General features: G+C 72.1%; 45 protein-coding genes and 1 pseudogene (1 of these 46 running past the window's edge). 23 read left to right on the top strand and 23 right to left on the bottom strand.

Annotated features, from left to right (window positions below):
- Positions 1-191 precede the first annotated feature (191 nt).
- The 3 genes from ADK65_RS39610 to ADK65_RS18940 all read left to right on the top strand — a co-directional run bounded on the left by ADK65_RS39610 (position 192) and on the right by ADK65_RS18940 (position 1,865).
- On the top strand, positions 192-323 hold the full coding sequence (locus ADK65_RS39610; protein WP_033308025.1) for a hypothetical protein: 132 nt from the start codon (positions 192-194) through the stop codon (positions 321-323).
- Between the two features lie 24 nt (positions 324-347).
- Complete coding sequence (locus ADK65_RS18935) at positions 348-1,112, top strand: DUF4239 domain-containing protein (protein WP_107092328.1); 765 nt, start codon at positions 348-350, stop codon at positions 1,110-1,112.
- A 225-nt stretch (positions 1,113-1,337) separates the two neighbouring features.
- Complete coding sequence (locus ADK65_RS18940) at positions 1,338-1,865, top strand: hypothetical protein (protein ID WP_053671486.1); 528 nt, start codon at positions 1,338-1,340, stop codon at positions 1,863-1,865.
- 76 nt (positions 1,866-1,941) lie between these two features.
- On the opposite strand, the gene ADK65_RS18945 is transcribed toward ADK65_RS18940, so the two are convergent.
- A complete protein-coding gene (locus tag ADK65_RS18945; protein WP_053671487.1) occupies positions 1,942-2,460 on the bottom strand; it encodes a hypothetical protein in 519 nt (172 codons plus the stop codon).
- Between the two features lie 351 nt (positions 2,461-2,811).
- Between ADK65_RS18945 and ADK65_RS18950 the strand changes: the two genes are divergently transcribed.
- Entirely contained in the window at positions 2,812-3,480 is a 669-nt protein-coding gene (locus ADK65_RS18950) for a class F sortase (protein WP_053671488.1), read from the top strand.
- A 39-nt stretch (positions 3,481-3,519) separates the two neighbouring features.
- Here the strand turns inward: ADK65_RS18950 and ADK65_RS18955 are convergent, their stop codons facing one another.
- On the bottom strand, positions 3,520-4,365 hold the full coding sequence (locus ADK65_RS18955; protein WP_053671489.1) for a polysaccharide deacetylase family protein: 846 nt from the start codon (positions 4,363-4,365) through the stop codon (positions 3,520-3,522).
- An 88-nt stretch (positions 4,366-4,453) separates the two neighbouring features.
- Positions 4,454-4,882: a hypothetical protein gene (locus tag ADK65_RS18960; RefSeq protein WP_053671490.1), complete on the bottom strand. Its 429-nt coding sequence runs from the start codon at positions 4,880-4,882 to the stop codon at positions 4,454-4,456.
- 111 nt (positions 4,883-4,993) lie between these two features.
- Between ADK65_RS18960 and ADK65_RS18965 the strand changes: the two genes are divergently transcribed.
- Entirely contained in the window at positions 4,994-5,455 is a 462-nt protein-coding gene (locus tag ADK65_RS18965) for a universal stress protein (RefSeq protein ID WP_053671491.1), read from the top strand.
- A gap of 118 nt (positions 5,456-5,573) precedes the next feature.
- Here the strand turns inward: ADK65_RS18965 and ADK65_RS18970 are convergent, their stop codons facing one another.
- Entirely contained in the window at positions 5,574-6,722 is a 1,149-nt protein-coding gene (locus ADK65_RS18970) for a CapA family protein (protein WP_053671492.1), read from the bottom strand.
- A gap of 221 nt (positions 6,723-6,943) precedes the next feature.
- Here ADK65_RS18970 and ADK65_RS18975 point away from each other — a divergent pair, with 221 nt between their 5' ends.
- The 4 genes from ADK65_RS18975 to ADK65_RS18990 all read left to right on the top strand — a co-directional run bounded on the left by ADK65_RS18975 (position 6,944) and on the right by ADK65_RS18990 (position 10,242).
- Positions 6,944-7,489 (top strand): sigma-70 family RNA polymerase sigma factor, encoded by a 546-nt coding sequence (locus ADK65_RS18975; RefSeq protein ID WP_053671493.1) that lies wholly within the window; start codon positions 6,944-6,946, stop codon positions 7,487-7,489.
- A 152-nt stretch (positions 7,490-7,641) separates the two neighbouring features.
- Positions 7,642-8,148 carry a hypothetical protein gene (locus tag ADK65_RS18980; protein WP_053671494.1) on the top strand — a complete coding sequence of 169 codons (507 nt, stop codon included), beginning with the start codon at positions 7,642-7,644 and terminating at the stop codon, positions 8,146-8,148.
- A gap of 151 nt (positions 8,149-8,299) precedes the next feature.
- Positions 8,300-8,953: a zf-HC2 domain-containing protein gene (locus ADK65_RS18985; RefSeq protein ID WP_053671495.1), complete on the top strand. Its 654-nt coding sequence runs from the start codon at positions 8,300-8,302 to the stop codon at positions 8,951-8,953.
- A gap of 110 nt (positions 8,954-9,063) precedes the next feature.
- Positions 9,064-10,242: a PP2C family protein-serine/threonine phosphatase gene (locus ADK65_RS18990; RefSeq protein ID WP_420709050.1), complete on the top strand. Its 1,179-nt coding sequence runs from the start codon at positions 9,064-9,066 to the stop codon at positions 10,240-10,242.
- Between the two features lie 19 nt (positions 10,243-10,261).
- Here the strand turns inward: ADK65_RS18990 and ADK65_RS18995 are convergent, their stop codons facing one another.
- The gene (locus ADK65_RS18995; protein WP_053671496.1) at positions 10,262-11,125 is read right to left on the bottom strand and encodes an Fpg/Nei family DNA glycosylase; all 864 of its coding nucleotides are present in this window, start codon (positions 11,123-11,125) and stop codon (positions 10,262-10,264) included.
- A 22-nt stretch (positions 11,126-11,147) separates the two neighbouring features.
- Positions 11,148-13,235: a SpoIIE family protein phosphatase gene (locus ADK65_RS19000; protein WP_053671497.1), complete on the bottom strand. Its 2,088-nt coding sequence runs from the start codon at positions 13,233-13,235 to the stop codon at positions 11,148-11,150.
- Positions 13,236-13,532: 297 nt separating this feature from the next.
- Here ADK65_RS19000 and ADK65_RS19005 point away from each other — a divergent pair, with 297 nt between their 5' ends.
- Positions 13,533-14,954 carry a lipase maturation factor family protein gene (locus ADK65_RS19005; protein WP_053671498.1) on the top strand — a complete coding sequence of 474 codons (1,422 nt, stop codon included), beginning with the start codon at positions 13,533-13,535 and terminating at the stop codon, positions 14,952-14,954.
- 21 nt (positions 14,955-14,975) lie between these two features.
- Here the strand turns inward: ADK65_RS19005 and ADK65_RS19010 are convergent, their stop codons facing one another.
- Positions 14,976-15,449 carry a carboxymuconolactone decarboxylase family protein gene (locus tag ADK65_RS19010; RefSeq protein WP_053671499.1) on the bottom strand — a complete coding sequence of 158 codons (474 nt, stop codon included), beginning with the start codon at positions 15,447-15,449 and terminating at the stop codon, positions 14,976-14,978.
- 160 nt (positions 15,450-15,609) lie between these two features.
- Between ADK65_RS19010 and ADK65_RS19015 the strand changes: the two genes are divergently transcribed.
- From ADK65_RS19015 to ADK65_RS19025, 3 genes are all read left to right on the top strand, one after another.
- The gene (locus tag ADK65_RS19015) at positions 15,610-16,635 is read left to right on the top strand and encodes an alpha/beta hydrolase family protein (RefSeq protein ID WP_063788034.1); all 1,026 of its coding nucleotides are present in this window, start codon (positions 15,610-15,612) and stop codon (positions 16,633-16,635) included.
- A 134-nt stretch (positions 16,636-16,769) separates the two neighbouring features.
- The gene (locus ADK65_RS19020) at positions 16,770-18,125 is read left to right on the top strand and encodes an amidase (RefSeq protein ID WP_053671500.1); all 1,356 of its coding nucleotides are present in this window, start codon (positions 16,770-16,772) and stop codon (positions 18,123-18,125) included.
- A gap of 208 nt (positions 18,126-18,333) precedes the next feature.
- The gene (locus tag ADK65_RS19025; protein ID WP_053671501.1) at positions 18,334-18,753 is read left to right on the top strand and encodes a VOC family protein; all 420 of its coding nucleotides are present in this window, start codon (positions 18,334-18,336) and stop codon (positions 18,751-18,753) included.
- A 21-nt stretch (positions 18,754-18,774) separates the two neighbouring features.
- Here ADK65_RS19025 and ADK65_RS19030 read toward each other — a convergent pair whose 3' ends face one another.
- The 7 genes from ADK65_RS19030 to ADK65_RS19055 form a co-directional block, all read right to left on the bottom strand.
- Positions 18,775-19,257 (bottom strand): GNAT family N-acetyltransferase, encoded by a 483-nt coding sequence (locus tag ADK65_RS19030; RefSeq protein WP_053671502.1) that lies wholly within the window; start codon positions 19,255-19,257, stop codon positions 18,775-18,777.
- 56 nt (positions 19,258-19,313) lie between these two features.
- Entirely contained in the window at positions 19,314-19,487 is a 174-nt protein-coding gene (locus ADK65_RS38880) for a hypothetical protein (protein WP_167526749.1), read from the bottom strand.
- A 565-nt stretch (positions 19,488-20,052) separates the two neighbouring features.
- Positions 20,053-21,555 carry an SDR family NAD(P)-dependent oxidoreductase gene (locus ADK65_RS19035; protein WP_053671503.1) on the bottom strand — a complete coding sequence of 501 codons (1,503 nt, stop codon included), beginning with the start codon at positions 21,553-21,555 and terminating at the stop codon, positions 20,053-20,055.
- Positions 21,556-21,660: 105 nt separating this feature from the next.
- Positions 21,661-23,004, bottom strand: coding sequence for a wax ester/triacylglycerol synthase family O-acyltransferase (locus tag ADK65_RS19040; RefSeq protein WP_053671504.1), 1,344 nt, complete (start codon positions 23,002-23,004; stop codon positions 21,661-21,663).
- Positions 23,005-23,274: 270 nt separating this feature from the next.
- Positions 23,275-24,495, bottom strand: coding sequence for a glucose-1-phosphate adenylyltransferase (gene glgC / locus ADK65_RS19045; RefSeq protein WP_053671505.1), 1,221 nt, complete (start codon positions 24,493-24,495; stop codon positions 23,275-23,277).
- 51 nt (positions 24,496-24,546) lie between these two features.
- Complete coding sequence (gene glgA / locus ADK65_RS19050) at positions 24,547-25,698, bottom strand: glycogen synthase (protein ID WP_053671506.1); 1,152 nt, start codon at positions 25,696-25,698, stop codon at positions 24,547-24,549.
- 39 nt (positions 25,699-25,737) lie between these two features.
- Complete coding sequence (locus ADK65_RS19055; protein ID WP_053671507.1) at positions 25,738-26,475, bottom strand: (2Fe-2S)-binding protein; 738 nt, start codon at positions 26,473-26,475, stop codon at positions 25,738-25,740.
- Positions 26,476-26,702: 227 nt separating this feature from the next.
- On the opposite strand from ADK65_RS19055, the gene ADK65_RS19060 reads away from it, so the two are divergent.
- On the top strand, positions 26,703-28,073 hold the full coding sequence (locus ADK65_RS19060; protein ID WP_053671508.1) for a DMT family transporter: 1,371 nt from the start codon (positions 26,703-26,705) through the stop codon (positions 28,071-28,073).
- Here ADK65_RS19060 and ADK65_RS19065 read toward each other — a convergent pair.
- Positions 28,063-29,274: a transglycosylase family protein gene (locus tag ADK65_RS19065; protein ID WP_053671509.1), complete on the bottom strand. Its 1,212-nt coding sequence runs from the start codon at positions 29,272-29,274 to the stop codon at positions 28,063-28,065. The two genes, ADK65_RS19060 and ADK65_RS19065, sit on opposite strands and share 11 nt — an antisense overlap.
- Positions 29,275-29,623: 349 nt before the next feature.
- On the opposite strand from ADK65_RS19065, the gene gndA reads away from it, so the two are divergent.
- Entirely contained in the window at positions 29,624-31,063 is a 1,440-nt protein-coding gene (gndA, locus tag ADK65_RS19070; protein ID WP_053671510.1) for an NADP-dependent phosphogluconate dehydrogenase, read from the top strand.
- A gap of 479 nt (positions 31,064-31,542) precedes the next feature.
- On the opposite strand, the gene ADK65_RS19075 is transcribed toward gndA, so the two are convergent.
- Together ADK65_RS19075 and panD are read right to left on the bottom strand one after the other, a co-directional pair.
- Positions 31,543-31,887, bottom strand: a complete 345-nt coding sequence (locus tag ADK65_RS19075) for a GNAT family N-acetyltransferase (protein WP_053671511.1) — start codon at positions 31,885-31,887, stop codon at positions 31,543-31,545.
- A 33-nt stretch (positions 31,888-31,920) separates the two neighbouring features.
- Positions 31,921-32,340, bottom strand: a complete 420-nt coding sequence (gene panD, locus ADK65_RS19080) for an aspartate 1-decarboxylase (RefSeq protein WP_053671512.1) — start codon at positions 32,338-32,340, stop codon at positions 31,921-31,923.
- Positions 32,341-33,637: 1,297 nt separating this feature from the next.
- Between panD and ADK65_RS19085 the strand changes: the two genes are divergently transcribed.
- Positions 33,638-36,358 carry a SpoIIE family protein phosphatase/ATP-binding protein gene (locus ADK65_RS19085; protein WP_078956047.1) on the top strand — a complete coding sequence of 907 codons (2,721 nt, stop codon included), beginning with the start codon at positions 33,638-33,640 and terminating at the stop codon, positions 36,356-36,358.
- Between the two features lie 238 nt (positions 36,359-36,596).
- On the opposite strand, the pseudogene ADK65_RS37245 reads toward ADK65_RS19085, so the two are convergent.
- Positions 36,597-37,043 (bottom strand): annotated as a pseudogene (locus ADK65_RS37245) (DJ-1/PfpI family protein).
- A 932-nt stretch (positions 37,044-37,975) separates the two neighbouring features.
- On the opposite strand from ADK65_RS37245, the gene ADK65_RS19090 reads away from it, so the two are divergent.
- A complete protein-coding gene (locus tag ADK65_RS19090; RefSeq protein ID WP_053671514.1) occupies positions 37,976-39,400 on the top strand; it encodes an NAD-dependent succinate-semialdehyde dehydrogenase in 1,425 nt (474 codons plus the stop codon).
- A gap of 270 nt (positions 39,401-39,670) precedes the next feature.
- On the opposite strand, the gene ADK65_RS19095 is transcribed toward ADK65_RS19090, so the two are convergent.
- The 4 genes from ADK65_RS19095 to uvrA all read right to left on the bottom strand — a co-directional run bounded on the left by ADK65_RS19095 (position 39,671) and on the right by uvrA (position 43,829).
- Positions 39,671-39,991 carry a DUF2795 domain-containing protein gene (locus ADK65_RS19095; RefSeq protein WP_053671515.1) on the bottom strand — a complete coding sequence of 107 codons (321 nt, stop codon included), beginning with the start codon at positions 39,989-39,991 and terminating at the stop codon, positions 39,671-39,673.
- Positions 39,992-40,211: 220 nt separating this feature from the next.
- On the bottom strand, positions 40,212-40,376 hold the full coding sequence (locus ADK65_RS38885; protein ID WP_199825664.1) for a hypothetical protein: 165 nt from the start codon (positions 40,374-40,376) through the stop codon (positions 40,212-40,214).
- 147 nt (positions 40,377-40,523) lie between these two features.
- Positions 40,524-41,186 (bottom strand): SDR family oxidoreductase, encoded by a 663-nt coding sequence (locus tag ADK65_RS19100; RefSeq protein WP_053671516.1) that lies wholly within the window; start codon positions 41,184-41,186, stop codon positions 40,524-40,526.
- Positions 41,187-41,360: 174 nt separating this feature from the next.
- Complete coding sequence (gene uvrA, locus ADK65_RS19105) at positions 41,361-43,829, bottom strand: excinuclease ABC subunit UvrA (RefSeq protein ID WP_053671517.1); 2,469 nt, start codon at positions 43,827-43,829, stop codon at positions 41,361-41,363.
- Positions 43,830-44,449: 620 nt separating this feature from the next.
- Between uvrA and ADK65_RS19110 the strand changes: the two genes are divergently transcribed.
- On the top strand, positions 44,450-46,525 hold the full coding sequence (locus tag ADK65_RS19110) for a fibronectin type III domain-containing protein (RefSeq protein ID WP_053671518.1): 2,076 nt from the start codon (positions 44,450-44,452) through the stop codon (positions 46,523-46,525).
- A 146-nt stretch (positions 46,526-46,671) separates the two neighbouring features.
- Here ADK65_RS19110 and ADK65_RS19115 read toward each other — a convergent pair whose 3' ends face one another.
- Positions 46,672-47,136, bottom strand: a complete 465-nt coding sequence (locus ADK65_RS19115) for a MarR family winged helix-turn-helix transcriptional regulator (protein WP_053671519.1) — start codon at positions 47,134-47,136, stop codon at positions 46,672-46,674.
- 485 nt (positions 47,137-47,621) lie between these two features.
- On the opposite strand from ADK65_RS19115, the gene ADK65_RS19125 reads away from it, so the two are divergent.
- The 5 genes from ADK65_RS19125 to ADK65_RS19145 all read left to right on the top strand — a co-directional run.
- A complete protein-coding gene (locus ADK65_RS19125) occupies positions 47,622-49,565 on the top strand; it encodes a non-ribosomal peptide synthetase (protein WP_159038801.1) in 1,944 nt (647 codons plus the stop codon).
- A gap of 70 nt (positions 49,566-49,635) precedes the next feature.
- A complete protein-coding gene (locus ADK65_RS19130; RefSeq protein WP_159038802.1) occupies positions 49,636-54,276 on the top strand; it encodes a non-ribosomal peptide synthetase in 4,641 nt (1,546 codons plus the stop codon).
- Positions 54,277-54,360: 84 nt separating this feature from the next.
- A complete protein-coding gene (locus ADK65_RS19135; RefSeq protein ID WP_078956050.1) occupies positions 54,361-55,578 on the top strand; it encodes a 3-deoxy-7-phosphoheptulonate synthase in 1,218 nt (405 codons plus the stop codon).
- Positions 55,575-57,623: a chorismate-binding protein gene (locus tag ADK65_RS19140; protein ID WP_078956051.1), complete on the top strand. Its 2,049-nt coding sequence runs from the start codon at positions 55,575-55,577 to the stop codon at positions 57,621-57,623. The genes ADK65_RS19135 and ADK65_RS19140 overlap by 4 nt, the downstream gene beginning before the upstream one ends.
- A protein-coding gene (locus ADK65_RS19145) for a flavin reductase family protein (protein WP_234352913.1) crosses the window boundary here: on the top strand, positions 57,616-57,671 show its beginning. It continues 574 nt past the right edge of the window; only the first 56 of its 630 coding nucleotides appear in the window; its start codon is at positions 57,616-57,618; its stop codon lies beyond the right edge, outside the window. Before ADK65_RS19140 ends, ADK65_RS19145 begins: the two co-directional genes overlap by 8 nt.

A 57,671-nucleotide genomic window follows, 5' to 3' on the forward strand; every position in this document is an offset into this window, starting at 1 on the left:
GCTGCGGGCCCGGAGCCCGACCCTGGGCCGCTCGGTCCCGGTCTCGCTCTCGGTCATGGGGACCGTCGCCGGACGGCCGGGGACCGGCGGGGGGGTGGCGCCCGGTACCGCCGGCGCCCCCTCCCCCCGCACCGGAGCCCGCTCCCCCGCCGCCGGCGCCGTCGGCCACGCCCGCCCCGTCCGCGAAGCCCGTGCACTATCCGCGCTACCGCGCCGCACCGCCGCGGCCACGGCCGGCGAACGGCACGCTGTCGCCGCTCACCTTCGTCCTGCTCGTCACGGTGCCCGCGGTGGTGGCCGTCGCCGCGCTGCGTGCGCGCTGATCCCTGAAGCCCAGGAGGTACCTCTTGCCGGAATGGCTTGTTCTCACCCTCGCGATGCTGGCCGCCTGTGCCGTGGTGGTCGTCATCACCTTCGTACGCCACCGCGCGGCCCCGGAGGACGAGGACCCCAGTGAGACCCCGGACGTCATCGAGTACATGACGATGTGGATCGGCGTGGTCTACGCCATCGTCCTGGGTCTGGCGATCGCCGGTGTCTGGGAGGGGCGCAGCGCCGCACAGGACCACGTCCAGGCCGAGGCGACCGCGCTGCACGAGATCTCGGAGCGGGTGCGGGTCTATCCCGCCGAGGAACGCGACCGCATCAGGGACGACATCCGGAACTACGTGAGCCATGTCGTGACCACCGAGTGGGACACCATGGCCGACAAGGGCGAGGTCACCGGGCGGGGCACCGAACTCTTCGAGCGGATCCGCGAGGACGTCACCGACTACGAGCCGGCGACGGACTTCGAGGCCCAGGCCTACCAGCCGCTCCTGGACCAGGTGACAGCGGCGAACCAGGCCCGCATCGCCCGGGCCGAGTCGACCGGGGAGACGATGCCGGGCGTGGTGTGGTTCGGGCTGGTCGCCGGCGCCGTGATCACCATCGGGATGATCTTCGCACTGCAGATCCGCAGAACGACACGCGAACTGGTCCTCGCCGGGCTGTTCTCGGCGCTGATCGCCTTCCTGCTGTTCCTGATCTGGGACTTCGACTCGCCCTACAGCAGGGGTGTGACAGCCTCGGCGGATCCGTTCCTGAACCTCTTCCCGGGCGTCGGCGACTGACGGCGCCCCGCAGCACGGGCCCCGGCCGGGGGGCGCGCGACACGCCGTCGCCGTCCCCCGGCCGCCTTTGCTGTGTTCCCCCGGGCGGCGCACACCCGTGACCCGTTCGCGCTACTGCGATCGCGCCGTCGCGCGCGTCTTCCTAGCGTTTCGGGCATCGAGGTGCATGTGTGACGTGAGCGGAACAGGTCCGCGGCTGCTCCTCGGGGACCCGGAGGATTCACCATGCGCGCGATATGCCTCGCCTCGGCCGTACTGCTGGGTGCCGGTGCCCTCACCTCCTGCGTGCCCGCCGCCGACGCGGCGATCCAGACCGACTTCAACTTCAGCGTCCTGCCCTCCACCGTCAGGGCGGGGGGTGAGGTGACCCTGCACGTCACACGCAACCGGGCGTGCCGGGGGGAGGCGGCGGTCGACTCACCGGCCTTCGACCCGGTCACCATCCCGCGGGGCGAGACCTGGACGACGGTGGTCGTCGACCGGGACGCCGAGCCCGGCGCGCTCTACGACGTCGAGTTCGAGTGTGACGGGTCGAGGGGGTTCGCGCGTCTGACGATCGCGCGCGGGCGGCCGGCGCACCACCCCGACCGTCACCCGGCGCACCACCCCCGCAAGGGTGTGCACGCCGGTGAGGGCGGCACCCTCGCCGGCTTCGACCTCAAGGAGATCGGGCTGGGCGCCGCACTGATCGCCGGATCGCTCGGCGTCGCCTACCACTTCGCGCGCCGCCGCACCGACGGCGACGCCGGCTGACACACCCGCGAGCAGGCAAGGCCATCGCCCCGGCTCCCCTGATGGGAGGGAGCCGGGGCGATGCGGGTGGGGTGTGTCAGATGCGCCGCTCGGCCCGGCGGCGCATCCAGAACACACCGCCGCCGACCAGCGCCGCGGCCACGAGACCGCCGCCGATGGCCATGTCGGTCGGGGTCGCACCGGTGGTGCTGCTGCCGCCGATGCCGCCACGGACGCCACCGATGACGGTGAAGGCCTGCGGCTTGGTCATCCGCCTGCCGTTGCAGTCGACCGTGATGTCGTACGAGCCGGGGCGGGCGTTGCTGTTGATGGTGGCGGTGCCGCGCGCGGTCCCGCTTCCGGTGCCGCCCCGGCCGTCCTCGTTGCCCTTGCCGCCGCCGACCGGAGAGAGCCGCGTCGGTGAGAACGCGTTGGACGTCGCCGTACCGCCGCTCCGGCAGCCGTCGACGGTGATGGTCAGCTGACCGCCACGGGCGATCACGCTGGGCAGGGCGGTGATGTTGCTCGGTGTGTCCCACGCGACGGCCGCGGGGGCGGAGAGACCGAGGGCGGCGACCGCTGCGCCGGCGACCGCCAGGGCACGAGTGTTACGCATGTGAACCTCCGCGGAAGACGCCCCGGGACCCGTCCCCGGTCGATCGGCGAGAAAGCGCCTCCCAGAAAGACAGTCAGTTGCCGTGCCGCGAGGCGCATTTCGGGAATGGTCCGTACCGGTGAGAGAAGGCGCTGCGGGACAAGCGTCCGTTCGGATATCGCCGCAGGTCACAGACCGTCAGAAATTTCCTCGCGGCGGCAACTCGGATGGCTCACCTCATAGCACCGCACCACCCCTCACGAACCCGGGCCACCCGTTCGCCGCCGCCCCGTCGCCGGTTTCCCGCACGCCACTTAGCGTGTCGCTATGCGCGATGGACACGGCGACGGCCGGGTCGAGAGGGGAAGGCGAATGTCTGCGTCCGAGCTGGCCCGAGCGGAAGAGGAGGCGCGGCCCACAAAGCGCGCCCCGTGGGGCGTGATAGCGCTGGTCCTGCTGACCGGTCTCGCGCTCATCCGGAACGGTTCGGGAGAGTTCGACGAGGGTCCGCCCCAGCCGGCGAGTGCGGCCGCGGCGGACAGCCGGGTGCCCGGCGGCGCCTTCGCGGGCAGCGTCCGGCCCTTGCCCTACGCCCTCCCCGACCGGGTCAGGATCCCCGCGATCCAGGTCGACGCGCCGATCATCCCCGTGGGCCTGGACGCGGACGGCTGGGTCGGCGCGCCGCCGCCGGAGGACCCCAACCTGGCCGGCTGGTTCACCGGTGCCGTCACTCCCGGCGAGAAGGGCACCGCGGTCGTGGTCGGCCATGTCGACAACCAGCAGGGGCCCGCCGTGTTCTACGGACTCGGGGCCCTGAGGCAGGGACATCGCGTCGAGGTCGCCCGACAGGACGGAAAGACCGCCGAGTTCGAGATCTACGGCGTCGAGGTGTTCGAGAAGGACAACTTCCCCGGCGACCGTGTCTACGCTTCCAAGGGCGCGCCGGAACTGCGGGTCATCACCTGCGGCGGCGGTTTCTCCAAGCAGGAGGGCTACGCGGGCAATGTCGTCGCCTTCGCCCGCCTGGTCGCGGTGCGCTGAGCGCGCCCGGTCCGGCGGGCGAAGGCCCTGGTACGTCCCCTAGGCGTAGTTCCGCCGGGGCACGGTGACGTGGTAGCCGGAGTCCAGCAGTTCGGGCAGATAGCGCCGCAGGGCCCGCACACTCTGCGAGCGGTCGCCGCCGGCGTCGTGCGAGAGCACCACGACGCCGGGTGCGGCGCCGCGTTCGACCCGGTTCGCGATGGCCCGTACGCCGGGGGTGGCCCAGTCGAGGGTGTCGACCGTCCAGCCGAGGGGTTCCATGCCGAGCTCCGCGCCGATCCGGAAGGTGGTGCGGTTCCAGGCGCCGTAGGGCGCGCGGAACCACTCGGGGCGCTCCCCGTAGGCGTCCTCGATGACGTCGCTGGTGCGTTCGATCTCGGAGCGGATCTGCCGTCGGGTGAGGCGGGTGAGCAGGGGGTGGGACCAGGTGTGGTTCCCCACGACATGGCCCTCGTCGGCCATCCTCGCCAGCAGGTTCCTGCCGCCGGCGACCATCTCGCCGCACACGAAGAACATCGCCCGCACGTCGTACTCGGCCAGGGTGTCCAGGATGTGCGGGGTGTAGCGGGGATCGGGGCCGTCGTCGAAGGTGAGCACCATGGTGCGGCCCCGGCCGGACACGCGCAGCGGCGCCTCGCGGTGAACCAGGGTCCGGCGTGGCGCGGCACGGGGCGGGCCGAAGCCGGTCAGGGGCTGCAGCCGGTATGCGGAGGAATTGACGTGGCGGCGGGCCTGGGGGCCCGAGGCGGGGGTCGAGGTGCCGGGCCCGTCCCCGGTGACCGCTGTGACCACTCCGGCCGTCACGGCCGCTCCCACCGCTCCGGCGCCCGCGATCATCGCGTGACGCCTGGTGAACAACCGGGTGGGCAACTGATCCTTCTTCATGACTCATGAGTCGCCCGGCGGAAGGCAGACGCACACGAGCAACACCGGTGCGGCGGCACACATTCACCCGATCGGCCCACACGGTGGGTCACTGGCGGCGCACCGGCGGGAAGGGCAGGGTCTCGCGGAGGGTGAGTCCGGTGAGGGCCGGAGGCCTCGGGTCAGGGCGAGTTGGTGGTGTCCCGCCAGTCGCACAGGACGACGAGGACGATGCCGTCGAAGTCGCGAGGCGCAGCCGGTCCGGCTTGTGGTGCCGGACGCGGACCTCGGGCAGGCCGGAGAGGGCGTCGGCGGGCTCGGTCCCGTCCCCTCCGGCGAGGCCGAGCGCCGCCGACGACGGCTGCCCCGCCGTGGTGGCGGGGGCGCTGCCGCCGTTCGGGTGCCCCGTTCCCTCTCCCCACAACGTGCGCATCGACGGTACGGACGCGAAAGCTTCGGCGTTGCCGGAGGCGGGGCAGTTCAGCGAGACCTTGCGCACGCCCAGCTCCCGTGCGACGGCGCACGGTTCACCGCGCACGGTTCGGCGACCATGAACTCCATGACGCCCTTGAGGGCGGTACGGTCACGGCGCATCAAGTCCCCGTCCCCGCCCTGCAGCCGGACCTGGGCGTTCCGATAGCCTCGCGGCGTGACGGAACAGCACTCCCATCAGTTCGAGCGGGGCACGGACGGGCCGAAGGTGATCGTGGCCGGGGTGGACGGCTCCGACTCCTCCTTGCGGGCCGCGGCCTACGCGGCCGGGCTGGCCCGCCGGCAGCACGCGCTGCTCGCCGTGGTGTACGTGCAGCCCGTGCTGGCGGCGGGGGCGGCGCTGGGCGCGCCGGTGGCCGGGACGACGGACGAGATCGCCGAGGACCTGGTGGCGCAGATCCGGGACGCGGCCGAGCGGCTCAAGGGGATGTTCGAGGTCCGCTGGGAGTTCCACACGTTCCGCGGCGACCCGTACAACGGCCTGGTGACGGCCGCCGACGAACTCAAGGCGGACGCGGTGGTCGTGGGCGCCTCGCAACAGGCGGGCCACCGCATCGTCGGCTCGGTGGCGGTACGCCTGGTGAAGGCGGGCCGGTGGCCGGTGACCGTCGTGCCGTAGCCGGACCCATGTCTCCGGTCGGTGGCACGCGAGCGCCGGGGCACGAGGATCCGCGACGACTCCGCACACCTTGCGCACGGCCTTCGTCACCCCGGGTCGGACCGCGCCCCGGTCGGCGTTACTCCCCCATCATCAGGCCGTCCCCGGCCGCGCCGCGGCTGAGGACGACCTCGCGAATACGGTCGCGGACGGCTCGGAGGTCGGCGCCCTGGGCGAGCGCCCGGTTGAGGTTCACGACCCGGCCCGCGTCGACGTCGAAGAGCTGGGGGACGAACTCCGCCCTGGTCACCTTCCAGCGCTCCCCCGGCCGTGCGGGCGGGGCGAAGGTGAAGCGGCCGAGGGTGGACTGGTTGCCGCGCGGGTCCTTGGCGCCCTGGTGGTTGGTCATCTCGCCGGCGATCTGGTCACCCATGCCGTAGACGACCCAGGTGCCGTTGACCTTCTCGTAGGCCTGCGGGACGTGCGCGTGGGTGCCCAGGATCAGGTCGACGTCGGGGCGTTCCCCGGTGCGCGCGGCGGTGAGGCTCCTGGCCAGGGTCAGCTGCAGGTCGTCGGGGGCGTCCTGCCATTCGGTGCCCCAGTGCAGGGAGACCACGACCACGTCGGCGCCGGCCCGGCGCGCGGCCCGGGCGTCCTCGACGATCCTCGCCTCGTCGATGAGGTCGACGGCCCAGGGCTGTCCCTGCGGGAGCGGGATGCCGTTGGTGTCGTAGGTGTAGGCGAGGTGGGCGACCTCGGCGGGGCCGGCCTCGAGGACCGTCACCGTGCGTGCCTCCTCCTCGGTGCGTGCCGAGCCGGCGTGCCGGACGCCCGCGCGGTCGAGGGCGTCGAGCGTGCGGCGGATGCCGTCGGCACCGTCGTCCAGGGTGTGGTTGGAGGCGGTGGAGCATCCGTCGTAGCCGGTGGCGGCCAGGGCCTCGGCCACCTCGGGCGGGGACTTGAAGGTGGGGTAGCCGGTGTAGACGCCGTTCGCGCCGTAGACGGTCTCCATATGGCACAGGGCGATGTCGGCGCGGGAGACGACGGAGCGGATCCCGGCGAGCATGGGCCGGAAGTCGTAGCCGGTGCCGCCGGCGTCGAAGCGGGCCCGGTCGATGATCGTGCTGTGCGGGAGGACGTCACCGGAGGCGACCAGGGTGAACCCGCGCGACCCGGCGGCCGGCGCCGGGCGTCCGCGGTCGGGCGCGTGGCCGCGGGCCTGGCAAGCGGCGCCCGCGGCGAGGAGGACGGTCAGGGCCAGGGCGATCTGTCGACTGCGTGTGAGCATGCATTCACCCCACTGTGGGCGTTGTGGTCATATTTACGCACCATCAGGAAAGAAGGCTCCTGCGGTCCCACGCGTCTCCGACACGCTCATCAGCCCCTCCGGCACCCACATGGCCGGGGGCCCGACCGTTCGTCGAACCGTTCGTCGACGCGATCGACCGTCCGTCGCACAGCCGGGTACGTGCCCTGTGCCGGGGCCGCGCCCTGCGATGGCATACGGCCATGACGGCCGGATCCACTCTCACGAACGGAACGACCGCCGAGCACGAGCTCGCCGCGCTGCAGCGCGAGCACGGCCGGCCCCTCTTCGCGTTGCTGCTGCGGCTCTGCGACGGCGACCGGCAGCGCGCCGAGGACCTGGTCCAGGAGACGCTGGTGCGTGCCTGGCAGCACCCCGAGGCCCTGCGCGCCGACGACTTCGACTCGGTGCGGCCCTGGCTGATGACCGTCGCGCGGCGGCTCGCGATCGACGCCCGGCGGGCCCGCCAGGCCCGCCCGCCCGAGGTCGGCGACGCCGTGCTGGAGAACGCGCGCGTCATCTCCGACCACGCCGAGCGGGCGGCGGCGATGCTGGACGTCCGCGAGGCTGTGAAGACACTCACTCCGCAGCACCGTGAAGTCCTGGTGCTCGTGTACTTCCAGGGGGCGAGTGTGGCGGAAGCCGCGACGGCCCTCGGGATTCCGCCCGGTACCGTGAAGTCCCGCGCGTACTACGCGCTGCGTGCCCTGCGCAGGGTGCTTCCGGGATACGCCGCCGACCTGCGGTGAAACCAATGGGTGGGTCAAGCCTCCGTAAAGCGCCTTGCCGATGACCCCGGTTGAGTAATCGGCTGTTCCCATCCGTGTTCCGGAGGGGGCCGTCAGCCTCCTCGGGGCCCGGTGTCGGGCGACGCGCACGTACCGGAGGAAGGCAGGAAGGGATGCTGGACGAAGAGCAGGGGAACACGGACGGTGCCGACGGCGAACTGACCGTCCCCATGGCGTGGTTGTACGCCGAGTACATCGCCGACGAGCTGCTGCGGACCGGCGATCTGATGCCGCCGACGTCCTTCGAGTTCCGTGCCGGGCGCGATGCCCTGGCGCTGACCGTCTTCCTGTCCGACACCGACGGGGAGCTGTCGGGCATCCGGGTCATCACGCAGCTGGAGACGTGGCTGTCGCTGACGGCGTACGACCAGCCGTGGCAGGAGTGGGTGCGTGAGCGGCTGGCCGAGCTCGGCGCCGCGTCGTCGGGACGGCCCGCGCCGGACCTGGAGCTCGCCGAGGAGGCCTGGCGCTGGCTGCAGGAGACGGAGCTGCTCGCGCCCGATCTCAACGCGGTCCCGGGCGGCGCTCCGGTGGTCGGCGAGGACGAGGGACCGAAGGTCTGGACACCCGCCTGGCAGCTCGGACTGCCGCTGGGACACCTCGCGATCCATCTTTTTTAGATTTCTGCGGACCCGGACCAATCCGGGAGCCGGAGGGCTCCGAATCCTTTGGTTGCGATTGTGTCACCGGCTTGAGTGATTCGGCTGCCTGGTCCGTACCGGTGGGAGCAAGGAGTAACCCCACCCGCACCCAACGGCACGAGGATTCGGCATGAGGTCCCTGGAGAGGCATCGCGACGTCGCGGCCTACGCGCTCGGCGTGCTGGACGAGGCGGAGGCCTTCCGCTTCGAGGACCACCTCATGGAGTGCCCTCGGTGCGCTGCAGAGGTGACGGAATTCGGCCCGACCACACGGCAGTTGATGCTGTACCGGCGGTCGACGCCACGGTTCGTGCACCCCATGGCGCAGCCCGGGCCGCGCATGCTGGACGGACTGCTGGCCGAGGTGGCGACCCGGCGCCGGACCGGACGCAGACGTCTGCTGTTCGCCCTGGCCGCCTCGGTCGTCTTCGCGGCGTCGGTCCCCGGCATCGCGATGATGGCCGAGGGCAACGCCGAAGAGGCCCGCACCGTCGCGGCGACCGACACGAGGACGGGGGTGTGGGCGCAGGTCACGACAGCGGACGAGGCCTCGGGCAGCCAGGTCGAGCTGCAGGTCAAGGACGGCGCGGGCTCACGCGCCTGCCATCTGGTGATCATCGGCCACAACGGCACCGAGGAGACCGCGACCAGCTGGCACGGGCCCGGCCACGACGACCGCCCCCACACGATGATGGCCAGCTCCTCCCTGCATCCGGAGGACATCGCCCGCTACGAGATCCGCTCGGCGGCCGGCGAGGTCCTGTGGAGGATCCGGCCGAGCTGACCATCCGTCCGCCCCTGCCGCCGGGCGCCGGGCACGCCCCGGTGTGAGACTGCTGGACGACGCACCCGGAGGATCGCCGGGTGCCCGCGGTCCCGGTGAGGGGAGACGAGGTGACGGCAGAGCCCGGGGGCGGCCGGCTGGAGGAGTTCCTCGCCGACCCGGAGAACGCCACCCTGGACCTGCCCACGGCGGCGGCCCGCTGCACCAAGGCCCTCGGGCTCCAGAGCTCCGTGGTCTACCTGTCCGACATCCAGCAGCGCCGCCTCGTACCGCTCACCGACGTCGCCTCCCCGCTGCTCGTCGACGGCTCCCTCGCGGGCTGGACCTACCGCACCCAGTCCCTGCGCGTGGAGGTGTCCGACGCGGGTGGCATGACGGCCTGGATCCCGCTCGTGGACGGTGCCGAACGCCTCGGCGTCATCGCGGTGAACTCCCCCGCCCTGACACCCGACGTGCTGCGCCGCGGCCGCGCCCTGGCCCAGCTGCTCGCCATGATGATCACCTCCGCGCGGGCGTACCAGGACTCCTTCGTACGGCGTCTGCGCACCCGGCCGATGCGCCTGCCCGCCGAGATGCTGCGGGCCTTCCTCCCGCCCCGGACGATCGGCACCTCCCATGTCGTGTCGACGGCCGTGCTGGAGCCGGCCTACGAGCTCGGGGGCGACGGATTCGACCACTCCCTGACGGAGACGACCCTGCACGTCGCGGTCCTCGACTCCATGGGGCACAACCTGGCGTCCGGGCTCACCACGGCGGTGTCGCTGGCCGCGTGCCGCAACGCCCGGCGCACCGGGGCGGACCTGCCCGAACTGGTGGAGAGCGTCGACGACGCGCTGTCGCAGTGGCTTCCCGACCAGTTCTGCACGGGTGTCCTGGCCCAGCTGGACCTGGCCTCGGGGATGCTGCGGTGGGTCAACTGCGGGCACCCCACCCCGCTGCTCATCCGCGACCGGCGGCCGCTGGTCGACGCCATGCGGCGCGAGCCGGACCTGCCGATGGGGATGCCGTCCCTGCTGACCGAGCGGAGGCGGGAGACGCACGAGATCGCGCTGAAGCCCGGCGACCGGGTGCTGATGTACACCGACGGTGTCACGGAGGCCAGGGCCGTCGACGGCGCGGAGTTCGGGCTGGAACAGTTCGCCGACTACATCATCGGGGCGACGGCCGCGGGCGAGCTGCCGTCCGAGACGCTGCGGCGGCTCATCCACTCCATCCTGGACTCGCCGACGAGCCGGCTGCGGGACGACGCGACCATCCTGATGTTCGAGTGGTCGCCGCCGTCCCGGTAGCCGCGAGGCCCGGGCCCGGTCACTTCAGCAGCCGGGACATCCTGCGGTCCGCCAGCGGCTTGCCGCCCGTCTGGCAGGTCGGGCAGTACTGGAGCGAGGAGTCGCTGAAGGACACCTCACGGACGGTGTCGCCGCACACCGGGCAGGGCTCGCCGGTGCGGCCGTGGACGCGCAGCCCGCTCTTCTTCTCCGCCTTGAGCCGCCCGGCCGCCACGCCCCGGGAGCGTTCGACCGCTTCGGTGAGCGTGTCGCGCAGGGCCGCGTAGAGCCGCCCGGTCTCCTCCTCGCTCAGGGAAGCCGCCAGTTTGAAGGGCGACATCTTCGCCACGTGCAGGATCTCGTCGCTGTAGGCGTTGCCCACGCCCGCGATCAGGCTCTGGTCGCGCAACGCGCCCTTGAGCTGCCGTCGTTCGCCTGCCAGGAGTTCCGCGAGGCGCCGCTCGTCGAAGTCGTCGGCGAGCGGGTCCGGGCCGAGCCGGGCGACGCCCGGGACCTGCTGCGGATCGCCCACGACGTACACCGCGAGCCGTTTCTGGGTACCGGCCTCGGTCAGGTCGAACCCGGCGCCGGTCTCCAGGGCCACGCGCAGCGCGAGGGGGCCCTTGCCCGGGCGGGGCAGGCCGTCGGGGAGGCGGTCCTTCCAGTGCAGCCAGCCCGCCCGGGCCAGGTGCGTCACGAGGTGCGGCCCGTCCGCGGTGGCGAGGTCGAGGAACTTGCCGTACCGGCGTACGCCGACCACCTCGTGGCCCTCCAGCGCGGACAGGGGAGGTTCGTACGTCTTCAGGACGCTGATAGCGACGGGCAGCACCCGTACGATCTCGTGGCCGACGAGGTGCTCGGTCAGGAAGTCCTTGAGCGCCTCGACCTCGGGGAGTTCCGGCATAGGTCCAGAGTGCCACGCGGGGTCAGTCCCGGCCGGGCACCACGAACTCGCACCACACGGCCTTGCCGCCGCCCCGGGCCTCCACGCCCCACGCGTCGGTGAGCAGCTCGACCAGGAGCAGGCCCCGCCCGGAGACGCCCGACTCGCCCGCCTCGCGCCGGCGCGGCAGGGCGCTGGAGGAATCCGCGACCTCGACGCGCAGCCGGGGCTCGGAGCCGGTGAAGGCGCGCAGGGTGACGAGCGCCGAGCCCTCGGTGTGCATCAGGGCGTTGGTGATCAGCTCGTCGGCGACCAGTTCGATCTCGTCGACGCGATCGCCCACGCCCCAGGCGGCGACCGCGGTGCGGATCATGTGCCGGGTCTCGGCGAGGGCTCCGGGGTCGCCGGGGGCCACGCGCCGCTGGAGCGGGCGGCCGGACTGCGGGCCCTCGGGTCCGCGCCGGCGCAGCAGGAGCAGGGCCACGTCGTCGTCGCCGCCGCGCTCGTCGGCCACCTCGATGAGGCGCTCTGCGAGGTCCCGTACGTCCTCGGGGCCGGTGGCGACGAGCGCGCTCAGGGTGCGCATGCCGTCGTCGAGATCGGCGCCGGGCTGCTCCACCAGACCGTCGGTGCACAGCAGCAGGGTGTCGCCGGGGTCGAGCTCCATGGTGGTGACGGGGTACTCCAGGCGGCCGAACTCGGCGGACAGGCCGAGCGGCAGCCCGCCGGGCACGGGGACGCGGCGGCAGGAGCCGTCGGGATGGCGCACCAGCGGGTCGATGTGACCGGCCCGGACCATCTGGAGCACGCCGGTGGACAGGTCGGCCTCGGCGTAGAGGCAGGTCGCGGAGCGGTCGGTGTCGAGCTCGTGCAGGAAGACGGAGGCCCGGGCCATCACGGTGGCCGGGGGGTGTCCCTCGGCGGCGTAGGCGCGCAGCACGATGCGCAGCTGGCCCATGACGGCGGCCGCGTGGGTGTCGTGGCCCTGGACGTCGCCGATGACGGCGCCGACCCGGCCGCCGGGCAGCGGGATCAGGTCGTACCAGTCACCGCCGATGTCCCGGCCGGCGGATCCGCCGATGGTGGCGGCGCGGTAGCGCACGGCGACGTCGGCGCCGGGCACGCTCGGGATGGTGCGCGGCAGCATGGCCTGCTGGAGGCCCTGGGCGAGGTCCATCTCCTGTTCGTAGAACATGGCCCGCTGCAGGCTCTGCGCGATGCTGCTGCCGAGGGCGACGAGGATGTTGCGCTCCTCGGACGTGAAGCCGTACCGGTCGCTGTAGAGCAGACCCATGGCGCCGATCGGCCGGGCCTGGACGATGAGCGGCAGATAGGCGGCCGAGGTGATGTCGAGGCCGGTGATGTGCGGCCACAGGATCGGGTAGCGCTCGGCGAACTCCTCCGGCGACTCGATGAAGCAGGGGCCGAGGGTGCGGACGGCCTCGCTCATCGGGTAGGGCTCGTCGATCCGGGTGACGCGCGTGCCGGGGACGAAGCTGCCCACGGGGCCCTCGGCGACCAGACGGATGCGGCCGGCCTCGACCAGGCCCATGACGAGACTGGTGGCGCCCAGGTGGACCAGGCCGTGGGTGTCCTTGAGGACGTCGATGACGTCCTGGACGGTGCGGGCGTGGGCGAGGGCGGCCGTGGTGAGTTCGACGACGCTGGTCTGCTGCCGGCGGGCCTCGTCCCGGGCCGCCTGGTCGCGGCGGGCGTCGATCTCGCCGAGTTCCTGGGTGGCGTCCCGGATGATGCCGATGATGCGGCGGGGCCGCCCGGTGTCGTCGCGCCGGATGTAGCCCTGCGTGTGGGTCCAGCGCAGGCTGCCGTCGCGGCGACGGATGCGGAAATAGGCGCCGTAGTTCTCGCTGCCGTCCTTGAGCGCCTGTGAGACGGCCGTGTCCAGACGGCGGGACTCGTCGGGCGGTACGCGCTGGGCGAGGGTCTCGGGGTGGTCGTCGTACTCGTCGGAGCGCACGTCGAAGACCTCGTGGGCCTGGGCGTCCATCTGCATCAGGCCGGTGTCCAGATCCCAGTCGAAGCTGCCCATCCGGTTGAGCGCGAGGATCGGGTCCGGGTGGGCGGGCCAGTCGTCCGGGAAGGACAGGGCTCTCGCTCCCCGATCAGCCATGGGCCCACCTTGCCAGGGTTCGTCCGATTCTTCGACCGGATGTGCCGAGTGTACGAGCCGCCGCGCCGGACCGGCCCTCGGTTACTGAAGACGCCCGAGGGGCCGCCGGGGATGCGGTCGGCGGCCCGGCCGCCGGAAAATCGTTCCGGCTCCACCGGACGGATCGGGGCAGTCCGGCAGGAGCCGGGCCGGCACTATGGTGGGCTTCGGTCGCCCCGGTCACGCAACCGCAGCGTCGGGACACCGAGCGTGAGGGCCGGGCCTCCGGCGCCGCACGGGAAGGAGGGCCCCACGGCCGTGGAATGGTTCGCCGCATCCGGCTACTGGCTGACCCGGCTGGTCTTCCAGCGGGCGCTGGCGGCCGTGTATCTGGTGGCGTTCCTGACGGCGGCGCTCCAGTTCCGCGCGCTGATCGGCCGGCGCGGCATGCTGCCGGTGCCGCGGTTCGTCGAGCGGGTGCCGTTCACACGGGCGCCGAGCCTGTTCCAGTGGCACTACTCGGACCGTTTCTTCGCGCTCTGCGCATGGACGGGCTGCGCGGTGTCCGCGGCGCTGCTGGCCGGGCTGGACTCGCTGCTGCCGCTGTGGGGCGGCATGCTGCTGTGGCTGGTGCCGTGGGCGCTGTATCTGTCGATCGTCAACGTCGGGCAGACCTGGTACGCGTTCGGCTGGGAGTCGCTGCTGCTGGAGGTCGGGTTCCTCGCGGTGTTCCTCGGCAACGACGAGGTGGCGCCGCCGGTCGTGGTGCTGTTCCTGCTGCGGTGGGTCCTGTTCCGCGTGGAGTTCGGCGCGGGTCTGATCAAGATGCGTGGCGACGCCTGCTGGCGCAAGCTCACCTGCCTGGACCACCATCACGAGACGCAGCCGATGCCGGGCCCGCTGAGCTGGTTCTTCCACCATCTGCCCAGACCCCTGCACCGCGTCGAGGTGGCCGCCAACCACGTCACCCAGCTCGTGGTGCCGTTCCTGCTGTTCACCCCGCAGCCCGTCGCGACGGCCGCCGCGTCGCTGATGATCGTCACCCAGCTGTGGCTGGTGCTGTCGGGCAACTTCTCCTGGCTGAACTGGATCACGATCGTGCTCGCCCTTTCGGCGGTGCGGTTCCCGGCCGATCCGCCCACGGTGCCCGGCGCCCCGCTGTGGTACGTCGTCGTGGTGCTCGCGGTGTCGGCGCTGCTGCTCGGCCTCGGCTACCGGCCGGTGCGCAACATGGTGTCCCGGCGCCAGGTCATGAACCGTTCCTTCGACCCGCTGCATCTGGTCAACACCTACGGCGCGTTCGGCAGTGTGAGCCGGGTGCGGTACGAGGTGGTGGTGGAGGGCACCGCGGACGACGTACCGCACCCGGAATCGGGGTGGCGGGAGTACGAGTTCAAGGGGAAGCCGGGCGGTCCGCGGCGCTGGCCGCGCCAGTTCGCTCCCTACCATCTGCGGCTCGACTGGCTGATGTGGTTCGCGGCCCTCTCCCCCGCCTACGCGGAGTCCTGGTTCGGGACGCTGGTGGAACGGCTGCTGGAGAACGACCGGGACACCCTGAAGCTGCTGCGCCGCTCGCCGTTCCCGCCGGGGGAACCCCCTCGGTACGTGCGCGCCCGCCTGTTCCGCTACCGCTACACGACCTGGCGCGAGCTGCGGGAGACGGGCGCGTGCTGGGAGCGGACGTACGTACGGGAGTACCTGCCGCCGACGCGGCTGGCGGGGCCGGGCCGGCGGGCCTGACCCGGCTCCGGCGCTCCGGGGTTACGCGAACTGGCCGGGCCGGTAGTCGCCCGCCGGCTGCTCGAGCATGACGTTCAGCCGGTTCGCGGTGTTCATGAAGGCGATCAGGGTCACCAGCGCCATGAGCTGTTCCTCGTCGTAGTGCTCGGCGGCTCGCCGCCACACGGCGTCCGGCACGCCGCCGGCTCCGTCCGCGATCCTGGTTCCCTGCTCGGCCAGCTCCAGCGCGGCTCGCTCGGCCTCGGTGAAGACCGTGGCCTCCCGCCACGCCGCGACGAGATGGAGACGGACGGAGCTCTCGCCCGCCGCGGCGGCCTCCTTGGTGTGCATGTCGATGCAGACCGCGCAGCCGTTGATCTGGCTCGTGCGGAGCGAGACCAGTTCCCGGGTGGCGGCGGGCAGCGGCGACTCCACCACCAGCCGCCCCAGGGAGTGGAACTGCTTCACGACCTTGCTCGCGCTCGGAATGGCGAAGACGTCCAGTCGTGCGCTCATGGTGAGCTCCTCTGCCGTTGTCGGTGCGTACACCCCTATGAGGCAGCGGCCGATCTCGATGTGACATGGGCGCATGTGACCTGCGCCATAAGACCCGCTGCGGGGCTTCGCGCGCGGGCGGACCTGTCCCCCGGCGCTCCGCCGCGTCACACTGGGCCGTATGCGGCCTCGGGGCATCGCCTGCGCGGCCGCCGGACTGCTGCTGGCCGTCGCGCTGGGCTGCACCGGCGGCGCGGGGGACGGTGCTTCCATGGCCTCCACGGCACCGGCCCGGGCCGCCCAGGAGACCCCCCGCACCCCCCCCTCCCCCACCCCGGCCGACCCCGTCTCCCTTCGGGCCCTGATCCAGCGCGAGCACACCGGCTCCGGTCTTCGCCTCGGCGCGGTGCTCGACCGCACGTCCGCCTACACCCGCTACGCCGTCACCTACGAGGCCGACGGCCTGACGATCTCAGGGATCATGAACATCCCCGCGGGTGAGGGCCCCTTCCCGGCGCTGGTGCTGGCGCACGGCTACATCGACCCGGACGTGTACGTCAGCGGCCAGGGCATGCCGCGCGAGCAGGACCGCCTGGCCCGCGGCGGCTACGTCGTCCTGCACACCGACTACCGCAATCACGCCGGTTCCGACGAGGACCCGGACAACGACGTGAACCTGCGCCTCGGCTACACCGAGGACGTCATCGGCGCCGCCCTGGCCCTGCGCGACTCCGGGCGCCCGGAGATCGACGGCGACCGCATCGGGCTGTTCGGGCGGTCCATGGGCGGCGGAGTCGTGTACAACACGCTGGTCGTCGCGCCGGGCCTGTTCGACGCGGCGGTGGCTTACGCCCCGGTCAGCGCGCGACCGGAGGAGAACATCGACCACTTCCAGCGGCCCGAGGGCGATCCGGTCGTCGCCGAGATCGAGGAGAAGCACGGCACTCCCGAGGACGACCCGGCGTTCTGGCGGGGTGTCTCCCCGCTCACCCACGCCGACCGCCTCACCGAGCCCCTGCTGATCCAGCACGGCACCGAGGACGACACCTGCCCCCTCGCCTGGTCACGCGAGGCCGCCGCCACGTTCCGGAAGGCGGGCAAGGACGTCGATCTCCGCACCGTCTCCGGCGAGGGGCACACGTTCGGGCCGAAGTGGGCCGCCTCGATGGACGTCACCGAAGCCTTCCTCGCACGCCACCTGCGCTGAGCCGACCGCCCCCCCCACGGCAACGGTTCGGCCCCGGCCCGGTCCGCGACCTCGACGCACGGTCCTCGCCGGGTGCACAGTTCTCCCTACGTACTCGTCAGTAAGTCCGCCCTCTCCCCTTTCGAGGAGCCACTGTGACCACGTGGGCCGGCCGCACCGCCGCCGAGATATCCGCCGCCGTACGCGAGAAGCGGGTCACGCCCCGCGAGGTGGTCGCCGAGCACCTCGCCCGGATCGAGCGGCTCGACGGCCGGGTCGGCGCCTTCCGCGCGGTGCGCGCCGAGGCGGCCCTGGCCGAGGCCGATGAGCTGGCGGCGCGCGGCGATGTCGCCGAACTGCCCCTGGCCGGGGTGCCGGTGGCCGTCAAGGACAACCTCGCCGTGCGCGGTGAGTCCCGGCGGATCGGTTCGGCCGCGACGCCGGACACGCCCGCCGCGCGGGACCATGTGACGGTGGCCCGGCTGCGGGCGGCGGGCGCGGTGGTCGTGGGGGTGACGAACGTCCCCGAGCTGTGCGTCTTCGGGACGACGGACGGCGTGCTGGGCATCGCCCGCAACCCCTGGGACCCCACGCGTTCGGCGGGCGGTTCGTCCGGCGGCAGCGCGGCGGCCGTCTCCGCCGGGATGGTCCCGATCGCGCTCGGCAACGACGGGATGGGCTCCTTGCGCATACCTGCCGCCAACTGCGGCCTCGTGACCATCAAGCCGGGGCATGGGGTGATCCCGGCCGACGAGGGCGACAGCACCTGGTTCGGCATGGCGGAGAACGGGCCGCTCGCCACGACCGTCGAGGACGCCCGCCTGATGTTCTCGGTCCTCGCCGGTGCCGAGCCCGGCACGGAGCCCGGTCACCTGCCGGCGCCCGGCGTCCTCAGGATCGCCGTGTCGCTGCGCAGCCCGCTGGCCGGCGTCACCATCAGCCGTCCGTACGCGGCGGCCGCCCGGGACGCCGCGGCGCTGCTGATGAGAGCGGGCCACCAGGTCCGGCGCGCCGACCCGCCCTACCCGATGTCACTCGCCACGACCTCCCTGGTGCACTGGACGGCGGGCACCGCCGCGGACGCCCGGCCGCTCGACCCCCGGCTGCTGACCCGGCGCACCCGCGTCCACGCCCGGCTCGGCCGTCCCTTCCTGCGCACCGTGAGCTCCGGGGCGAGCCGCGAGCGGCTGCGCCGACGGCTGGAGCCGTTCTTCGCCGAGCACGACGTGCTGCTCACGCCCGCGCTCGCCCGCCGCTCCCCCAAGGCCGGGCCCTGGCACGAGCGGGGCTGGCTGAGCAACGTGCTGGCGAACACGAACTACTCGCCCCTCACGCCCGCGTGGAACCTGACCGGCTGGCCCGCCATGTCCGTCCCCTGCGGCACCCTCCCCTCGGGAGCCCCGTGCGCCGTGCAGCTCGTGGGCCGCCCCGGCACGGAGTCCCGACTCCTCGCTCTGGCCGGGCAGTTGGAGGAACGAAACCCGTGGCAGCGCACGGCGCCGATGGACTAGGGTCGGCCGGGTGACTGCCGGGTCGGCCGTAGGCCATGCACGAGTGAGGCGCCCGGCCTCGGAGTGAGCGCGGCGGGGGTGACCCCGCCCGGGCCCGCCCGAGAGCCGGAGAGGGCACGCGCCCCGCCTCCTGTCTTCGTTGTCCTCGTCCCCGCGCCCCTGGACGGCGCTTCCTCACGGACCTCGAGACTCGGAGAAGAACCCACGCATGTCCCACACCCCGCACGCCACCGCGTTGCCCACCACGGTCGCCCGCCTCGACCACACCGCCGTCTACGCCTCCGACCGCCAACTGTCCGCGGAGTTCCTCGCGGCCGTCCTGGGTCTGGAGGTCGGCGCCCCCTTCGGCCCGTTCCTGCCCGTCGATCTGGGCAACGGCGTGACCCTCGACTACTACGCGAAGACCGACGAGCCGATCCAGTCCCAGCACTACGCGTTCCTCGTGCCCGAGGAACGCTTCGACGGGATGATCGACCGGCTGGAGGCGCTCGGCGTCACCTACTACGCCGACCCGGGCCACACCCGGCCCGGCCGGGTCAACGACCTCTTCGGCGGTCGCGGCGCCTACTTCGACGACCCGGACGGCCACAACATGGAGATCATGACCCGGCCGTACGTCCGGCCCTGACGGTCGCGCACTCCCGGCCGCCTACAACGCCCGGTGCATGATGTGCAGCCCCACCCGGCCGTGCCGGGGGTGGTCGAACGCGTCGGGCACCGTGCCGAGGATCGTGAAGCCGAGGGAGGTCCACAGTGACACGGCCGGGTTGGTCTCGACGACTGCGTTGAACACCATGCCCCGGTAGCCGGCGGCCCGGGCCTCGGCCAGGAGGTGTTCGGCGAGGGCCCGCCCGTAACCCCGGCCGCCCCGGCCGGGGTCGACCATGAAGCCGGCGTTGGCGATACGCGCGGCGGGGCCGCCGTAGTTGGGGGTGAGGTAGGCGGAGGCGACGACAGCACCGCTGTCGTCCTCGACGACGTAGACGCGTTTCGCCGGGTTCATCCACAGGACCCGGGCCTCCTCCTCGGAGGTGCCCGGGTCCCATGCGTAGGTCTCGCCCGCGGCGACGATGCGGTGCCAGAACGGCCAGATGCGAGGCCAGTCGTCAGCCGTTGCTTCCCTGATCAGCATGGGCGCGAGTCTGGCACGGCCATGCGCTCGGAGGTCGCGGAGGGGTGCGCCCGATGTCAGTCGACGCTGGGCAGGATGTGGGGCTCCGCGAGGTCGTCCTCGTAGCCCGCGAGGCGGATCGGGGCCGAACGGGCCCACACGTCGAGGCTGCCGAGCTCGTCGGCCCGTCGGCCGGCGCGCTCGCCGCGTTCCTTGGGGCGCTGATCGCGATTCGTCTTCTCCGGTGTCACCGCGCACTCCTTATGTGTCGGTCACCCTCGGGACGTACGCGCCGGTCCTGCTGCGCCTGACGCCCGCTCGGGCCTCTATGCCAAATGCAGTTCGGACGCGGTGGCGCCGGTCGACTCACGGGAGAGCAGGCCGTGGTGAACCGGCTGGTCCCATGACGGACCGTGGGTGTGGGTAGGACCCCGTGCTGCTGTCCGTCCGCATCAGACTAACCAAATGAGCAGGGCCCCGCTCGATGGGGCTGAAAACAACCGGTAACGATCGCGCGTCATCCCGCGTTCAACTCCGGTTTACCTACCGGTTTGTAACTGAATAGGCGTTTCGTGAATCACTCGAACGGCGTACATCGAGGACGGCGCTTTTCGGACGGTTCCCAGCTCAGGTGCCGTTGGCCGGGTCGGCAGCGTGCCCGGCCCGCAACTCCCGGCTCGCCGTGCTGGACTGACGGGCACCGCAAGAGGGGAAACGCCGTGCTCGTCACCCGGGGCCCCGCATGACCGGCTCAGGGGCGCGGGAGAACTGCACGACCGGCCCCCACGCAGCCCGCTGACGCCCGACCGGACCCGCCTACCACTTACCCGGCGCGTAGTCCTTCAGGAAGACCCCGTACAAGTCCTCTCCCGCCTCGCCCCGCACGATCGGGTCGTAGACCCGGGCCGCACCGTCGACCAGGTCGAGCGGCGCGTGGAACCCGGCCTCGGCGAGCCGCAGTTTGTCGTAGTGCGGCCGCTCGTCCGTGATCCAGCCGGTGTCCACCGAGGTCATCAGGATGCCGTCGGTCTGGAACATCTCCTGGGCGCTGGTCCGCGTCACCATGTTCATCGCGGCCTTCGCGGCGTTGGTGTTCGGGTGCCCGGCTCCCTTGTACCCGCGCCCGAAGACACCCTCCATCGCTGACACGTTCACCACGTACGCGCGCCCGCTCTCCGCCTTCCTGGCGGCCTCGGCCATGGCCGGCCGCAGCGCGCTGATCAGAATGAACGGCGCCGTGTAGTTGCACAGCTGCGTCTCCAGCAGCTCGACGGGCGAGATCTGCTCGATCGTCTGCACCCAGGTGTTGGAGTCGACCACGTCGGGCACGAGACCGCCCGCGTCGATCGCTGTGCCGTCCAGGTGCCGCTCGACGCTGGCGTTGCCCGCGACCAGCGCGAGGTCGGCGACCTTCTGGGCGTCGAGGCCGCTGGTCCCCAGCGGCAGCGCGGCGATGCCGTCGACCGCGCCGGAGTTGAAGGCGCCGATGACGTGGTGGGCGGGCAGCTCACCGGCGGGCAGCGGGGCGCTCTCGCCCTCGACGAGGGCGGCGTAGGCGGAGGGCAGGCGGCGCACGGTCTGCGTCGCGTTGTTGACGAGGATGTCGAGCGGTCCCGCCTCCGCGACCTGTTCGGCGAGGGCCACGGCCTGTGCCGGGTCGCGCAGGTCGATGCCGACGACCTCCAGGCGGTGCATCCAGTCCGCGGAGTCGTCCATGGCCTTGAAGCGGCGGATGGCGTCCTTGGGGAAGCGCGTGGTGATCGTGGTGTGCGCACCGTCGCGCAGCAGCCGGAGCGCGATGTACATGCCGATCTTGGCGCGGCCGCCGGTGAGCAGGGCCCGCTTGCCGGTGAGGTCGGCGCGGACGTCGCGCTTCTCGCGGTTCACGCGGGCGCAGTCCGGACAGAGCTGGTGGTAGAAGTAATCGACTTCCACGTACCGGGTCTTGCAGGTGTAGCAGGAGCGGGGGCGCTGGAGTATGCCCGCGATCCGGCCTTCCTCGGTGGCCGACGACGGCAGCAGCCCCTCTGTCTCGTCGTCGATGCGCTGGGCGGAGCCGGTCGCGGTGGCCTCCGTGACCGCCTTGTCGTGGGCGGTCTTGGCGGCCCGGCGCTCCTGGCGGCGGCGCTGCTTGACCGTGCGGTAGATCCCGGCGGTGGCCCGGCGCACCGCGATGGCGTCCGGGTGGTCGACCTCCAGCTTGTCGAGTTCCTCGAGCACGCTGAGGCAGACGGCCAGGCGCTCGGGGTCGATGCCGGGTCCGTACGAGAGCCCGCCGGCCTCGTCCATGGCCTGCGCGCCGTCCTGTGTCACCGTCATCGCCGCTGTCGTTCCCTGCTCTGCCCTCGCGGCGCGCCGGTCGCGCCCGCTTTCGAAGGGCGGATTTTACTTCAGCGGCGGGTCGCACCGCCAAATCCGCCCCGATCAGGACCGGCAGGCCTTGATCAGCGTCGCCACCTCCTTGGAGACGGCCGCCGCGAACAGATCGACGTCGGGGACCGCCTCGGCGTCGGCGACGAGGCCGTAGTGGACACTCCCCCGGTAGGTGGAGACCGCGACCGCCAGGGAGTGGCCGGGGGCGAGCGGGGCGAAGGGGAAGACGGCGGTGAGGGGGTGGCCGCCGAGCTTCAGGCCCAGGCTGGGCAGGGGCACGCTGGTGACCAGCAGGTCGAACCAGAGCCGGGCCGCCTGGCCGACCAGGGGCCCGCCGAGCCGGTGGGCGAGGGCGGGGACGTGGTCGGCGAGCAGGGCGACGGCGCCCGCGCCCCGGTTGGGGCCGGCGTCCTTGTTGCGATCCATGGCGTCCCGGACCGCTGCCAGACGGGTCAGCGGGTCCGGGTCGTCGACCGGAAGCCGTATCAAGTACCCGGAGAGCCGGTTGCCCTGCGGGTACGCCGTACGGGGGCGGCGCTTGGAGACGGGGATCAGCGCGCGGGGCGCAACGCCCTCGCTGCTGTCGCCGCGCTCGTCGAGCCAGCGGCGCAGGGCACCCGCGACGACGGCGATGAGGACGTCGTTGACGGTGCCGCCGACGGTCTTGCGGATGCGGTGGATGTCATCCAGGTCGAGCACCACTCCGGCGGTACGGCGGGCGCCGCTCGGCTCGCAGGTGAGAGCGGGCGTGGAGCGCACGTCGAGGGAGGATCGGGCGACGGAGGCGCCGATGTCCAGGGCGCGGCTCACGTCGGAGAGGGCGCCGCGCATCATCGCGGGCAGATCGCGCACGTCCGGCACGAGAGCGCGCGGGGTCACGGCGGGGCGGGGCCGGGGCGGAGGCATGTCCATGGGGTCCATGACGCCCGCCGCGAGGGTCAGCGCCCGCAGCCCGTCGGCCAGGGCGTGGTGGAACTTGAACAGCACGGCGAAGCAGACGCCGTCCTCGCCCGGCAGCACATGGGCCTCCCAGGGCGGCCGGTCGCGCTCCAGGGGGCGCCCCATGAGCCGGCCCGCCACCGCGTGGAAATCGGCGGTGGGGGCGTGCAGCCGTACGTGGTTCAGCGGGTCGAAGTCCGGGTCCGCCTCACGGGCCGCGCCGCCGAAGGCCAGCGGCCGGCGCAGGGCCGAGGGCAGCGGCTGCCACACGTCGCGGATGCGCATCCGCAGCCCGGGGACACCGGCGGCCCGGGCCGCGAGCAGGTCCGCCGCGTGGGCGCCCGCGGCGGGCGAGTGGGCCGAGAAGACCCCGAGCGCGCCGAGGTGCATCGGGTGCTCGGCGGACTCCAGGTTCCAGAACGCCAGGTCGAGAGGAGCGAGCAGATCAGCAGTCAAGGGCTTGCCTCGCGTCGACGACGGGTGGGCCAGCAGTCAACCGCCCCCAGCCGATTACGGTCAAGTACGATCAGGCTACGTACAGTTAACAGCAGATTAAGTCCCGCCCCGGCGGAGGGGGCGGGACTTATGGTGCATGTGCCGTCAGTTCAGCACAGGTTGCGTCGCCGGGCACCCCGTGCGAGTCACCCGGGAGGCGTCATGGGTCGATGATCAACGCGGACGCCACGCCACGCGTATGTCAGGACAAGGCGTTCACGCCGTCGGGCGTCAGGTGACCAACTGCCCCTTGCCCAAGGCGATGACTCCGCCCTTGGACACGGTGTACAGCTCCGCGTCCCGCTCGGGGTTGACGCCGATCGTCGCGCCCGGCGGCACCTCGACGTTCTTGTCGAGGACGGCGCCGCGCACCACCGCGCCCCGGCCGATGTGCACGTTGTCGTGCAGCACCGAGCCCTGCACCACGGCCCCCGGGTCGACCACCACGCCCGGCGACAGCACGGACCGCGTGACCTGCCCGCGCACCAGGCAGCCCGCGCTGATGATCGACTCGCTGGCGATGCCCCCGGCGTTGAAGCGGGCCGGCGAGAGCTGGTACGAGTGCGTGTAGATGGGCCAGCTGCGGTTGTACAGATTGAAGGCGGGGCGCTCCGCGATCAGGTCCATGTGGGCCTCGTAGTAGGCGTCCAGCGTGCCGACGTCCCGCCAGTAGCCCTGGTCGCGGGTGGTCTCGCCGGGGACGTGGTTGGCGCTGAAGTCGTACAGCGCGGCCTCGCCCCGGTCGGTGAGCTGGGGCAGGATCGAGCCGCCCATGTCGTGCACGGACGACTCGTCCTCCGCGTCCCGCTTGAGCGCCTCGATGAGGGCCTTGGTGGTGAAGATGTAGTTGCCCATCGACGCGAAGACACAGTTCGGGTCGTCCGAGAGACCCGGCGGGTCGGTCGGCTTCTCCAGGAAGCGCTCCACCGTCTGGCCGTCCGAGCCCGGCGTGATCACCCCGAAGGCCGAGGATTCGGTGCGCGGCACCCGGATACCGGCCACCGTCACCCCCGCGCCGCTCTCGATGTGCTGGGCGAGCATCTGGCGCGGGTCCATGCGGTAGACGTGGTCGGCACCGAAGACGGCGACGTACTCGGGCTGCTCGTCGTAGACGAGGTTCAGCGACTGCAGGATCGCGTCGGCGCTGCCCAGGTACCAGCGCGGGCCGAGGCGCTGCTGGGCGGGCACGGGCGTGACGTAGTTGCCCAGCAGGTTGGACATCCGCCAGGTGGTCGTGATGTGCCGGTCGAGCGAATGCGACTTGTACTGCGTCAGGACGCAGATGCGCAGGATGTCGCCGTTGACGAGGTTGGACAGGACGAAGTCGACCAGGCGGTACGTGCCGCCGAAGGTCACCGCCGGTTTGGCCCGGTCCGCGGTCAGGGGCATCAGCCGCTTGCCCTCGCCGCCCGCCAGCACGATCCCCAGGACCGAAGGACCACCACCACGCATGGCCGCTCCCCTCACGCCGATTTCCCGATGCCTGCCCCTGTGCAGTACCCGCTAAGCCTGTTTGACGATCTCCTCGTAGAGCCGGACCGTGCGGCGGGCCACCGCGTCCCAGCCGAATTCGCCGACCGCGCGCCCCCGCCCGGTCTCGCCCATCCGCCGGGCGGCCGCCGGATCGGCCAGGACGGTGTCCATGGCCCGGGCGAGCCCCGCCTCGAAGTCGTCGCCGGGCTGGACGAGCAGCCCTGTCGTGCCGTCGTCCACGACCTCGGGGATGCCGCCGACCGCCGAGGCCACCACCGGCGTGCCGCAGGCCATCGCCTCCAGGTTCACGATGCCGAGCGGCTCGTACACCGACGGGCAGACGAAGAGGGCGGCGTGGGTGAGGAGCTGGATCACCTCCGGGCGCGGCAGCATCTTCGGGATCCAGAACACCCCGTCACGGACCCCGCTCAGCTCCCCGAACAGCTCGCGGAACTCCTGGTCGATCTCCGGCGTGTCCGGGGCGCCCGCGCACAGCACGACCTGCGCGGCCGGGTCGATGTCGCGCACCGCGCGCAGCAGGTGGGGCACGCCCTTCTGCCGGGTGATACGCCCGACGAACAGCACGTACGGGCGGGAGCGGTCCAGGCCGATCCGGTCCAGGGCGTCCGTGCCGGGGTCGGGCCGGTAGAGCGTGGTGTCGATGCCGTTGTGCACGACGTGGACCCGCTCCGGGTCGAGCGCCGGGTAGCAGCCGAGGATGTCCTCGCGCATGGCGCCGGACACGGCGATCACCGCGTCGGCGGCCTCGATCGCGGTGCGTTCGGCCCAGCTGGACAGTTCGTAGCCGCCACCGAGCTGCTCGGCCTTCCAGGGGCGCAGGGGCTCCAGCGAGTGCGCGGTCATGACGTGCGGGATGCCGTACAGCATCTTCGCGAGGTGGCCGCCGAGGTTGGCGTACCAGGTGTGGGAGTGGACCAGTTCGCGGCCTTCCAGAGCGGCGGCCATGGCGAGGTCGACGGAGAACGTGCGCAGCGCGTCGTTGGCGCCGTCGAGCGCCGACCAGGGCCGGTGCCTGCGCACACCGTCGGCGCGGCCCTCGCCCCAGCAGTGCACGTCCAGGTCGACCAGTGGTCGCAGCTCCCGGGCGAGGAACTCCACATGGACACCTGCACCGCCGTACACGTCCGGCGGGTACTCCCGGGTCAGCAGTCCGACGCGCACCCGCAACTCCCTGCTCTCAGCGGCCGTTCCCTTTCATGGTCACCCAGATGAGGCGCGTGGGGAAGAGCGGGGCGGTCGTGGGAAGCAACAGTCGCCGCAGACGCCCCCTCCGGGGACCCGGTAGTAGAGGCAGCAGCTGCGGCGCCGGAAGGCGCTGCCGGTGAGGGTTCCGGCGCCGGTGAGCCGGGGGTCCGCGAGGAGTTCCGCGGCCAGGGAGCGGGCCCGGGCGGCGATGTCCCCACGGCCGTGCCGCCGGGCCCAGCGGTCCAGTTCCCGGGCGGCCCCGGCCAGCGCGGAGGCGGCGTTGCCCCGCAGCAGGCCGATGGCGAGACCGTGACGGGAGCGCAGGGCCGCCGCCAGGGGAGCGAGGTGGCCGTCCAGGACGAGGTCCGCGACCGTCGGGGCGTCACCGGGCAGGGGCGTGACCTCCGTGAGCCACAGGTCGTCGGGGGCGCTGCCGTCGGCGTCCCAGCGCAGCAGCCGGGCGTCCAGGTCGGGGACGCGGCCGTACAGCGCGGCGCAGCCGAGGGCGACCGACCAGAGCCGGGCCGCGAGACCCTGGTGGGTCACGGACGCGGCGACCCGCGGCTCCGGGACCCGCAGGGCGGTCGCGACCTTCTGCACACGAAAAAACAGGGGATTTCCTGACACTTCCGGTGACGTTGTGGCATACGCCTGTGCGAGAGTGGGAAGGGACCCGGCCGGTGCTCCTCGCGTGCGCAGCACGAAGAAGCCGGCGAGCGGGCGGAGCGCGGCGAGGTCGGGGTCGAGGTCCACGAACAGCAGTAGTACCAAGGCCCTTAGGGGACGCGCCCGGTGACCCCCGACCGGACCCGCCCACCCTGGGGATGACGGTGCTCCCCGCGTACTCCATCGGCAGTAGGACCCAATGAGTGCTCAGGGACGACGACGGGAAGACCTGGACACGGCAGGGTGTTGGTCATGAAAGCCCACCTTTCGCCGCGTCGGGCCGATCGCCCCCGCCTCACGCAGAGGAGCAGCCGATGAGCGCCCTCGCGTTGTCCGTCCTGCTGTCGCTCGTCTCCGCGTTCGCCTACGCGGGCGGGGCGATCGTGCAGGAGCGGGTGGCGGAGTCCTCGCCCGGCGAGCAGTACGCGCCGCTGCGCCGGCCGGGCTGGTGGGCGGCGGTCGGGCTGAACGGTCTCGGTGGACTGCTGCACGTGGTGGCTCTGGCCTACGGCCCGCTGAGCCTCGTGCAGCCGCTCGGCGCACTGACCATCGTGGTGGCGCTGCCCATGGCGGCGCTGTTCGTCGGCCGCAAGGCCGGTGCCACGGCCTGGCGCGGCGCGATCATGGCGACGGTGGGGCTCGCCGGTCTGCTCTCCCTGGTCGCCGCGTCCGACGCGCGGTCGCTGGACACGGCACAGCGGGTGGCCGTCGCCGTCGTCACCGCCGGTGTGGTCGTCTCGCTGATGATCGCGGCCCGGGCTGCGCACCGGCATCCGGCGGTGCGCAGCATGCTGCTGGCGACGGCCTCGGGGATCGCGTTCGGCATGTCCTCGGTGTTCACCAAGACCGTTGCCGTCGACTGGACCGGCGGTGTGTCGGCTGCGGACGTGCCCTCCCTCGCCGTGATCGGCGTCCTCGCCACGGCCGGGATGCTGCTGTCGCAGGCCTCCTACCGGGGCGCCGGCCTCGCCGCCCCGCTGGCCACGCTGACGGTCGTGAACCCGGTGGTGGCGGCCGCGGTGGGCATCACGATGTTCGGCGAAACCTTCCGCTACGGCACCACGGGGACAGCGCTCGCGCTGAGCTGCGGTGTGGTGGCGGCGGGTGGCCTGATCCTGCTGACGACGGAGCGGCTCACACACGGGCAGCCGGCGGATGCGGCACCCGGGCCGGTGGCCGGGGCCGGGCCGATCGAAGCACCTCGGTCCGGCGCCGCCCCCGAGCCCGCGGTGGTGCCGGAGCCGGTCGCGGCATCGCAGCCCGGGGTGGGGCCCCGGTCCGGCGCCGCCCCCGGGCCTGCGGCTGTGGCCGGGCCGGTCGCAGCATCGCAGCCCAGGGTGGCACCCCGGTCCATCGCGGCGTCCGAGCCGGTGGCTGTGCCAGGGCCGGTCACAGCCGTGGCCGAGGCCGCCGGTGGGCGGCCACGCGTGGAGGGCGTGTCCGTCCCCGGGCCCGGACCGCGACCGGCGGCGGCCGTGCTCGTACCCGGGCCGGAGGCGCGGCTCACGGTGCTCGCGACGGGGCCGGGGGCAGTGGCGGCACCCGGTGCGGATGCCGCGCCCGAGAGCGGGGAGCCGTCGCCGGCGGCCGACGACGAACGCCCGCTCTCCTACGTCCCCTTCTACGGCATCCCGTACGTCCCGCTCCCCACGGTCGACCGGCACCGCATGCGCGTCAGATCCTGACGCCGCCGGCCCGCAGGTACGCCACCGGGTCGACGTCCGAGCCGAAACCGGGCCCCGTCCGCACCTCGAAGTGCAGATGCGGGCCCGAGCTGTTGCCGGTGGAACCGGAGCGGCCGATGCGCTGGCCGGCACTCACCGACTGCCCGTCCCGCACGGAGATCGCGGACAGATGGGCGTACTGGCTGTACCGGCCGTCGGCGTGCCGGACCACGACCTGGTAGCCGAACGAGCCGCCCCATCCCGCGCTGACGACGCTGCCCGCACCGACCGACTTGACCGAGGTGCCCGTGGGCACGGGGAAGTCGATGCCGGTGTGGTAGCCCTTCGACCAGGAGGAGCCCGCCTTGCGGTAGGGCGTCCCGAGCGAGGCGCCGACGGGCGCGACGAGGCCCTGCCGGGTGGCCGTGGACCGGCCGGCCCGCTCGTCGGCCTTGTCCTTGGACCGCTCCTTCGACCGCTCCCTGGCACTGTCCTGGGCCGGCTTCTTCGTCGAGGGCCCGGCCGACGGCGCCGGTTTGTGCGCCGGACGCGTCTTCGTGGCGCCCTCGCCGCGCAGCGCGAGGCGCTGGCCGGGCACGATCAGGTCCGGGTCGGACCCTATGGCCGACCGGTTGGCCGTGTACAGGCCCCGCCAGCCACCCCGCACGTCCTGCTCGTCCGCGATGCCCGAGAGGGTGTCGCCGCGGACCACGGTGTACATCTCGGTGTTGCCCGCCCGGGACTGCGGCGTGGACTGCGGCCGTACCTCCTCGAGGGAGGTCTTCTTCTTCGCGTCCCTCTGCCCGGTGCGCTCGGCGGCCGGCCGGACACCGGGCTCGCCGCCGCCCCGCGTCAGTCCGGCCCGTGCGGAGCAGACGGGCCACGCCCCCGGGCCCTGCCCGTCGAGCACCTTCTCCGCGACGGCGATCTGCTGGTCCTTGCTCGCCAGGTCCGCGCGTGCCGCGTAGGCCCGGCCGCCGTAGGCCTCCCAGGTGGACTGGGTGAACTGCAGTCCGCCGTAGAAGCCGTTGCCGCTGTTGATGCTCCAGTTGCTGGTGGACTCGCAGGCGGCGACCTTGTTCCAGGTGTCCATGTCCGCCGCCTGAGCGGCGCCGGTGCCCATGAACGGCAGTGCCATGCCCGCGCCGCCCGCCGTGACGGTGAGTGAGGCGCGGTTGATCCTGTTCGGCTGATACCGGCGGTGCCGGCCGCGTACGGCCATCGATAGCCCCCCTAGACATGCGTCAGGAGGGGCAAAAGTAAGCGCTGCTAACCGGCCAGAACAAGACGGCTTTTCGCCGCCCGGGAGCCCAAATGGCCGGTATGAGGCCCCTGTTGCGCGACGTGCGCCTCGGTGGCGCACCGTGTACGGCACCCGGTGCGCGGGTGCGCCGTGCGCGGGGACGCGTGCGTCGGCTGAGTGCGACGGGGCTCTGGTCCGTATCAGCCTGCGCGATGTCGTGCGACCCGCGCGTGCGCACGAGGTAGTGGCACGTCAGGATGGTCGACGGGGGCATGCTTGTGGGGCCCCACCGGCAGCACCGATACCGAGGTCTTTAGGAGCGAACCGAATGAGCAGTACAGCGCAGATCGGCGTCACCGGTCTCGCGGTCATGGGCCGCAACCTCGCCCGCAACTTCGCCCGCAACGGCTACACGGTCGCGGTGCACAACCGGACGCCCGCGCGTACGCACGCCCTGGTGGAGGAGTTCGGCGGCGAGGGGGAGTTCGTCGCGTGCGAGAGCGCCAAGGACTTCGTGGCGGCGCTGGAGAGGCCGCGGCGCCTGGTCGTGATGGTGAAGGCCGGTGAGCCGACCGACGCGGTGATCCAGGAGTTCGCGCCGCTGCTGGAGCCCGGCGACATGATCATCGACGGTGGCAACGCGCACTTCGCGGACACCCGGCGCAGGGAACGGGACCTGCGCGAGCAGGGCATCCACTTCGTCGGCATGGGCGTCTCCGGCGGCGAGGAGGGCGCGCTGAACGGCCCGAGCATCATGCCGGGCGGACCGAAGGAGTCGTACGACTCGCTGGGCCCGATGCTGGAGAAGATCTCGGCGAAGGCGGCCGACGGCACGCCGTGTGTCTCGCACGTCGGTCCGGACGGTGCCGGGCACTTCGTGAAGATGGTGCACAACGGCATCGAGTACGCGGACATGCAGCTCATCGGCGAGGCGTACCAGCTGCTGCGGGACGTCGCCGGGTACTCCCCCGCCGAGATCGCGGAGATCTTCCGGACCTGGAACCGGGGCCGTCTCGACTCGTACCTGATCGAGATCACGGCCGAGGTGCTGTCGCACGTGGACGCGGAGACGGGCAAGCCGTTCGTGGACGTGGTGGTCGACCAGGCCGAGCAGAAGGGCACCGGCCGCTGGACCGTGCAGATCGCCCTGGACCTGGGTGTGCCGGTGTCGGGTATCGCCGAGGCGGTCTTCGCACGCTCCCTGTCGGGCCACGCGGCGCTGCGGGAGGCCTCGCGCGAGTTGGCCGGCCCGAAGGCGCAGCCGCTGAGCGAGGCCGAGGCCCGGGCGTTCGCGGACCGGGTCGAGCAGGCCCTGTACGCGTCGAAGATCGTGTCGTACACGCAGGGCTTCCACGAGATCGACGCGGCCCGCGACGAGTACGGCTGGGACATCGACCTCGGCGCGGTGTCGGCGCTGTGGCGGGGCGGCTGCATCATCCGCGCGGCGTTCCTGGACCGGATCCGGTCCGCGTACGACACCCGGCCGGATCTGCCGAGCCTGCTGTCGGACGCCACGTTCGCGCAGGAGATCGCGGACGCCCAGGACGACTGGCGTGAGGTGCTGGTCGCCGCGACCCGCCAGGGTGTGCCGACGCCCGGCTTCGCCGCGGCCCTCGCCTACTACGACGCCCTGCGCGCGGAGCGGCTGCCGGCGGCGCTGACGCAGGGGCAGCGGGACTACTTCGGTGCGCACACGTACCGCAGGGTGGACCGTGACGGCTCGTTCCACACGCTGTGGGGCGGGGACCGGTCGGAGACCTCCGCCTAGGCGCCTGACCCTCGGGAAGGTGAGCGGGGCGGTGGACGGCACGAGTGGCCGTCCACCGCCCCGTTCGCGTACGAGGGTCACGACAGGGGCGGACCGGGCTCCGGGTTCGGCACGGGCTCCGGTCCCGGGGGGATCGGGGACGGGTCGGGACCCGGCACGGGGTCGGGGCCCGGCGGCGCCGGCGGGGTGGGCGCGGGCGGCGGAGGGGTCGGCTCCGGGCCCGGCGGGGGTTGCGGGTTCGGCACCGGATCGGGATGCGGGTCCGGGTGCTGGGGATCGGGGCCCGGTGTCGGCGCCGGCGGCACGGGGTCGGGGATCGGGTTCGTCATCAGGTCCTCCAGCCAGTGGGTCGACTCCGGCTCTGGACTAATCCCCGCCTACCCGGCCCCCGCGCCCGCAGTCACTCGACCGCGGGACCGGTGTGGACCAGGTGGGGGGAAGGAGGTTGGGGGTTGGAGGCGGAGAGGGGTGGGGCCGGGTCAGCAGCGCCCGGGATGGGCCGTCAGCCACTCCTTCGCTGCCACGACCAGATCCTGATCGGCGGGCGAGGCCTCGTCGGGGTGTCGCTCGATCCACTTGGTGACGTAGGGACAGAGGGAGGCGACCGCGCTGTGCTCGCGGCCGGCGAGGGCGAACAGTTCGCGCGCGAGCGAACCGGCGATGCCCTTGCCCTCGTGGGCCGGCTCGACGATCGTGTGGACGGGCACGAGCGCGCGCTCGGGGCTTTCGAGTACGAAGTACTCGATGCGTCCGATGACCTCACCGCCGGACACGGCCTCCAGTCGGCCCGCCGCCCGGTCGTCGCGGATCTCCGGGTCGCTCATGGACACGCTCCTCCTCTTCTGCGGATCCTTCGGTCAGGCCCTGACGGCCTGCGGACTGCGCTGCTGGTCCGACCCGGGCACCGGCTCGGACGGGTCGGCCCCCAGGGCCACGATCCTGTTGTCGCGGTCCACGTGCACGACCCGGGGGGCGAGTGCCCGCGCCTCTTCATCCGTCACCTGGGCGTAACTGATGATGATCACGAGGTCGCCGGGGTGGACGAGATGGGCCGCGGCCCCGTTGATCCCGATCACACCGGACCCGCGCTCGCCCTCGATGACGTACGTCTCCAGCCGGGCGCCGTTGGTGATGTCCACGATGTGCACGAGTTCACCGGGCAGCAGATCGGCGGCGTCGAGCAGGTCGGCGTCGATGGTCACGGATCCCACGTAGTGCAGGTCGGCCTGGGTGACGGTGGCTCTGTGGATCTTGGACTTGAACATGGTGCGCAGCATGTTGAACTCCTGGAAGACGGCTCCCTGCCTGCTTTGTGCAGGTCAAGGGCGGTCTCGACTGTACACCGGGACACGCGGGTCGAGAATTGTGAGGAACATCGCTCCGCTCGGGCGAGACGGCTTCACGCCTGGGCTTTCGCGCCGCACCGGCGCCTGCTCGGGCAATCCTCCAGGAAAGCCCGGCGACTCATGCTGACCGGATGTTGACTTGTCTGATGAGTCATCAGGTAAGTCGAGGCGCTCCCCCACCGCTCCCAGGAAGAGTGAGGCTCGGCCCGGGGAGGCGCGAGCTTCGCCTTGTCGGTCCTTGACGACGGGCTCCGACTCCTGGGCTGCCCACCCCGGAAGGGCCGCTCGCAGCCGGGGGCGTTCTGAGGGGGCTGCACGGCGCGGTCCAGCGGCGGTCGGCTCGCATGGGCGCCGACGCCCTCACGGAACGAAGCCCGTTATGCCCCGTTAAGATGATTTTTGTGATCAGGACAGGACGACCCCGGCACCACCGTCCTTCATCCGATGCCCGACGCGAGATCGTCCTGCTGTCCCCCGTGATTCTCACCGTCTCATCACCGGCTTGGCCTTCGCCCCTCTCAGGGAGATCGCCTTCAGCCGTCTCCTGCCTGCCGCACCCGCCCTCGCCGCTGCGATGTGGCCCGTGCTCCCGCCGATCGCGCTGGGGGCGTTCTGCCTGCTGACCATGATCGGGCTCAGCCTCGTGTACTCCGATCTCGGAACGCCCTACACGGCGGCTGCGATCGTCGCGGTCACCTTGACGGCCGCATATACGAGTCATCTTCGTCCAGCGAGAGGAAACGCTCTTCCAGGTCCGGCTCGTCGCCGACGCAGCGCAGCAGGTGTTGCTGCGCCCGCTGCCACGCCGTGTCCAAGGCCTCGATGTCGAGTCGCTGTATCTGGCGGCTCAGGCGGCGGAAGGCTCGATGACGACATCGCTGTCGTCGCCGTCCGCCGTCCGCTGTGGGCGCCCTGGGACTCCAGAGTGCTCCGCGTAGGTGGCTGGAAGCCGTGTTACGGCTGCGTCTGCTCCCGGTGAGCAGGCGACCGCGCCAGCGATGCGGCGCAGACGGGTATCTGCTCTCGACGCCTTGCTCTCGCTCAGCTCGTTGCTTCCTGCACCGACGCCCTCTGCTGCTGCGACGCGGCAGCCGCGCGACGGAGTTGATCAGCGTCGGCTTGCCCACAATGGTGTTATCAAGGGTGTATGGAGGCATTCTCCGGACGCCCTCTGAGCCCGGAACGTCATCCGCCCGTCGGACGCTCGCGCGAAGGTCGCGCTTCTCGAATGAATCTGCGCAGTGCGGCCGGTCAGGTGTTTCTCCTCCAGGTCGTCATCGTGGTCCTGCTGGTGGTGGCCGCGGTGGTGGGCATGGTGCTCCAGACGGCGAATGACGCTCTGCAGCAGGGGCGACGGGAGTCGGTCATCGTGGCCCAGTCGTTCGCGAGTGCCCCTGGCGTGGCCGCGGCACTGCAGAGCCGGGACCCCTCAGCGGTGCTCCAGCCGCGGGCCGAGGCGGCGCGCAAGCGCACAGGCATGGATTTCGTCGTCGTCATGAGCACCAAGGGGATTCGCTACACCTACCCCTATCCGGGGGAGATCGGGAAGAAGTTCGTCGGCACCATCGCACCGGCGCTGAAGGGCCGTACCGTCGTCGAGCAGGCCGGTGGGCCGCCTCTGCCCGCGGGCCGGGGGACGGGCGTGCAGGCGGTGGTCCCGGTGACCGACTCGCGCGGCAAGGTGGTCGGCCTGGTCTCCGCCGGAATCACGGTCAAGAACGTGGCGGGGCGGTGGCTGCCGCAGCTGCCGATCATCTTGGCCAGCGGCGCGGTCGCGCTGGCGCTGGCCCTGACGGGAACGACGCTGGTGTCCCGGCGGCTGCGGCGGCAGACCTTCGGCCTGGCTCCGGTGGAGCTGGCACAGATGTACGAGCACCACGACGCGGTCCTGCACGCGGTGCGGGAAGGGGTGCTGATCACCGACTCCGACGGACGGCTGCTGTTGGCGAACGACGAGGCGACGCGGCTTCTCGGACTGCCGGCTGACGTGCGGGGGCGCTCGGTGCGGGAGCTGGGACTGCCGGAGCCGGTCATGAGCCTGCTGTCGTCGCCGGAGGAGGTCACCGACGAGGTGCTTCGCGCGGGGGACCGACTGCTGGCGGTGAACAAACGGCCGACGTACCCGCAGGGCGACCGGGGAGGCAGCGTGGTGACCCTCCGGGACACCACGGAGCTGGCGGAGATCTCGGGTCGGGCCGAGGTCGTGCGGGAGCGGCTGAGGCTGCTGTACGAGGCCGGGGTGCGGATCGGGACGACGCTGGATGTGAGGCGTACGGCCCAGGAGCTGGCCGACGTGGCGGCGCCGCAGTTCGCCGACCTCGTTACGGTGGATCTGCTCGACGCGGTGCTGCGGGGGTGGGAGCCGACGGCGGAGGGCTGGCGGCATCTGCGCCGGGCGGCGATCGGCGGCGAACAGCGGATGATGCCGGTGTATCCGCTGGACGAAGTGATCGCGTTCTCGCCCCGCACCCCGCAGATGCGGACGCTGCAGGAGGGGCGGGGAATGCTGGAGACGGACCTGCGCCGGGCAGACGGCTGGCGGGAACAGGACCCGGAGCGCGCCTGGAAGGCCCTGGAGGGCGGGCTGCGGTCGCTGGTGGCCGTGCCGCTGCGGGCGCGGAACGTACCGCTGGGCGTGGCGAACTTCTACCGGACGGCGGATTCCCCTGCGTTCGAGCCGGAGGATGTCACCTTCGCGGAGGAACTGGCCGTACGGGCGGCGGTAGCCATCGACAACGCCCGGAGGTTCACCCGGGAGCACGCGATGGCGGTGGCGCTGCAGCGCAGTCTGCTGCCGCGTGGACAGCCGGAGCAGGACGCGCTGGAGGTGGCCTGGCGGTATCTGCCCTCGGAGGCGGGGGTGGGCGGGGACTGGTTCGACGTCATCCCGCTTCCGGGCGCGCGCGTGGCCCTGGTGATGGGTGACGTCGTCGGTCACGGGCTGCACGCGGCGGCGACGATGGGTCGGCTGCGTACCGCTGTGCACAACTTCTCCACCCTGGACCTGCCCGTGGACGAGGTGCTCGGGAACCTGGACGACCTGGTTGTGCGCATGGACAACGAGGAGAACAGCGGTGATGCCGTGGATGGCCACGAAGGGGAGGCGGTGACCGGAGCGACCTGTCTGTACGCGGTCTACGACCCGGTGGCGGGGACCTGCACGATGGCCCGTGCGGGACACCCGGAACCGGTGGTGGTGCGCCCGGACGGGACGGTCACCTCCCTTGGGGTGCCGGTCTCGGCGCCCCTCGGTCTGGGCGGCTACCCCTTCGAGAGCACCGAGGTGTCCCTGCCGGAGGGTTCACAACTCGTGCTGTACACCGACGGCCTGGTGGAGAACCGCGCCCACGACTTCGACGTCGGGATGGAGAGGCTGCGCCGGGCTTTGGGCGGGTCCGGGAAACGCACTCCGGAGGAGATGTGTCAGGCGGTGATCGACGCGCTGAAGCCGTCACACCCCTCGGACGACATCGCGCTGCTGACGGCACGTACCCGGATGTTCCCGCCCTCGCGCGTGGCCGAGTGGGACGTGCCGCCCGATCCGGCGTTGGTTCCCTCGGTGCGGGCGCGCTGCAGGGAGACGTTGCGGGAGTGGGGGCTGGAGGAGATCGGATTCGCCACGGAGCTGATCGTCAGCGAGTTGGTCACGAACGCGATCCGGTACGGCTCGCCGCCGGTCGGCGTGCGGTTGTTGCACGGACGCTGTCTGATCTGTGAGGTCTCGGACGCCAGCGGTACCTCGCCGCGCCTGCGGCGGGCGGCGACCACCGACGAAGGCGGGCGGGGGCTCTTTCTGGTGGCGCAGTTCGCGCAGCGATGGGGAACGCGGTACACGACCCGCGGCAAGGTCATCTGGACGGAGCAGCTTCTTCACGACGGCGAATCCACCGCCTCGGGCCTCGCACCGGTCGACTTCCTTCTCGACCAGTTCGATGATCCCGGTTTGTAAGCCGCAGTTGACCCCGAGCGCCATGGACAGCGGCGTGTCCGGCGTACTGCCTGCATTTCCGTGCGCACCAGTCTGCTGTGATCAGTCGGCGCACCGGCGCCTGGACGGCGGGGATGCGGGGGTGTCGTCCTGGTTCCCACCCGGGACGCACGACCCCCTCGTCCTCTCCAGGTTGGTACGGCGCACCGTAGTTCTCCACCGTGCACCGCCTGCTCTGTCCGCAGCCAGGCCGTTGGGTTCAGCAATGCATGGGGTGGTGTCCCAGGGCGAACTGCTCCACGACGGCGGCGCAGAAGGCAGGCAGGTCGGCCGGGCCGCGGCTGGTGACCAGCTGTCCATGGGCCGTGGCAGATCGATGCGACCGGTTTCCCGCTGGCCATGAAGTCCCTGACGAACTGCACCGCGTCGCGGTCCATGCGCAGTTGGTCGGGATTCATGGTGCCGCCGGGCAGGAGCAGGGCGTGGTAGTCGTCGACGAAGGTGTTGGCGACCAGGCGGTCCGCAGGGAAGGTTCCTGCCGCGTTGAGGTCGAACTGGCGGGCCTGGATCTCCCCGGGATGGAGCGAGATGATTTCGGTCTTCGCCCCTGCGCCCTGTAGCGCACCGCGCGGTTGGTCGAGTTCCACGCGCTCGACGCCGTCGGTGGCCAGAATGGCCACCCGCATCCCCGCAGTTCCTGTGTCATGGTGTGGCTCCGTTCACGAGTCGCTGGTTGTACGCCACGAGTGGTTGGCACACCCGGCAAGGCCCGTCCGGATTTCTTTCCCGGACCGGGGAGTGCAAGGCGCGGCCGAGAGTGCCCCGAGCGTGTATGTGCGTGCGCTGCAAGTGCGTGCGATCAGCCGGAGCCGCCGCCCGGGTCGAGGACGATTTCGGTCCAGCCGTCGTCGCCGGCGTCGAGGTGCCGGTATCCGTTGCGTGGGAGAAATCAGGCGTGATCTTCTCCCGTCTCCACCCACCGGGAACCCGGACGGCGTCGTTCGCTCCCGCCAGCGCCGCCATCGGCTGTTACCGGTCGAGATTCGCAGAGCCCGCCTGCTGAGCGCCTCCACACCCCCGGCCGAAAAGGAACACCTCCTCCTACCCTGGCGGAGCAGCATGAAGCGGGACTGTGTCAGGGCGCCCCGAGGAGCGGCATCACCCCGCTCCCCCGACAAGCCGGCAACACACCAGAGCGCCCTGGTGGAAGCGAGGCGGGCCGGCACCTTGTCCGGCGAGGTCATGCTCGTCCTTTGGGTGCCCGTGGGAGCCGCGCCGGCCGTGCCCCACGAGAACGGCGCCCTGACGCACATCCGGCGGACCGGCGGCGGTGTCCCCTTTGCGGCGACGGAGGCCGTCTGCACTTGTGCTCGCAGGTCCACGAAGCCCGGCGCTTTTCCGCCCGCGGGAGCAGGCATGGGGTGGCCCCCATCCCGAGCATGGAAGTGGCGTCTGATGAGGCGCATGCACCATGACGCGGAGCGCCGAAGTAGCAGAGGTCGGGCGGCGACTCCGCGCATGGGACGCGAACCCCCAGAAGGCCCGGGTGCATCAGCTTGCCGCGACATGGGACCAATCAGTACGTGTGAGCGGGTCCGGGCGTGGAAACCCGAGGGGCCCCGACTGCAGGGAGGCGTCATGGACGCCCAAGTCACTGCCCAGGGAAGCCCCATCGCCACGGTCAACCCGTACACCGGTGAACGGGTTCGTGAGTTCCCGGCGCTGAGCGCGGAGGACGTAGGGCGCGCGATCGCCGCGGCGCACTCCAGCTTTCCGGAGTGGCGTGCCCGGTCGACGGCCGACCGAGGGGCCCTCGTGCAACGCGCCGGCCGGCTCATGAGGGAGCGCAAGGAGGAACTGGCGCACCTCCTGACCCTCGAGGTCGGCAAGCTGATCGACTCGAGCCGTGCGGAGGTCGACCTCGCGTCCGACATTCTCACCTACTACGGCGAGCACGGCCCCGAGTTGCTGGAAGAACGGCCCCTGCCGGTGCCCGAGGGCATGGCCGTGCTGGTGAACGAGCCGCTCGGCGTCCTTCTCGGTGTGATGCCGTGGAACTTCCCGCTCTACCAGGTCGTCCGGTTCGCGGGTCCGAACCTCGTCCTCGGCAACACGATCCTGCTCAAGCACGCGAGTAGCTGCCCCCAGTCCGCACTGGCACTCGAGCAGCTGTTCACGGATGCGGGGGTGCCGACCGGGGTCTACACCAATCTTTTCGTGCGGGGCAGAGACGTCGGAAAGATCATCGATGACTCGCGAGTTCAGGGAGCGTCACTGACCGGAAGCGAGCGGGCGGGCGTGAGCTTGGGCGAGATCGCCGGCCGCAATGTCAAGAAGTCCGTCCTCGAGCTGGGTGGCAGTGATCCCTTCGTCGTGCTGGACGATCACAACCTCGAGCGCACCGTGTACGCCGCGTTCCTCGGCCGGATGGGCAACACCGGGCAGTGCTGCGTGGCGGCCAAGCGTTTCATCGTCCATGCCGACGTCTACGAAGCCTTCGTCACCGGGCTGCGTGACCGGATGAGCGAAGTGCAACCGGGAGATCCGGTCGACCCCGCCACCACGCTCGGCCCGCTGTCCTCCGAGGCCGCGGCCGACCTCCTGATGGAGCAGGTTCGTGACGCGGTGGACAAGGGAGCCACGGTGGTGCTGGGCGGCGGGCGGCCCGACCTGCCGGGCGCCTTCGTCGAGCCGACCCTTCTCACCGATGTCACACCGGAGATGCGGGCCTACCGGGAAGAGCTCTTCGGGCCCGTCGCCACGGTCTACCGGGTCGCCGACGAGGACGAGGCCGTGGCACTGGCCAACACCTCCCCCTACGGCCTGGGAGGCGCGGTCTTCGCCGCCGACCCGCAACGTGCTCGCGGAGTCGCGGACCGGCTGGAGGCGGGCATGGTGTGGATCAACCACCCGACCGCGTCCCGACCGGAGCTGCCCTTCGGCGGCATCAAGCGCTCCGGCTACGGGCGCGAACTCGGCGACGTGGGCATCATGGAATTCGCGAACCGCAAGCTCGTGCGCTACGTGGACACCGACGCCCCGATCGCAGAAGTACTGGGCTGACTGCGTTCGATCACCCAGTGGCGGCGGCCCGATCGCTCGCTGGCCTCGATGGACTCCGTGCGGCCCGTGATGCCACCGCTGGTGCCGCGCGGGGTCGACACGCTGCCCCACGCCTGGAGTCGATGAGGAGCTCGCTCAGGCCGGGCAGCTCGGCGGCGATGCCGACCGGGCGGCGAGGCGGCACGCCCGCTGAGGGGGTGGTCCGGCGTGGGCCGGGGACCGGCTCCGGCCCGGCGGGGCGGGCGCGACCGGCAGCGAGCGGCCCGGCCGTCAGCTGTCCAGCTCCTCCTCGACCGGCGGTTTCGGCACCTCGCGCAGATGCTGGGACTGTCCCGGCCTGCCGCCCGCCCGGGCCTGCTCGGCTCGCTGTGCCGGGCTCAGCCCGAGGTCGGAGTCGGGGTCCACGCGGACCGAACGGGCCACCTCCTCGCGGTTGGCGTACTGCTCGGCCGGGATGCCGCGCAGCGCCTTGACGACCTCCGGCGCGGCGCCCGAACGGCTCGCCGCTTCGATCAGCTCGTCCTTGCCGGCGGGGAAGTCGACATCCTTGATGGCCTTCACCACGTCCCGGGCGCTCGTACTGTGAGTCATGGCCCGTTCTCCCTCATCGGACTCCGGAATCCTGGTCCACCCAGGTAACCGGCAGGGGTCGCTCACTCACCTCCTTCGCCCGCGGGATTTTCCCCCCGGTTTGCCGGTCTGGGCCGGACCCTGCCCGGCAGGGTTCGGCAGTCGGCCGTGGGGTGCCGCCGGCGCTGCCCCGTGGAAGGCTGCCCCTCCGGCGGGAGTAGCGGTGGTTCGTCCAGTGGCGCTAGGCGTCGTCGCCCCGTTCGCCCTCGGCCTGGGACGGCTCGCTCCGGGGGACGTCCGGGTGCCGTTCCATTGCGGTACGCTCGCCCGTCTCCTCCCGCTCGCCCTCGGCCTGCGAGGGTGTGCGCGAGTACCAGGCGTCGTAATCAGGGGCTCCGGATTTCATGACGGGCCTCCTTCGCCGCTCGCGTCCATCCTCCCAGCTTGTCCGAGGCCTCCGCGACGTGCCCCGTGTCGGCCTCGCTGCGCTGCGCCTCTTGCAGCGCCCGGGTGTGAGCCATGACCCGCACGCGGGCGAAGGCGGAGTGCGACGTCAGCCGCCGGCCACGGCGCGTACCGCCTCCTCGACCGGGGTGGACCCGCTGATCAGCTCGAGGATGCGCCCGGCGGTCCTGGGCTCGTGGAGCAGGGCGGCGAGCACCGCAGCCACGTCCTCGCGCGGCACCCGGCCGCGGCCCGTGTGCTCGGCGAGCGTGACGCGGCCGCTACCGGGGTCGTCGGTCAGCGTCCCCGGGCGCAGAATCGTCCAGTCCAGTCCCGGACGGGAGGCGATGTCGGCGTCCGCCTCGCCCTTGGCCCTCAGGTAGGCGGCGAACACCGGGTCGGTGCCGGGCGGCGGCGGACTGTCCACGCCCATCGCGGAGATCACCAGGAAGCGGCGCACCCCGGCGCGCTCGGCCGCGTCGGCGAGGAGGATGGCCGCATTCCGGTCCACCGTCTGCTTGCGGGCCGCGCCGCTGCCCGGTCCAGCGCCCGCTGCGAACAGTGCCGCGTCGGCACCGCCGAGGTGGCCGGCCACCTCGTCCAGCGAGGCGTGCTCCAGGTCGCACACCACCGGTTCCGCACCGTCCGCGCGCAGGTCGTCGGCGTGGTCCGGGTTGCGAATCAACCCTGTGATGTTGTCGCCGCGCGCCGAGAGCAGCCGGGTCAGCCGGCGCGCGATCTTTCCGTGTCCACCCGCGATCACCATGTGCATGGGGTCATTCTTGCCACAGGCGACCGCTCACGCCGGGTTGCGGGACCGCCGCGGCAGGTCGGGTCCCGCGGTTGCCGCAAAGTCGGCGTACTCGGGCACCGCGCTGGTGCGCGAGACCACCCGGCCACGGGTCGCACCACAGGTGCTCGGGGATTCGCGATCGCGATTCTGTCGTCAGGAGCGCGCGAGCCGGGCCGCGAGATAGGGCGCGGTGGCGCTGCGGCGGGCCCTCGCCACCTTGGTCGGCGGGCCCGCCGCGACCACCCGCCCGCCCGCGTCACCGCCGCCCGGCCCGAGGTCGATGATCCAGTCGGCGGTGGCGATCGTGGCCAGGTCGTGCTCGACGACGACGACCGTGTTGCCGGCGTCGACAAGCCGGTGCAACTGTCGCAGCAGCAGCGCGATGTCCGAGGGGTGCAGCCCCGCCGTCGGCTCGTCGAGCAGGTAGAGCGCGTGCCCGCGGCGGGCTCGCTGCAGTTCGGTGGCCAGTTTGATGCGTTGCGCCTCACCACCGCTGAGTTCCGTCGCGGGCTGGCCCAGCCGCAGGTATCCCAGGCCCACCTCGCGCAACGTCTCCAGACTGCGGGAGGCGGCCGGGACGTCGGACAGAACCTTGGCGGCGGCGTCGACGGACAGCGCCAGCACTTCCGCGATGTTCTTGCCGCGGTAGGTGACTTCCAGCGTTTCGGCGTTGTACCGGGCGCCCTGGCAGGTCGGGCACGGCGCGTAGGTGCCCGGCAGGAACAGCAGTTCCACCGCGACGAATCCTTCGCCCTGGCAGGTCTCGCACCGCCCTTCGGGCACGTTGAAGGAGAACCGCCCGGCCGAGTAGCCGCGGGCCCTGGCTTCGTCCGTCGCCGCGTACAGCTTGCGCACCGCGTCGAACATCCCGGTGTACGTGGCCAGGTTGGACCGGGGAGTCCGGCCGATGGGCCGCTGGTCGACCAGGACCAGCCGGTCGAACGACTCGACCCCCGACGCGTCCTGGACGTCGACCTCCAGCTGCGCCTCGTCGGGCTCCTCGGGTACGAGTCCGAGGTGGCCGCGGACGACCTCGGCGAGTACCTGTGTCACCAGCGTCGACTTGCCGGAATCGGACACGCCCGTCACCGCCGTCAGTACGCAGAGCGGTACGTCGACGGACACGTCGTGCAGATTGTGGCGGGAGACGCCGCGCAGGTGCAGCCAGCCGTGCGGTGTGCGCGGGCGGTGATCGACCGGTCGGGCGCGCCCGAACAGGTACTGGCTCGTGGCTGACTCCCCCACCTGCTCAAGACCGGCGACCGGGCCGCTGTACAGCACGCGCCCGCCGCCCTCGCCCGCACCGGGGCCGATGTCGACCACCCAGTCCGCCCGCCGTACGACGTCCATGTCGTGCTCCACGACGAACAGCGAGTTGCCCGCCGCCTTGAGACGGTCCAGCACGTCCAGCAGCGGCTCCGCGTCAGCCGGGTGCAGGCCCGCGGAGGGTTCGTCGAGGACGTAGACGACGCCGAACAGCCCCGAGCGCAGCTGGGTGGCGATCCGCAGGCGCTGCGCCTCGCCGGGCGACAGGGTCGTCGAGCGGCGCCCGAGGCTGAGATATCCCAGGCCCAGGTCGAGCAGTACCTCGATCCGTGCGACCAGATCGCCGCAGATCCGGACGGCGACCTCGGTCGTCTCCCCGGATCGGGCGGTCGACGTGGTGGCGTCGGCCTCGGACCGCCCCGCGACGGGCCGTAGAAGCGCCACGATCTCGGTGAGCGGCATCGCGTTGATCTCGGCGATGGAACGTCCGGCGAAGGTCACGGCGAGCGCCTCGGGCCGCAGTCCGCTGCCCCCACACTCGGGGCAGGGCACGCTCCTGACGAACCGGAGCGCCCGTTCGCGCATCTTCTCGCTCTTGGAGTCGGCGAGGACGTGCATGACGTGCTTGCGGGCACTCCAGAACTTGCCCTGGTAGCCGTAGTCGACGCGGTCCTCCTCCGGCTCGATGTATACGGAGGGCTGCTCGTCCGTGTACAGCAGCCAGTCCCGGTCCTTCTTCCTGAGCCTGCGCCACGGTCGGTCGATGTCGATCCCCAGGCCGTTCACGACACTGCGCAGGTTGGCCCCCTGCCAGGCGCCCGGCCAGGCGGCGATTGCCCCCTCGCGGATGCTCAGCGAAGGGTCCGGGACGAGCAGTTCCTCGGCGACGTCGTGGACGACGCCCAGTCCGTGGCACTCCGGGCAGGCGCCGGCCGCGGTGTTGGGTGAGAACGACTCGGCTTCCAGCCGTGCGGCCCCGGACGGATAGGTGCCGGCGCGGGAGTACAGCATGCGCAGCAGATTGGACAGCGTGGTGATGGTGCCGACCGTCGAGCGCGAGCTGGGCGACCCGCGTCGCTGCTGCAGGGCCACGGCGGGTGGCAGTCCGGTGATTTCCTGCACGTGCGGTGCGCCGACCTGTTGCAACAGCCTTCGGGCGTACGGTGCCACGGACTCGAAGTAGCGCCGCTGGGCCTCCGCGTAGAGCGTGCCGAACGCGAGCGAGGACTTGCCCGAACCGGAGATGCCGGTGAAGGCGACCATGGCGTCCCGCGGAACGTCGACATCGATGTTCCGCAGGTTGTTCTCACTGGCGCCCCGGACATGCACGAAGGGGTCGGTCGCGTCCTTGTTCACCGTTCCTGATTACCTGATCGCGCCGGGAACCGCGCGACAGGCGCCGTCACCGGGCCCCGCACGCCGACATGCGCAGGGCACTGCTGGAGAGCAGGCGCGCGGCGATGCTCATGGAGAGCCACGTCCTGCGGCCCGACGGCCGTTTCGTCCCCGAGGCCGAGCGGTTCGCCGAGGCCCTGGAGGCGAACACCGCAAAGGCAGCAGTCGCCATGCGCGAGCACACAGCGCCTCACGCTTCCTGCCGAGAGCATCCCGCAACCGGATCGTGTACGAGTGCGGGCAACGAGACGGTCTCGAACAACCGCATTCCTTGGAGAACGACCCCATCCCACGGGCAAGCTGTCGAGCCACGCCTCAAGCCTTCCGAGTAGGGCGATGGGCAGCGCAGGAGGCCCCTGCTGTGGGTGCAGGTCAGCAAGCCGCCCTGCCTGCTTTCTGCAGGTCAAGGGCGGTCTTCGGAGCGTACAACGATTCGCATGTGCGGTCAGCTGTCCCCAGGTGTTTCAGGACTCACACTGACCGTTGCCGGTCCTCACTACAACCCCCCGCCCTTCCCGAAGGTCTGGGTCGGCGGTGGGAAGACACCGTCTTCCCACCGCCGACCCAGACAGAAGGAAGGCATGAACCGAGCCACTCGTGCGTCCGCCCTCGCCGCGACCACCGTCCTCGCGACGACCGGAACCCTGCTCACGTGCACGTCCGCCGCCGGTGCCGCCACGGCGACCGTGACCTGTAAGGCGCCCGTCTTCAAACGGCAGTTCTACGCGAACACGACCTTCTCCGGTACGCCGAAGAAGACCGACTGCGATTCGAAGATTGATCAGAACTGGGGCACCGGCGCCCCCGCCGCCGGGCTGCCCGGCGACCACTTCGGCGTGCGCTGGACGGTCACCCGGGACTTCGGCTCCGGCGGCCCGTTCTCGATCCCCGTCGCGACCCGCGACGGCCTGCGCGTCTACCTCGACGGCACGCGCAAGGTCGACATCTGGAAGAACGTCTCGACGACCCAGACGAAGACCGTCAACATCACCGTCCCATCCGGGACGCACACCCTCCGCTTCGACTTCGTCAACTGGACGGGCGCCGCGAACGTCAAGGCGGACTACCTGCCCCGCACGTCCGCCACCGTCGACACGGTCAAGCCCCTCGTGCCCACCGGTACCTCCCTCACGTACGACTCCTCGTACCAGGCCGACTTCAGCTGGACGGCCAACAGGGAGATGGACCTCGCGGGCTACCGCGTGTACCGCCGGCTCCAGGGCACCTCGTACGGCACCAAGCCGCTGGCCACGACGACCTCCACCTCGTACACGGACACCACGCTGCCGAAGAACGGCGCGGTCTACTACTACGAGGTCCGCGCCTTCGACAAGGCGGGCAACGAGTCCGCGGGCACGGCGGACAAGTCCGTCACCACCGTCGACGAGAGCGCTCCCGCGGCGCCGAAGGGGGTCGAGGATGCCTGGAAGCCCGACTACTCCGAGAAGGTCGGCCTTTCCTGGTACGGGAACACCGAGGCGGACCTCGCCGGGTACAACGTGTACCGCTCCACCACCGGCAGCCCGGTCGCGCTCACCGCGGCGAACCGGCTGAACGGCGACAAGCCGCTCACCTCCTCCTGGTACCAGGGGCCGCTGCCGCTGACCGGGCACACGTACTACTACGTCGTCACGGCGGTCGACACGCACGGCAACGAGTCGGCGGCTTCCGGCACGGCGGAGTTCTACACGCGGGACAAGACGGGCCCCGTGGACACCGCGCACAACGCAACGGCGGTCGAGGACGAGCGCGGGGTCACGCTGACATGGGACAAGTCCGAGACCACCAGCGAGGACTTCGTCGGGTACACGGTCCTGCGCCATGACAAGCCGCGCACGGAGCCCGGGCGCACGAGCGTGGAGGTCGCCAAGGGCGTCCGGGGCACGTCCTTCACGGACGCGGCCCCGCCGCCGGGCGCCACGTACCACTACTCGGTCGTGGCTGTGGACGACGCCGGGAACGGGGGCACCCCCTCCGTCGAGATGCCGGTCGCGGTCGCCGGAAACAGCACGCCGCCGCCCCCGGTGACGGGCACGACCGCCACCGCCCAGGAGGACGGCGTCTCGCTGAGCTGGGACGCCAGTGACGATCCCGGTCTCGACCACTACCGCGTCCTGCGGGGCACCCTCGTCGACGGCGAGTGGGTCTACAAGCCGCTCGTCGACACCTGGACCCTCAAGCCCAAGGAGTTCACGCAGACCCACCACCTCGACCGTATGGCCGCCGACGGTGAGCAGTTCCGCTACAGCGTCATCGCCGTCGACCAGTACGGCAACCAGCTCACCGTCGAGACCGGGGCCCCCGTCCAGGACGTCACCGAGCTCGACCTGCGCCCTGACGCCGACGCGGGCCCCGCCGTGGGCGACACCCCGATCGGCCACCTCTACGGCGACGTGAACGGCTGGGTCGCCTGGTGGCTGGGCAGCGACACGGGCGCCAACGGCAGCAAGGTGACCGGCTTCACCGTCTACCGCTGGAACCGGTCGACCCACGTCTTCGACAAGGTTGACGTCCAGACGCGCGGTGACAGCACCAGTTGGTCGTACGTGGACACCGCCCGGCCCAAGGGAACGACCTCGTACTACCGCGTGACGGCCACCCTCGCGGACGGCACGGAGACGGCCGCCCGCGAGATGGCGTTCGCCTCGGAGAACTAGCTCCCGCCAGGGGAAGCAGTGGAGGCGCCCGGCCGGAGTTCCCGGCCGGGCGCCTCCTTGTTTTGTGCCGCTGTATGCGTCACTCGTCAAGGACGTCGTTCATGCCCGGCGCAACGAGGCACCCCCCGGCGGGACACCGGGGGGCCTTACCGCACCTGGTCGGACTCCATGGCCGCGGCGACCTTCTCGCAGAGTTCCGCGAACAGGGCGCTCTCGCCCTTGGTGAGGACCGAGGCGGCGACCTGTGCGACGTCGTGGTGGCCCCGGGCGATCCGGGCGAGGAAGAGGTGCCCCTCGGGGGTGAGGGAGGTGCTCAGCTCGCGCCGGTCCTCGTCGGCGGCCACCTGCGTCACCAGGTTCAGGTCCTTCAGCACGCGCAGGGCCTTCGACGTGGTCTGCCGGGAGACCTCCAGCACGTCGCTCAGTTCGGAGGGCCGCATGGAGCCGCGCGCCCGCAGGAGTTCGAGGACGTCGTACTGGTGCCAGTTGACGCCCTCGGGGTTGACGCGGGACCGGCGTGCGACCAGGAGGCACTGAAGGTGGGTCAGGGCTGCCTGCAGAACGGTCGGTTCCGGATGGCGGGTGGGGGTCGAGCCGTCTCGTGGAGTCATGAGCGCTTCCGGTACGGGGGTAACCGGTGGGGGAGTTACCAAGATATCAAGGGCTCGCCCCCTGGCCGCCATGGTCCGCCGGAAATGATTTCCCTGAGGACACCATCTGGGGGGCGTGAGGGCCCGAAGCAGGGGTACGGGAGTGCGAGGACCGGCACGGACACGTACCGGCCGATCGCACCGAACGGGCACAGAGGACAGAACGGACCGGCACGGAAGCTGGGCGACACACGCCACCCCATGCCGTCCGCCGGCACGCGCGCACGACGCACGAAATACCCGCTCAACTCGCTTCACGGCACAGGCGTTTGACATCGATGCGAAATCGTGATTAGCATCGATTTCCAAAAGGAAACCATATGTTCACCTTTGCACGCTGACCCTGCACCAGCCCGCCTCATATCCTCCCGGGAATGCGCGGTGCGCGTTCCCCAGGAATCGCGGGAGCCCTTCCTCCGGACACCCACCAGAGGAGATCAGCAATCATGGAGAACAACGTCCCGTCCTTATCAGCGGAACCGGCGCAATCGACGGAATGGAAAGGACCGGCACAGCCGAGAAAGTCGACGGAAGAATCAGGAACCGCGTTACGGGCGGGAGGTCCACCGACCGCGGACCCCCCTCTCGTCCTCACCACCCTCTTCGAACGGACGGTCCGCGACCACGGCGGGGCCGTCGCCCTGGCGGACGGCGCGGAGCGCATCACTTACGACCGCCTGAACCGGCGGGCCAACCGCATGGCCCGGCACCTCCAGGACCGCGGCATCAGGAGAGGCGACCGCGTCGGAGTGCACATGCGCCGGTCGCCCGACCTCTACGCGGTCCTCCTCGCCGTCCTCAAGGCCGGCGGCTGCGTGGTCCCGCTCGACCCCGCGTATCCCACGGAGTACCTGGCCCGCATCCTGCGGGAGGCCCGCCCGTCGCCGGTGATCTGCGACGACCCGGACGATCTGCCCCCCGAAGCCCGCGACGTCGCACTCGCCCGGGACGACCTGGTCCGAGGCGCCGAGGACCTCCCCGAGGACGACCGGGACCCCGGCACCGGCCCGGAGGACACCGCCTTCCTCATGTACACCTCCGGCTCCACCGGCCGGCCCAAGGGCGTACGGATCGCGCACCGCGGACTGGCGCGGCTCGGCCCGCACAGCGGCCCCCTCGACATCACCCCCCAGGACGGGCTGACCCAGTCGGCCGCGTTCTCGTTCGCCGCCTCGACCATCGAGATCTGGCTCGCCTTCCTGCACGGCGCCACCCTGCTGCCGATGCCCCCCGGACTCCCCTCGCTGCCGGTCCTGCGCGAGGCCGTCGAGGAACGCGGCGCGACCGTGCTCAGCCTCCCCTGCGGCCTGTTCAACGCCCTGGTCGACCAGGAACCGGAGTGCCTGCGCTCGGTGCGGATCGTGCTGCTCAGCGGCGACTTCCCCTCTCCCGACCACCTGCGCCGGGCCCTGGCGCACACCGACGCGGTCGTCTACAACGGCTACGGCTGCACCGAGAACTCCTCCATCACCGCCCTGCACCCGCTGACCTCGCCCGAGGACGTCGACGGCGCGGGCGTCGTCCCGATCGGCCGCCCGCTGCCGACGGTCACGCTGGAGGTGTACGACTCGTCGCTGCGCCCCTGCGACACCGACGAGGTGGGCGAACTCTGCGTGGGCGGCACGGGCGTGGCCCTCGGGTACGCCGACCAGCCGGAGTTGACCGCCCAGAAGTTCTGCCAGGACCCGGACGGCGACGGGCTGCTCTACCGCACCGGCGACCTCGCCCGACGGAACAAGAACGGCGACATCGTGCTGGTCGGGCGGTCCGACAGCATGGTGAAGATCCGCGGGTTCCGGGTGGAGACCAGCGCCGTCACGCTGGCGATGCGCGCCCTCGACGGGATCGCGGACGCCGCCGTGAAGGCGTTCGAGGACGACGACACCCGCGAGAAGCACCTCGTGGCCTTCTACACCACCCGCGACGGCCGCCCCGCCGACCCCGCGGACCTGGTCCGGCGGCTCTCCGCGGCCGTGCCCTCGCACATGGTCCCGTCCGCGTTCCGGCACCTGGAGAAAATGCCGACGAACGTCAACGGGAAGATCGACCGCACCGCCCTCACCGTGGAATCCCGGAACGACGAGAAAAGCCGGAACAACCGGAACGAGAAATCCAAGAAAGGCGAGAAGACCATGCAGAACCCCCTCGAGGCTGTCGTCCTCCAGTCCTGGATCGAGATCTCCGGAATGGACGACTTCTCGACCACCGACTCCTTCCTGGGACACGGCGGGAACTCCCTCCACTTCGTGCAGCTGGCCTCCCGCCTCCAGAAGATATTCGGGATCGAGATCACCACCGAGTCGGTCTTCCGGCACGGCACGGTCGAGCAGCTGGCGCGCTTCATCGAGGAGTCCCGCGCCCAGGCCACCACCGCTTCGTCGCACGGCTGACGAAGTGCCCGACAGCGACCGGCACGCGCGCCGCGCCGGTCGCCCGATGTCCGCGGAGGGTGGCGAACCCGTGAACAACCCTTTGACCTCGGCAATTCTGGACCTGGCACGGAGAACGCTCCGGTCCCCCGGCCTCGGACCGGACGAGGCCTTCTCCGACCACTGTCACGACCCCGCGCTGCTGGACGAACTGGGCGCCGTGCTGCGGGCCGTATTCGCCGTCGACCCGCCGGCCGGGCAACGATTGGGCGCTCAGAGCGCGGCGGCCATGGCCGAGCGGCTCGCTCGGGGCCGGTCCGGCTCCGCCGGGCAGGAGGTGACGGCCGGGTCCGCGCCGCGCACCGGCGGTACGACGGAGGCCTCGTTCGGCCAGAGCGGCATCTGGCTCATCGACCAGTACCTGCCGACCCCGCAGGCGTACAACGGGCCGTTCCTGGCGCGGCTGCCGTATCGGCTCGACGGGGAACGGCTGCGCCGGGCCGTCGCCGGGGTGCTGCGGCGGCAGGAAGTGCTGCGCACCACCTACGCATTGCGCGACGCCCGGCTCCTCCAGGTCGTCTCCGACGACGACACGGCCTTCCACTACGGCGTCGAGCACTACGGCGACGACAAGGAACTCGACGCGCTCGCCCAGCGCGTGGCGAACACCCGCTTCGACCTGGAGCACGGGCCCGTGGTCTCGGTGACCTGCGCGCTCGGTCGGGGCGAGGAGAGCGCGATCGTCTGCAACATCCACCACATCGCCTCCGACGCCGCCTCGGCCGGGATCTTCCTGCGCGAACTCCTCGACGCCTACGACCGCACCGGGCGGGGCCTGCCGGTGGAGGCCGTGCCGGGACGCCCGCAGTACGCCGACTTCGCGCACTGGCACCGCACGCACCTCACGCCCGAGCGGACCACACGGCTGCTCGACGAGTGGGCCGAACGGCTCGCCGGAGACCTGCCGGTGCTCGCCCTGCCCTCCGACCGGCCGCGGCCCGCCGCGCAGGAACACCGTGGCGGCACCGTCCCGTTGCGCGTCCCGGCCGAGGTGAGCGAGAAGCTGGAGCGGCTCGCGGAGCGCGAGGGCGTCACGCTGTTCATGGCGCTGCTCGCGGTGTACGGCACGTTCCTCGCCAAGCTGTCCGGGCAGGAACGGGTCCTCGTCGGCTCGCCCGTCTCCCTGCGGGACGACCCGCAGACCAAGGACCTCGTCGGCTACTTCGTGAACATGGTCGTGCTGCGCCAGGACATCACGGGCGCGATGACCGTGCGCGAGGTGCTGGGGCGGGCGCGGGAGGAAGTGGCCGACGCCCTGCGGCTGAAGTGGGCCCCCTTCGACAAGGTCGTCGAGCGGCTGCGGCCCGACCGCACCGGAGGGCACACGCCGGTCGTCCAGACGATGCTCGTCCTGACCGATCCCGGCTCCGCCCAGGTCACCCACGGTGGCCAGCCGCTGACGATCCGGCGGGACATGGCGCACGGCGCGAAGTACGACCTGTCGGTGGTGTTCGCCCGCGAGCCGGACGGGCTGCACGGCACCCTGGAGTACGACGCGCACCTCTTCGACGAGGCGACGGCGCGGAGCATGGGCGAACGGCTGGGCCGGCTGCTGGCTCGGTTCGCCGGGGCCGCCCCGGACACCCCGGTCCGCGACCTCGGCCTGCTCACCGCCGACGAGGAGCGGGAGGTGCTGGCGCACGACGACCGTGTGGACCGCTCGGCGCCCCCGTTGCCGGTGGCCGAGCTGTTCGAGCGGCAAGCGGCGGCCACCCCGGACGCCGTGGCCGTGACCGACGGCGGCCGCGAGTGGACGTACCGGGAACTCGACGAGCGCGCCGGACGGCTCGCTCGGGTCCTGCGCGAGGAGGGGGCGGCGGCCGGGCGCCGGGTGGCCATCGCCCTTCCCCGCTCGTTCGACATGGTCGCCGGGCTGCTCGCCGTGGTGAAGTCCGGGGCGTCCTACGTCCCGCTGGACCCCTCGCACCCGCCGGAGCGGGTGGCGTACGTCCTGGACGACGCCGAGGCCCTCCTCGTCCTCACCGACAGCACCACGGGAGCACAACTCCCGCCCGGGACACCACTGCTGGAGATCGACCGGCAGGCGCACCGGATCGCCGCGGCCGCCCCCGGACCGCTCGGCCCGACCCGGACGCCCGACGACGAGATCTACGTCATCCACACCTCCGGCTCGACCGGCGCCCCCAAGGGCGTCGTCATCCGGGACCGCACGATCGGCAATCTCGTCGCCGCCCAGCACCGGGTCTCCCCGTGCGGGGCGACGGGCACCACCCTCCAGTACATGACGCTCTCCTTCGACGTCTCCGTGATGGAGATCCTGGGGACGCTCTGCGTCGGCGGGACACTCGCCCTCATTCCCGGCGAACTCCAGAAGGACCTCCACCGGCTGGCCGCGTTCGTCGCCGAGCACGACGTCACCCGCCTGTACCTGCCGTACATCGCGCTCCAGCGGTTCGCGGCGCTCGCCGTCGCGGAGGACCTGCGCTGCGACGCGCTGCGCGAGGTGACCTCGGTGGGCGAGGCGCTGGTCGTCTCCCCGCAGATCCGGGAGTTCTTCGCCCGGCACCCCCGGGCCCGGCTGCTCAACATGTACGGCCCGTCCGAGACCCACCTCGCCACCTGGCACGAGCTGTCCGGCGACCCTGCCGACTGGCCGGAGGCGCCGCCGATCGGGCGGGCGGTCGACGGGATGCGGCTGCGCGTCCTCGGCCCGGACCGCGAACTCCTCCCGCCGGGCGTCACCGGCGAGCTGTACATCGGCGGCCCGTATCTGTCGCCGGGCTACCGGGGCCGCCCCGAGGAGACGGCACGCCGCTTCCTCCCCGATCCCTACGGCGGCGAGGGTGAGCTGCTCTACCGCACCGGGGACCTCGTCCGGTGGAACGCGCGCGGCGACCTGGAGTACCTGGGCCGCGCCGACGACCAGATCAAGATCCGCGGCTACCGCGTGGAGCCCAGCGAGGTCGAGGCCGCTCTCGACGCCCTCGACGGAGTGCGGGACTCGGCGGTGGTCGCCGTGGACTTCGGGCCCGGCGACCGGCGCCTGGTGGCCGCCGTCACGGGCGACGGCGCCGGCGACACCGTACGGCTGCGGGCCGCGCTGGCCCAGCGGCTGCCGGAGTACCTGGTGCCCGCGCACCTCGTCCGGCTGGACCGGCTTCCGACCACGCCGAGCGGGAAGATCGACCGGGGCGGGCTGGCCGGGCGGCTCGCCGGACAGGTGCGCGACCGGGGCGCGGACGAGGGCCAGGGGGCGGCGGAGCCGCCGCGGACCGCGACCGAACGCGCCGTCGCCGAGGCGTGGGCGGACGTCCTCGGCGGCGGTGTCCCCGGGCGCGAGGGCGACTTCTTCACGCTCGGCGGCAACAGCATCATCGCCACCGAACTCGTCTACCGGCTGCGGACCTTGTTCGACGTCGACATCCCGCTGCGGACCCTGTTCGACAACCCCACGGTCGCCGGGATGGCCGCGCGGATCGACGAGGGGCGGGCGGGCGGCACCACCGCGTTCACGGAGCCGGCGGCCGACCTGCGTGCCGACGTGACCCTGCCGGACACCGTCCGGCCCGGCGACCGCACACCGGTCCCGCCGGACGCCGCGACCCGGTTCCTGCTGACCGGCGCGACCGGCTTCCTCGGCTGCTGGCTGCTGCGGGAGCTGGCGGCCGTCCCCGGACACACCGTCACCTGCCTGGTGCGCGCCGACGACGCGGACGCCGCCCTGGCCCGGCTGCACGCCACGGCCGGCCGGTACGGCATCGCCGGTGACATCGCCTGGGACCGGGTGCGTGCCGTCGCCGGCGACCTCACCCGGACCCGGATGGGCCTGTCCGACGCGGACCACGCCGAGCTGGCCGAGTCCGTCGAGGCGGTCCACCACGCGGCGGCGCACATCAACTTCGTGCTGCCGTACGCCTCGGTGAAGCCGGCCAACGTCGACGGGCTGCGCTCGGTGCTGGAGTTCGCCGCCACGGGACGGCTCAAGCACGTGCACCACATGTCGACCGTCGCGGTGTTCGCCCCCGGCCGCGAGGGCGGGCCGATCACCGAGGAGGCGGTGCCCGACACGTGCGAGGGGCTGGGCATCGGCTACACGCAGAGCAAGTGGGTCGCCGAGGGCGTCGCCCGGCTGGCCCGCGAGCGTGGGATGCCGGTGACCGTCTACCGCATGGGCCGGATCTCCGGCGACAGCGTCACCGGCGCCTGCCAGAGCGACGACTTCCTGTGGCGCCAGATCAAGAGCTTCATCGAGCTCGGTTCCGCCCCGCCCGCCGAGGAGCTGACCACCGACCTGCTGCCGGTGGACTTCGTCGCCCGGGCCGTTCTCGCCCTCTCCCGCGAGCCGTCCGCCGACGGCGCCACGTACCACCTGTTCCACCCGCGCGGCTCCGACTTCACGCCCGTGCACGCCGCCGTCCGCGACTGCGGCCACCCGCTGGACACGGTGCCCGCAGAGGAGTGGCTGACCCGCCTGGAGGAGTCGGCCCGCCGCCCCGGGGGCAACGCCCTCGCCGCGGCCGTGCCGCTTTTCCGGGAGGGCGCGCTGGAGCTCGGCGAGAACACCTACGGCAACGAGCGGACCACCCGGCTCCTCGACCGGCTCGGGCTGCGCTGGCCCGACATCGACCGCCGCTCCCTGGCCCGCATGATCCGCTGGTTCGAGGCGGCCGGTGAGCTTCAGGGCCGGTCCCCCGCGCGGCAGAGCGCGTAGAGCGGGCCGCCCAGCGGCTCCCCCCACCCAGACATCCGCAGGCGGCCACCCCCACGGGACCGTCTCCGAAAGAAGGCCGACAGCATGTCTCGATACCCCTTTCCGGGCGCCGGACACGACCCGTTGATCACCTCGATGGTGGCCGGACTCCCCGCCCGCCAGCAGCCCCGCTGGCCCGACCGTTCCCTCCTGGCCCCGGTGCACGACCGACTGGCCCGCGAGTCCCCGCTGGTGTCGTACGCGAGCGTCCGCGAGCTGCGCGGGCTCCTCGCGCGGGCCGCGGAGGGCGAGTTCTGCCTCATCCAGGCCGGCGACTGCGTGGAGCTGACCACCGAGTGCGAGCCATGTGACGTCGAACGCAAGGTGGAGATGCTCGACGTTCTCGGTGACGTCATGCGCACCGGCTCCGGGCTGCCCGTCGTACGCGTCGGGCGGATGGCCGGGCAGTTCGCCAAGCCCCGCTCCGACGACTGGGAGACCGTGCCCGGGGGACGGCTCCCGGTGTTCCGGGGCCCCGTCGTCAACGCGCCGGACGCCTGTGGGGAGGCCCGCACCCCCGACCCGTCCCGCGTCGTCGCCGGGCTGGAGGCCGCCCGCTGCGCCGTGACCGCCCTCGACCGGCTCGGACGCGGTGAGGGCGCCGCTCCCGAGGACCGGGTGTGGACCAGCCACGAGGCGCTCCTGCTCGACTACGAACTCCCCCAGGTACGGCGGCACGCGGACGGCGGCAGCTACCTGGCGTCCACGCACTGGCCGTGGATCGGCGAGCGCACCCGGCAGGCCGACTTCGCGCACGTGCGGCTGATGGCCGAGCTGGACAACCCGGTGGCCTGCAAGATCGGGCCCGAGGCGACGGTCGACGAGGTGCTGGATCTGTGCGCGGTGCTCGACCCGCACCGCACCCCGGGCCGCCTCACCCTCATCGCCCGGTTCGGTGCGGGCCGGGTCGCCGGGCTGGCCCCGCTGGTGCGGGCGGTCCGGCAGGCCGGGCATCCGGTGCTGTGGATGTGCGACCCGATGCACGGCAACACCGTCAAGACGCCCGACGGGCTCAAGACGCGCCGCCTCGACGCGATCATGTCCGAGATCCGGCAGTGCGTGGACCTCCTGGCGGAGAACTCCGAGCGGTGCGCGGGCCTGCACCTGGAGGCCTCCCCCGACGACATCTCCGAGTGCGAGGGCGCGGGCTGCGTCCCGGTGCGCGGGCCGGGTTACCGCAGCCTGTGCGACCCCCGGCTCAGCCTCGTCCAGGCCGTCGCGGCCGCCGCGCACTGGCGGCTGCCGGTGGGGGTGGCGGCATGAGTGTGCCCCCCGCCACCGCTCCGGCGGAGGCCCATGACGTGCTGCTGCCGCCGCCGGGCCGCCCCTTCGCGGTGCTGCACCGCCCCGGCGCCGACCACGCGGCGCCGGTGGAGATCCTCAGCGGCCCGGTACGGCACGCCGACGACCTGGACTCCCTCGGTCTGGACCGGTCCGGCCGCACGGACCGGGGCACCGACGGCGGCGCCGGCACCACGGACGCCACGGACACCCTCGTCCTCGCCCCCTACCGGCAGATCCGGGAACGCGGCTTCGCGCACCCCGACGACGGTGAGCCGCTGCTGGCCATGGAGGTGCGCGAGCACCGGTGCGTCCCGCTGGACCGGCTGCTGGCCTGCCTGCCGGTCCGGGCGCCGCGGGTGGAGGAGACCCGCTTCGACATCGACGACGACGACTACGCGGCGGCGGTGGACGGCATCGTCCACCACGAGATCCACCGCGGTGAGGGCTCCAACTTCGTGCTGGCGCGCAGTCTGCACGGCAGGGTCCGCGCCTTCGACCGCACGGCCGCGCTGGCGGTGCTGCGCGGGCTGATGACGGCGGAGACCGGGGCGTACTGGACCTTCCTGATCTTCACCGGCGACCGGTACCTGATCGGCTCCACCCCGGAGCAGCAGGTGCGGGTGCGGGGTGACCGGGTGGAGATGAACCCGATCAGCGGGACCTACCGCTACCCGCGCACCGGCGCCGACCTGCCGGGGCTGCTGCGCTTCCTGCGCGACCCCAAGGAGACCGACGAGCTGTACATGGTCGTCGACGAGGAACTGAAGATGATGGCCGCCCTGTGCGGCGACGGGGTGCGGGTCAGCGGGCCGTCCCTGAAGTGGATGTCCCGGCTCGCTCACACCGAGTACTACCTCTCCGGTCGCTCGGACCGCCCGCTCACGGAGATCCTGCGCACCACGATGCCCGCCCCGACCGTGACCGGCAGCCCCGTGGAGAACGCGTGCCGGGTGATCGAGCGGTACGAGCCACGTGGCCGGGGCTACTACAGCGGGGTCATCGCCCTGCTCGGCCGCGAGGGCGGGCAGCGGCGGCTGGACGCGGCGCTGATGCTGCGGACGGCGGACCTCGGGGCGGACGGCTCGGTGCGGCTGACGGCGGGCGCCACGGTCGTCCGGGAGTCGGTGCCCGCGCACGAGACGGCGGAGACCACCGCCAAGCTGTCGGGCCTGCTGGACGCCCTGTCCGGGCGGCGGTCCGCGAAGGAGCCGGTCCAGGCGTCCGCCGCGGGCCTGGCCGAGGCCGGTCCGGTGCGCGGCGCGCTGGCCGCCCGCAACGACGGGCTGGCGGCGTTCTGGCTGCGCGGGACCGGCGGCGGCGCCCCCGCCGCCCGGTCCGTCGCGGGCGCCGAGGTGACCATCGTCGACGCCGAGGACGGATTCACGTCGATGCTCGCCTACCAACTGCGGTCGCTGGGCTGCGCGGTGCGGCTGGTGCCCTGGCACCGGGCGGCGGGCGCGGGCGGCGGGGTCGCCGGAGCGCCCGGGGTGCTCCTGCTCGGGCCGGGGCCGGGCGATCCGCGGGACGTCTCCAATCCCCGGGTGCGTGCCCTGCGGGCCACGGCCGCCGACCGGCTCGCGGCCGGGCTGCCGCTGGCGGCGGTCTGCCTGGGGCACCAGGTCGTGTGCACCCTGCTGGGGCTGCGGGTGGCCCGGCTGCCGGACCCTGCGCAGGGCAGGCGGCTGCGGGTCCCGCTGTGGGGCAGGCCCCGCATGGCCGGCTTCTACAACAGCTATGCCGCGCGGGCCGACGACGACTGGCTGCACCCGCCGCTGGCCGGCGGGCCGGTCCAGGTGCAGCGCGTGGGCGACGAGGTGATCGCGCTGCGCGGCCCGGCCCTGTCCACGATCCAGTTCCACGCGGAGTCGTTCCTGACCGAGGACGGCCCCGGCATCCTGGCCGACCTGCTGACCGGCGCCCTGGCACCGGCCGCGGCCCACCGGCCGGGCGTCCACGACAGCTGTGCGGCCGGTGTCCGCGGCGCCGGCCCCTGGGAGTCCAGGGGGACCCATGAGCATGCCTGAGCGAGGGGGCGTGGACACCGCGCCCCGTCCGATCGACCCGCGCGCCCT

Source organism: Streptomyces sp. NRRL B-1140 (genome assembly GCF_001280065.1).
In the GTDB taxonomy this organism is placed as follows: Bacteria; Actinomycetota; Actinomycetes; order Streptomycetales; family Streptomycetaceae; genus Streptomyces.

Coding starts and splice junctions, on each gene's coding strand:
- ADK65_RS19030 (WP_053671502.1), bottom strand. CDS start 19,257: ATGCTGATCAGGGAAGCAACGGCTGACGACTGGCCTCGCATCTGGCCG.
- ADK65_RS18945 (WP_053671487.1), bottom strand. CDS start 2,460: ATGCGTAACACTCGTGCCCTGGCGGTCGCCGGCGCAGCGGTCGCCGCC.
- ADK65_RS18950 (WP_053671488.1), top strand. CDS start 2,812: ATGTCTGCGTCCGAGCTGGCCCGAGCGGAAGAGGAGGCGCGGCCCACA.
- panD (WP_053671512.1), bottom strand. CDS start 32,340: ATGCTGCGCACCATGTTCAAGTCCAAGATCCACAGAGCCACCGTCACC.
- ADK65_RS19035 (WP_053671503.1), bottom strand. CDS start 21,555: ATGACGGTGACACAGGACGGCGCGCAGGCCATGGACGAGGCCGGCGGG.
- gndA (WP_053671510.1), top strand. CDS start 29,624: ATGAGCAGTACAGCGCAGATCGGCGTCACCGGTCTCGCGGTCATGGGC.
- ADK65_RS19010 (WP_053671499.1), bottom strand. CDS start 15,449: ATGAGCGCACGACTGGACGTCTTCGCCATTCCGAGCGCGAGCAAGGTC.
- ADK65_RS18940 (WP_053671486.1), top strand. CDS start 1,338: ATGCGCGCGATATGCCTCGCCTCGGCCGTACTGCTGGGTGCCGGTGCC.
- ADK65_RS19090 (WP_053671514.1), top strand. CDS start 37,976: ATGGACGCCCAAGTCACTGCCCAGGGAAGCCCCATCGCCACGGTCAAC.
- ADK65_RS19075 (WP_053671511.1), bottom strand. CDS start 31,887: ATGAGCGACCCGGAGATCCGCGACGACCGGGCGGCGGGCCGACTGGAG.
- ADK65_RS19085 (WP_078956047.1), top strand. CDS start 33,638: ATGAATCTGCGCAGTGCGGCCGGTCAGGTGTTTCTCCTCCAGGTCGTC.
- ADK65_RS19060 (WP_053671508.1), top strand. CDS start 26,703: ATGAGCGCCCTCGCGTTGTCCGTCCTGCTGTCGCTCGTCTCCGCGTTC.
- ADK65_RS19095 (WP_053671515.1), bottom strand. CDS start 39,991: ATGACTCACAGTACGAGCGCCCGGGACGTGGTGAAGGCCATCAAGGAT.
- ADK65_RS18955 (WP_053671489.1), bottom strand. CDS start 4,365: ATGAAGAAGGATCAGTTGCCCACCCGGTTGTTCACCAGGCGTCACGCG.
- ADK65_RS18980 (WP_053671494.1), top strand. CDS start 7,642: ATGCTGGACGAAGAGCAGGGGAACACGGACGGTGCCGACGGCGAACTG.
- ADK65_RS19100 (WP_053671516.1), bottom strand. CDS start 41,186: ATGCACATGGTGATCGCGGGTGGACACGGAAAGATCGCGCGCCGGCTG.
- ADK65_RS18985 (WP_053671495.1), top strand. CDS start 8,300: ATGAGGTCCCTGGAGAGGCATCGCGACGTCGCGGCCTACGCGCTCGGC.
- ADK65_RS18995 (WP_053671496.1), bottom strand. CDS start 11,125: ATGCCGGAACTCCCCGAGGTCGAGGCGCTCAAGGACTTCCTGACCGAG.
- ADK65_RS18970 (WP_053671492.1), bottom strand. CDS start 6,722: ATGCTCACACGCAGTCGACAGATCGCCCTGGCCCTGACCGTCCTCCTC.
- ADK65_RS18975 (WP_053671493.1), top strand. CDS start 6,944: ATGACGGCCGGATCCACTCTCACGAACGGAACGACCGCCGAGCACGAG.
- ADK65_RS19065 (WP_053671509.1), bottom strand. CDS start 29,274: ATGGCCGTACGCGGCCGGCACCGCCGGTATCAGCCGAACAGGATCAAC.
- ADK65_RS19015 (WP_063788034.1), top strand. CDS start 15,610: ATGCGGCCTCGGGGCATCGCCTGCGCGGCCGCCGGACTGCTGCTGGCC.
- glgC (WP_053671505.1), bottom strand. CDS start 24,495: ATGCGTGGTGGTGGTCCTTCGGTCCTGGGGATCGTGCTGGCGGGCGGC.
- ADK65_RS38885 (WP_199825664.1), bottom strand. CDS start 40,376: ATGAAATCCGGAGCCCCTGATTACGACGCCTGGTACTCGCGCACACCC.
- ADK65_RS19135 (WP_078956050.1), top strand. CDS start 54,361: ATGTCTCGATACCCCTTTCCGGGCGCCGGACACGACCCGTTGATCACC.
- ADK65_RS19025 (WP_053671501.1), top strand. CDS start 18,334: ATGTCCCACACCCCGCACGCCACCGCGTTGCCCACCACGGTCGCCCGC.
- ADK65_RS19125 (WP_159038801.1), top strand. CDS start 47,622: ATGGAGAACAACGTCCCGTCCTTATCAGCGGAACCGGCGCAATCGACG.
- ADK65_RS19000 (WP_053671497.1), bottom strand. CDS start 13,235: ATGGCTGATCGGGGAGCGAGAGCCCTGTCCTTCCCGGACGACTGGCCC.
- ADK65_RS19115 (WP_053671519.1), bottom strand. CDS start 47,136: ATGACTCCACGAGACGGCTCGACCCCCACCCGCCATCCGGAACCGACC.
- ADK65_RS19140 (WP_078956051.1), top strand. CDS start 55,575: ATGAGTGTGCCCCCCGCCACCGCTCCGGCGGAGGCCCATGACGTGCTG.
- ADK65_RS19110 (WP_053671518.1), top strand. CDS start 44,450: ATGAACCGAGCCACTCGTGCGTCCGCCCTCGCCGCGACCACCGTCCTC.